Consider the following 57,671-nt stretch of genomic DNA (forward strand, 5'->3'; position numbering starts at 1 on the left):
CTCGCGGGAGCGGGCCGCGGCCTCGCGGCGCCTGCGCGCCGCGAGGTCGTCGGTCTCCTCCTGCTGTGCGGTCCGGTTGCGTTCGCGGCGCGCGGCCTCGCGGTCGCGCGCCCCGTTCTCCCGGGCCCGGTTGTCCTCGGCCCCCTCCGCCGCCTCGCGCACGGTGCGCCCGCGAGGCGTGTAACGGCGGGCTCGACTGATCGAGGAGGGATCTCGCCGTCGACGGGGGTCGGATTCGGTCATCGACGTCCTTACTCTTCGTTCCAGCGCAGCTCGACGGTCTCGCCGCCGGGCAGGTACAGGTAGGTCACCTTCTCCGGGCGTTCCATGCCGTACAGCTGCGCCTGGGCCTGGAGGTACCCCGGCGTGCCGAACTGCGACAGCTCGTCCTCGAGGGCCTGCTCGGTCTGGTCGAGCTCGCCCGCCTGGGTCCGCAGTTCCTGCAGCCGGAAGGCGTCCTCGTTGATGACCGTGTTCAGGACCAGCAGGCCGAAGATGCCGGCGACGACCAGCGCGAGGATGCCGCCGACGAACGCCGGGCGCGGCACCTCCACGGGCTCGGGAGCCGGCTTGGCCTTCGTCTCCGTGCGGGTGCGCGGCAGGACCACGGTCTCGCGCTGCGGCGCGGACGGGGTCTCGACGGGCGCCTCGGGAGGCGCCTCGACCGGGACGGTCGCAGGCTGGACGGCGAGGTTGCCGTCGAACACAGGCGACGATTCATCGGCGTCGCCGACGAGGCCGCGGCGTCGCGAGGACGCGGCGCGGGCCCGCCGACGGGCGGCCTTGATGATCTCGTCGGGGTCGGCTTGCGCGCGACGGTACTGGTCGCTCATGTTGCGCCTCCTGCTCCTGTGGACGGTGCGATGCGTTCCGCGGCGCGGAGCCGGGCGGGCGCCGCGCGCGGATTGCGGTCGAGTTCGGTCTGTGTCGGTTGCTGGGCCTTCTTCGTGAGGAGTCGAAAGGTGGGTTCGGTTCCGGGGAGGTCGACGGGGAGGCCGGCCGGGCTGGTGGAGACGGCGCGTCTCGCCAACTCCTGCTTGGTGATGCGGTCTTCGAGCGAGTGGTAGGAGAGCACGACGATCCGGCCGCCGGGGGCCATGGCGTCGAGCGCGGCGGGCAGCGCGCGCTCCCAGGTGTCGAGCTCGCCGTTGACCTCGATGCGCAGGGCCTGGAAGGTCCGCTTGGCGGGGTTGCCGCCGGTGCGGCGGCCCGCTTGCGGGATCGCTTCCTTGACGAGCTCGGCGAGCGCGCTGCTGGAGGTGATCGGGGCCTTGGCGCGGGCCTTGACGATGGCGGAGACGACGCGGGTCGCGAACTTCTCCTCGCCGTAGGTGCGCAGGATGCGCACGAGGTCGCCCGGCTCGTAGGTGTTCACGACGATCTCGGCGGTGAGCGGGTCGTCGGGGTTCATGCGCATGTCGAGGCGCGCGTCCTGGCTGTAGGCGAAGCCGCGGTCGGCCTGGTCGAGCTGCATCGAGGAGACGCCGAGGTCGAACAGGACGGCGTCGAGTTGCTCGAAGCCGTTGTCCTCCAGGACTTCCGGGATCGCGTCGTAGACGGCGCGGGCCGGGATGAAGCGGTCGCCGAAGTCGGCGAGGCGCTTGGAGGCGAGCTCGAGTGCGGTGGGGTCGCGGTCGATGCCGATGACGGTGAGGCCGGGGTGGGCGGTCAGGAGCGCCTCGGTGTGCCCTCCGGCACCGAGGGTCGCGTCGACGGCCAGCGCCCCGGGGCGCGAGGCGGCGGGTGCGAGGTAGTCCAGCACTTCGTCGAGCATCACCGGGATGTGCGGTGCGTTCATTCCGCTCACCTCCTTCTCTACAGTCCTTCGGGCAGGTCGCCCTCTTCGATGTCGGCGAAGGCCTCTTCCGAGGCCTCCAGGTAGTCGTCCCAGGTCTGGGTGTTCCATATCTCCACGCGGTTGGAGGCGCCGATGACCGCGAGGTCGCGGTCGAGGCCGGCGTATTCGCGAAGCCGCGGGGGGATGGTGACGCGTCCCTGCTTGTCGGGGACCTCGTCGTGGGCGGAGGCGAAGAACACCCGGCTGTAGGCGCGGGCGGTCTTGCTCGACATGGGGGCCTGCTGGAGCGCTTCGGCGATGCGCGTGAACTCCGCTTCGGGGAACACGTACAGGCAGCGTTCCTGGCCCTTGGTGATCACGACTCCTTCCGCCAGTCCTTCCCTGAACTTCGCGGGGAGGATGACGCGGCCCTTGTCGTCCAGGCGCGGGTTGTGGGTGCCGAGGAACATCGGCGCCACCCCCCGTGACTCTCAGGCTGCGCGGCCGCTCCGACCGCGTCGATAGGGCGATGGCCCCACCATTGCGCCCCACCTTACTCCACTCCTCCCCACCCTTGGGGGTTGTTTCCGGGTGGCATTCGTGGTGGGCGTGGCGAAAGGGCTGGTCACGGTTGGTGGAGGACAGTGGAGTGACGAGTGCGCAACACGGGTCGCAACAGGTGAATTTCGCTCACCGTTCACCCGTGCGAGTGTCTTGAGTCGCAAGGGAACCCGGGGGACGGCGACCGGTCGCGCACGCAGGGCGACGAACACGGGCACGGTGCGCGCCCGTGCGGTCACTGTGGAGTGAGGAGTGGCGGGGAGTGGAGGGGGCCGCGGGCGCGTCGGCGCTGCCCGGCGCCGGGGGCGCATCGGCGTTCGTCGCTGCCTCGGGTTGCCGGGGCCGACCCACCTCACGCCCTGCCGCCACTCATCACGGGTTCCATCGCGCATGTGACAAACTCTTGTGCATAGTCACCGGTTCCGATCAAGCCGAAAGCGAGCCTGCATGAGCGCGAATCTGACCCCACGCGCGAAATTCGCCACCACGCTCCTCAGGACGGCGGCGGCGCTCTCGCGGGCGACGGGCCGCGGCGACGGTTCGGTGATCGGCGGGCGCGTCGGGTTGATCGTCGAGCCGCGGCTGTTGGAGCTGCTGGCCGAGGGCCGCCATGTCGTGCTCATCTCGGGCACGAACGGCAAGACCACGACGACCCGGTTCACGACGGCGGCGATCGAGGCGATCGGGAAGGTCGCCACGAACTCGTTCGGCGCGAACATGCCGACGGGCCACACGACCGCCCTGGCGAAGGCGCCCAAGGCGGAGTACGCCGCGCTCGAATGCGACGAGCACTACCTGGGGCAGCTGCTGGACGCGGCGAGCCCGAAGGTCGTGGCCCTGCTCAACCTCTCGCGCGACCAGCTGGACCGGGCCATGGAGGTCACGGCGCTGGCGGCGAAGTGGCGCCAGACCCTGCAGACCTCGGCGGGGCAGTCGACGATCGTGGCGAACGCGGACGACCCCTTGATCGTGTGGGCCGCCTCGGTGTGCCAGCGCGTGGTGTGGGTCGCGGCGGGCCAGTCGTGGACGGCGGACTCGGCGATCTGCCCGAACTGCGGCGCGCACCTGGACCGGTTCGGGGAGTTCTGGCGCTGCACGAACTGCGGCCTGAACCGGCCGAGCCCGCAGTGGTCGGTGGCGCAGGAGGGCGAGGCCGTGGTGGGCCCGGACGGGCGCCGGTACGAGCTGAACCTGCAGCTGCCGGGACGGGTGAACCGCGCGAATGCGGCGACTGCGCTGGCCGTGGCGAGCCTGTTCGGGGTCGATCCGGCGCAGGCCGCGCCGCGGCTGTCCGAGGTCGCCTCGGTGGCCGGGCGGTACGCGAAGGTCGAGCGCGAGGGCCGCCAGCTGCGGCTGCTCTTGGCGAAGAACCCGGCGGGGTGGCTGGAGTCGTTCGACATGATCGAGCCGAATCCGCCGGTGGTCCTGTCGCTGAACGCGCGCGAGGTGGACGGCTTCGACACGTCGTGGATCTACGACGTGGACTTCACGTCGCTCGCGGGCCGCAAGGTGGTGGTGACGGGCGACCGGCGCACCGACCTGGCCGTGCGGCTGGAGGTCGACGGCGTCGACTTCATCGTGGTGGACGACATCAGGGCGGCGATCGCGGCGGTGCCGCCGGGGCCGGTGGAGGTCGTCGCGAACTACACGGCCTTCCAGGACATCCGCGCCGAATTCAACCGGGTCAACTAGCGAGAGAGAGCGTCCCACCGTGGCTATGAGCACCTTGCGCATCGTCTGGCTCTACCCCGATCTGCTGTCGACCTACGGCGACCGGGGGAACCTGCTGGTGCTGGCCCACCGGGCCCGCGCCCGGGGCATCGACGTGGAGCCGATGCAGGTCCGCAGCGACCAGCGGGTCCCGCACACCGCCGACATGTACCTGATCGGCGGCGGCGAGGACGGCCCGCAGGCCGTGGCGGCCGACCGGCTGCTGCAGGACGGCGCGCTGAACCGGGCCGCGGAGGCCGGGAAGCCGATCCTCGCGATCTGCGCCGGCTACCAGCTCCTGGGCTCGTCGTTCTATGCGAACGGGCGCGCGTACGAGGGGTTGAACATCCTCGACCTGCGTTCGGACCGGGGCCCGTCGCGGGCCGTGGGCGAGATCGCGGGCGAGGCGGCGCCGCAGTTGGGCATCGGGAGCATCACCGGCTTCGAGAACCACGGCGGGCGCACGCACCTGGGCGAGGCGGTGCAGCCGCTCGCGCGCGTGACGGCCGGCATCGGCAACGACGGCGCGACCGAGGGCGCTTGGGCGGGGCACGTGATCGGCACGTACATGCACGGCCCGGGCCTGGCGCGGAACCCGCGCCTGGCGGACCTGCTGCTGGCGTGGGCGATCGGGGTCGACCCGACGCAGCTGCGGCCCATCGACGACACGTGGCCGGAGCGGCTGCGCGCGGAGCGGTTCCAGGCGCTGTCGACCGCGCAGTAGCCCACGGGGTTCGGCGTGCGCGGGCGCATTAGGCTGGCGAAACCACCCAGATGCGGTTAGTTTTGTCAGACAACTAACTGCCCTCGGCACGGTCCCCCAGCCGTGCCTGTGCGATCCGCGCGAGGAGATCCCCATGCACTGGCCCAAAGGCGTCGACGGCTTGAGTTACGGCGGCGACTACAACCCCGAGCAGTGGCCCGAAGAGACCTGGGACGACGACGTCATGCTCATGCGCGAGGCGGGCGTGAACCTGGTCAGCGTCGGCGTCTTCTCCTGGGCCAGGCTCGAGCCGCGCCCCGGCGAGTACGACTTCGACTGGCTCGACACCGTCCTCGGCAAGCTCCACGCCGGGGGCATCGGCGTCAACCTCGCCACCCCGACCGCCTCGCCGCCGCCGTGGTTCACCCTCGCGCACCCGGACGCGCTCAACACCCGCCCCGACGGGGTGCGGCAGGTCCACGGGTCGCGCGACACCTACGACATCTGCGCGCCCGCCTACCGCGAGGCCTCGCGCACCATCGCCGCGAAACTCGCCGAGCGGTACGCGGACCACCCGGCGCTCGCCATGTGGCACGTGCACAACGAGTACGGTTCGGCCACCTACTCCGCGCACGCCGAGCAGGCGTTCCGCCTCTGGCTGCAAGAGCAGTACGAGACCCTCGACGCGCTGAACGACGCCTGGTGGAGCTCCTTCTGGAGCCAGCACTACAGCGAATGGGACCAGATCCTCGCGCCGCGCGCCACCCAGTACCTGGCCAACCCCGCGCACGAGCTCGACTTCAAGCGCTTCACCTCCGACGCGATGCTGGAGCACTACAAGGAGCAGCGCGACATCCTGCGCGCCGCGAACCCGGAGATCCCGATCACCACGAACTTCGTGTTCGGCCAGTGGGTCCCGGTCGACCACTGGAAGTGGGCGTCCGAAGTGGACCTCGTGGCATTCGACTCCTACCCGTCGGCGCCCGACGAGCGCGCCGAGCAGCAGAGCGCCCTCCACGCCGACCTCTCCCGCTCGTGGGCGGGCGGCGGCGACTGGCTCCTCATGGAGCAGGCCGCCGCGTCCGTGCACTCCCACGACGGCGCCATCGCGAAGGCCCCCGGCCGCATGGCCCGCCACTCGATGATCCACATCAGCCGCGGCTCCAAGGGCGCCATGTTCTTCCAGTGGCGCGCCGGCCGCGGCGGCTCCGAGCAGTGGCACTCCGCGCTCCTCCCCCACGCGGGCAAGCACACCCGCATGTTCCGCGAGGTCGCCGAGTTCGGCAACACCCTCCCCGGGATCGCGCACACTGTCGCGGACCCCGTCGCGACCGACGTCGCGATCCTGTGGAGCCCCGACTCCTGGTGGGCCACCGGGGGCAAGCACCTGCCCGCGCCCGTCGACTACCTCGAGAACGTCGCCCAGATCCACCGCGTCCTGCGCGACCGCGGCGTCATCGCCGACTTCGTCGCCCCTGAAGGCGACCTTTCCAAGTACGCCACGGTCATCGCCCCGACCACCTACGTGCTCAGCCGCGCCGGTGCCGAGAACCTCCGCTGGTTCACCGCCGGCGGCGGCCGCCTCGTCGCCTCCTACCTCACCGGTGCGGTCGACGAGCACTGCCAGGTGTGGCTCGACGGGTACCTCGGCGGCCTGACCGACCTCTTCGGCATCCGCGTCACCGAGCACCTCCCCCAGCCCGCAGGCGAACTGCGCGCGCTCTGGAACTTCGGGGCCGCCGAGCGCTTCTGCGAACTCGTCGAACTGCGCGGCGCCCAGTGCGTCACCCAGTACGCCACCGGGGACGTCATCGAGAACCAGCCCGCCGTCACCGTCAACCCGTTCGGCGAGGGCGAGGCCTGGTACGTCTCCTGCAAGCTCGTCGACGAGGCCTGGGACCGCCTCTTCGAGGAGCTGAAGCTCAGCGGCCCCGGCCGCCCGGGCCTCGACGTCGTGGACCGCGGCCCCTGGCGGTTCATCATCAACCACACCGAGAAGGAGGAGCAGGTCGGGAACGTGATCGTCCCCGCCGGCTCCTGGGCCGTGGACAAGAAGTAGCAGGCGCCGGCCCGCCGCGGAGGCGGGCCGGTAACCCGGTGGTGCCGGTTGCATCCGCGTTGGACAATGAGCGGATGCGCACCATTGGCCTCATCGGCGGCATGTCCTGGGAGTCCTCGGCGGAGTACTACCGGCTGATCAACGAGGACGTCCGCACCCGCCTGGGCGGGCAGCACAATGCCGAGAGCCTCATGGCCACCGTCGACTTCGGCGAGATCGAGGCGATGCAGCGCGCAGGCGACTGGGACGGCGCCGGAGCGGTCCTCGCCGAGGCGGCGACCGTGCTCGAACGCGGCGGTGCCGACATGATCGCCTTGTGCACCAATACGATGCACGTCGTCGCCGACCGGATCGAGGCCGCCGTCGAAGTCCCGTTCATCCACCTGGTCGACGCGACCGCCCGCCGCATCCGCGAGGCCGGGATCGAGCGCGCGGGTCTGCTCGCCACCCGCTTCACGATGGAGATGGACTTCTACGCCGAGCGGATGGCCCGGCACGGCATCGCCGTCGAAGTGCCGACCGCCGCCGACCGCGCGATCGTGCACGAGATCATCTACGGCGAACTGACCCTGGGCGTCGTCAAGGACGACTCCCGCAAGGCCTACCGGCGCATCATGGCCGACCTGGCCGAGCGCGGCTGCGCGGGCATGATCTACGGCTGCACCGAGATCACCCTCCTCGTGGACGACACCGACAGCCCCGTTCCCGTCTTCGACTCGACCCGCATCCACGCCGAACACCTGGTGGACCTCGCCTTGGGTTAGGCAGGGGAGCCGGCTCTCGCGAACCCAGGCGAACGCGACGTCCTGCGGGCGCGCTACTGCGAGAGGCGGACGGCGAAGCCGATGGCGCGGTAGGCGGTCGCGGTGAGCAAGGCCTGCTTGGGTTCGGCGATGTCACCGAAGTGGGCGGTGGGGCGCAGCTTCGCGAGCCTCGGGTCTTCGAGGATGCCTTCGACCGGTCCGCCCGTGACGAGGGCGTCGAATTCGGCGTTGCCGAGGACCGCGAAGACCGCGTCGCGGGCGCGCTTCTCGGCGGCGTGCGCCTGGCCTTCGCGGCGGCGCGCGAAGCGCTGCTGGGATTGGCCGCCCGCCTTGGTCTTGCCCTGGACGTAGGCGGTGTCGGTCTTGGAGGCGATGATGCGGCCGTCTTTGAGGATGCCGACCGAGTACGCGCTCTTGCGTGCGAGCAGGACCGCGATGCGCCGGGGTTCGAGGGCGTAGTCGCGCAGGTGCTCGGCGGCCTTCACCGGGTCGTCGTCGAGGAGCCAGCCTGCGGGCAGGCCGCCGGCCAGTGTCCAGACGACACTGGCCGACGTTCCCTCGTTCGATTCGATCGTCCAGGCGTCGCCTTCGGCGTGGTGGCTCGCGATGCCGCCGTTGCGGGCGGCGAAGTTCGCGACCCATCGCGGGAGCCGTTCAGGTTCGACCTCGACGATCCGGCCGCCACCGGGGGCGGGACGACCCTTAGACGTTACTGTGCTCATGTTCAAGTCTGACTTCGTCAGACATTACCGTGCACATGTTCAAGTCTGACTTCGTCAGACATTGAAGCCAAGAGCCCGAAGCTGGTCGCGGCCGTCGTCGGTGATCTTGTCCGGCCCCCACGGCGGGATCCACACCCAGTTGATCTTGAGGTCGGCGGCGAGGCCGCCCTCAGGACCGCTGCACAGGGCGGAGCGGGACTGGTCCTCGATGACATCCGTCAGCGGGCAGGCCGCCGAGGTCAGGGTCATGTCGAGGGTGACCACGTTCTGCTCGTCCACGTGCACGCCGTAGATGAGGCCGAGGTCGACCACGTTGATGCCCAGCTCGGGGTCGACCACGTCTTTCATGGCCTCGAGGACGTCGTCCTCTTTGGCCTTCACCGTGTCGGTCATGCGTCGGTCCTTCCAGGGATCGCGGCTTCTGCACGGACCAGAGCGTCCTGGAACGCCTTCCAGCCCAGCAGCGCGCATTTCACGCGCATCGGGTACTTCGAGACGCCCGCGAACGCGACGGCGTCCTCAAGGGACTCCTCGTCGCCCTCGGACTGGCCCTTGGAGTTCATCAGCTCGGTGAACTCGGCCAGCTTCGCCAGCGCGTCGTCCACGGTCGTGCCGTTGATGAGCTCGTACATCACGGAGGCCGAGGCCTTCGAGATCGAGCAGCCGACGTTGTCGTACGAGACGTCGGCGATCTTGTCGCCCTCCACGTGCACCCGGAGGGTGATCTCGTCGCCGCAGGTCGGGTTGACCTGGTGCGACTCGCCCTCGAAGGGTTCGCGAAGGCCGGCGCCGCGCGGGCGCTTGTAGTGGTCCAGGATGACTTCCTGGTAGAGCTCGTCGAGATTCATCAGCCGAACACCTTTCGCACCTGGCCCAACGCCTCCACGAGCCGGTCTATTTCCTCGTGGGTGTTGTAGACGTACCCCGAAGCGCGCGTGGTGGCGTTGACGCCGAACCGCTCGCAGGTGGGTTTGGCGCAGTGGTGGCCGACCCTGACCGCGATGCCCTCGGCGTCGAGGATCTGCCCGACGTCGTGCGGGTGGATGTCCGCGAAGGTGAACGAGACGGTCGCGCTGCGCCCGATCGGGACGCGCGGGCCGATGACCTCGAGGCCGTCGACGCTCTCGAGCTGCTCGAGCATGTAGGCGGCGAGTTCCTTCTCGTGGGCGCGGACGTTCTCCATGCCGAGCTTGTCGAGGTAGTCGATAGCGGCGGCGAGGCCCACGGCCTCGGTGATCGGCGGCGTGCCGGCCTCGAACTTGGCCGGGGCCTTGGCGAAGGTGGTCCGCTCCATGGTGACGGTCTCGATCATCGAGCCGCCGGTGAGGAACGGGGGCATCGCGTCGAGCAGGTCCGCTTTCGCCCACAGGACGCCGATGCCGGTCGGGCCGAGCATCTTGTGGCCGGTGAAGGCGATGAAGTCGACGCCGAGCTCGGCCACGTCCACAGGCATGTGCGGGACGGACTGGGAGGCGTCGAGGCCCACCAGGGCGCCGACCTCGCGGGCGCGGGCGGTGATCTGCGAGGTCGGGTTGACCGTGCCCAGCAGGTTCGCGACGTGCACGAAGGAGACGACCTTCGTGCGCTCGGTGATGACCTCGTGAATGCTCTCGAGGTCGAGGCGGCCGGCATCGGTGATGCCGATCCACTTGAGCGTCGCGCCGGTCCGCAGGCAGAGCTGCTGCCAGGGGATGAGGTTGGCGTGGTGCTCCATCTCGGTCACCACGACCTCGTCGCCGGGACCGAGCTTGAAGCGCGAGTCGGCGGACGGGTCGAAGACCGCGTTCTGGAACGCGTAAGCCATCAGGTTGATCGACTCGGTGGAGTTCTTGGTGAACACCACCTCGTTCGGATTCCCCGCCCCGATGAACTCGGCGACGCGGGCGCGGGCGCCCTCATACGCCACGGTGGCCTCGGCTCCGAGCGTGTGGACCGAGCGCGAGATGTTCGCGTTCGAGTGGTCGGTGAAGCGGCGCATGGCCTCGACGACCTGCACGGGCTTGTGCGAGGTCGCGGCCGAGTCGAGGTAGGCCAGGGGCTTGTCCCCGATCCTGCGCTGCAGGATCGGGAAGTCGGCCCTGACGGCCTCGACGTCGAGCTTGCTGGCAGCCTCCACGGCTCCTTCTTCCTCTTGGCTAGGCGGCCTTCGCGCCGACGTAGGACTCGTAGCCTTCGGCTTCGAGCTTGTCGGCGAGTTCGGGCCCGCCCTCTTCGGCGATCTTGCCGTCGACGAAGACGTGGACGAAGTCGGGCTTCACGTACCGCAGGATGCGCGTGTAGTGCGTGATGAGCAGGACGCCCGGGTTGCTCGTGGCCTTGGCGTGGTTGATGCCCTCGGAGACGATGCGGAGGGCGTCGACGTCGAGGCCGGAGTCGGTCTCGTCCAGGATGGCGATCTTGGGCTTGAGCAGCTCCATCTGGAGGATCTCGTGGCGCTTCTTCTCGCCGCCGGAGAATCCCTCGTTGACGTTGCGGTTGACGAACGCCTCATCCATTTTAAGCTCCGCCATGGCGGACTTGAGGTCCTTCATCCAAGTGCGGATCTTGGGGGCCTCGCCGTCGACCGCGGTCTTGGCGGTGCGCAGGAAGTTGGAGACGGAGACGCCGGGGACCTCGACCGGGTACTGCATGGCGAGGAAGAGGCCGGCGCGGGCGCGCTCGTCCACGCTCATCTCCAGGACGTCCTCGCCGTCGAGCAGGACGGTGCCGCCGGTGATCTCGTACTTCGGGTGGCCGGCCAGCGAGTAGGCGAGGGTCGACTTGCCGGAGCCGTTCGGGCCCATGATGGCGTGGGTCTCGCCGGAGCTGATGGTGAGGTCGACGCCGTGCAGGATCGGCTTGGCGCCCTCGTCGGTGTTGACCGAGACGTGCAGGTCGCGGATCTCGAGCTTGCTCATGACAGTTTCCTTCAGGCGTTTTCGGTGGTCTTGGGCTTCAGGCTGAGGTAGACGTCGCCGTCGCGGATCTCGATCGGATAGGTCGGGACCGCGGTCGTGGCGGGCGGGCCGGACGGCTTGCCGGTGCGCAGGTCGAAGGTCGACCCGTGGAGCCAGCATTCGATCGAGCAGTCCTCGACGTCGCCCTCGGAGAGCGCCACGGCGGCGTGGGAGCACTCGTCGTACAGGGCGAAGGCCTCGTCTCCTTTGCGCACGAGCACGATCGACGTGCCGTGGATGTCGGCCGCGACGGCCTCGCCCTCGGGCAGTTCGTCGAGCGCGCAGACGCGCAGGAAGTCGTTGTCGGTCACGGTTTCACTCACGCTGTCGCACCGGCCTCGATGTCGGCCGGCGCGAGGAACTCACCCGCGTCGAGGCGGGCGACGACGAGCTCGGTGAGCTCCTCGCGCAGGCCCTCGTCCGGGATCTTCTGGACGATCTCGTTGAAGAAGCCCTTGACGACCAGGCGGCGGGCCTCGGCCTCGGGGATGCCGCGCGACTGGAGGTAGAACAGGTGCTCCTCGTCGAAGCGGCCCGTGGTGGAGGCGTGGCCGGCGCTGATGATCTCGCCGGTCTCGATCTCGAGGTTCGGCACCGAGTCGGCGCGGGCGCCGTCGGAGAGCACGAGGTTCCGGTTGATCTCGTAGGTGTCCGTGCCGGTGGCCGCGTCCTGGATGAGGACGTCGCCGATCCACACGGTGTGCGCGTCCTGGCCCTGGAGGGCGCCGCGGTAGTTCACGTTGGAGCGGCAGTCGGGGACGGAGTGGTCCACGAGCTGGCGCTGCTCCAGGTGCTGGCCGGCGTCGGCGAAGTAGAGGCCGAAGGCGTCCACGGAGCCGCCCTGGGCGGCGAAGTCGACCGACAGGTACTGGCGGACCAGGTCGCCGCCGAGCGTGACGGCGATGTGGTCGAGCTTGGCGTCGCGGCCGATGCGGGCCTTCTGGTGCTCGACGTGGGTGGACTCGCGGTCCCACTCGGCCACGACGACCAGGCGCAGGTGCGCGCCGTCGCCGACCGAGATCTCCACGTTGTCGCCGAGGCGGGCGAGGCCGGTGTGCCGCACGATCAGGGTGACGTCGGCGTGGCGGCCGACCTCGATGAAGGTGTGGGCCCAGGTGGCGCCGTCGAGGCCGCCCCCGGTCACGTCGATCCAGACCGGCTCGGTGACCTGCGCTTCGGGTGCGACCGCGACGAGCAGGGCCTTCTCGCTCTTGGCCCAGGCGACGGCGCTGGGCCGGTCGAAGGGCTTGAGGATGGAGCCCAGGCGCTTGTCGTCCTTGCCGACGGCTTCGGCGGTGACCCCTGCGGGCAGGCTGCGGATCGCGTACTCGGCGGCCTTGACCGCCGGGGCGGTCTCGAGGTCGTCGAGGCCGGCGAGGCGCTTGACGGGCGTGAAGCGCCAGTCCTCCTCCCGGCCGGTGAGGGCCGGGAAGTCCGCGGGCTCGTAGGAGCGCAGCAGCTGCGACTTGGTCTTCGGCGGCGCCTCGGACGGGCCGTGGGTGTGCGGCTTGGCGACTGCCAATTCGATGCTCATGAAATCTCTGGTTCCTAGTCCTAGCCCGGTCGCTTAACCGACCGCGCCTTCCATCTGGAGCTCGATAAGGCGGTTGAGTTCGAGGGCGTACTCCATCGGGAGTTCCTTGGCGATGGGCTCGATGAAGCCGCGCACGATCATGGCCGCCGCCTCGTCCTCGGTGAGGCCCCGGCTCATGAGGTAGAACATCTGGTCCTCGCCGATCTTGGAGACCGTCGCCTCGTGGCCCATGTCGACGTCGTCCTCGCGGATGTCGACGTACGGGTACGTGTCGGAGCGCGAGATGGTGTCCACCAGCAGCGCGTCGCACTTCACCGTGGACTTCGAGTGGTGCGAGCCCTCGTCGACCTTCACCAGGCCGCGGTAGGAGGTGCGGCCGCCGCCCCGGGAGATCGACTTGGAGACGATCGTCGAGGAGGTGTGCGGCGCGGCGTGCGTCATCTTCGCGCCGGTGTCCTGGTGCTGGCCGGCGCCGGCCATCGCGACCGAGAGGACCTCGCCCTTGGCGTGCTCGCCGACCATGACCACGGCCGGGTACTTCATGGTGACCTTGGAGCCGAGGTTGCCGTCGACCCATTCCATGGTCGCGCCCTGCTCGGCGATCGCGCGCTTGGTGACCAGGTTGTAGACGTTCGACGACCAGTTCTGGATGGTCGTGTAGCGGACGCGGGCGTCCTTCTTGACGATGATCTCCACGACCGCGGAGTGCAGCGAGTCCGAGGAGTACACCGGGGCGGTGCAGCCCTCGATGTAGTGCACGAACGAGCCTTCGTCGGCGATGATGAGCGTGCGCTCGAACTGGCCCATGTTCTCGGTGTTGATCCGGAAGTAGGCCTGGAGCGGGATGTCGACGTGGACGCCCTTGGGCACGTAGATGAACGAGCCGCCCGACCAGGTCGCGGTGTTGAGCGCGGCGAACTTGTTGTCGCCCACCGGGATCACGGAGCCGAAGTACTCCTTGAAGAGCTCCGGGTGCTCGCGCAGGCCCGTGTCGGTGTCCATGAAGATGACGCCCTGCTGCTCCAGGTCCTCGCGGATGGAGTGGTAGAGCACCGTCGACTCGTACTGGGCGGCGACGCCGGAGACGAGCTGCTGGCGCTCGGCCTCGGGGATGCCCAGCTTGTCGTAGGTCTTCTTGATGTCCTCGGGCAGGTCCTCCCAGGACTCGGCCTGACGCTCGGACGCCTCGACGTAGTACTTGATGTTGTCGAAGTCGATGCCGGACAGGTCGGCGCCCCAGTTGGGCATCGGCTTGCGGCCGAAGAGCTTGAGGCCCTTCATGCGCAGCTCGAGCATCCACTCGGGCTCGTTCTTGCGCGCGGAGATGTCGCGGACGACCTCTTCGGTCAGACCGCGTCGCGCGTTCTCGCCGGCGGCGTCGGAGTCGGCCCAGCCGTACTCGTACCGCTCCAAGGACGCAAGCGCTTCTTCTTGGCTGAGCGGCTCGGGCTTCTGCGTGTCGGTCATCTCAAGTCTCACCTTTGACCTGTCGGGTTATCGGTCTGCGCGTTCGGGGTCGGGCAGCGGCACCGGGCCGCTTCCACCGTTCGCACCCGCGGCCCGAAGGCCCCGGTTCGTGCCGGGCACATGGGTGGTGCACACCCCGTCCCCGTTGGCGATCGTCGCCAGGCGCTGGACGTGAACGCCCAGCAGGCGGCCGATCACCCGCGTCTCCGCCTCGCACAGCTGCGGGAACTCCGCGGCCACGCCCGCCACCGGGCAGTGGTGCTGGCAGATCTGCCCGCCCGAGGCGATGACCGACGCCGTGGCGGCGTAGCCCTCACCGGACATGGCGGTGGCCAGCGCCTGCGCGCGGGCCATCGAGTCGTCCGAGTCGACCGCGTCCATGGCGGCCCGGCAGCGGGCCTCCAGGCGTGCGACCTGCTCGGCGGCGAAGCCGCCGACGGCGTCCTCGCCTTCGAAGCGGCGGATCCAGCGCAGTGCCTCCATCGCGAGGTCGTCGTAGGTGTGGCCGAAGTTGGTGCGGGCGGCGGGCGTGAGCTGGTAGCTCTTCGCGGGCCTTCCGCGTCCGGAGGTCTTGACCACGCGGGTCTCGACCTGGCCTTCGGCCTCCATCGCGTCCAGATGGCGGCGGGTGGCGGTGGCGGTGATGCCGAGGTCCTGCGCGAGGTCGGCGGCCGTGGCTTGACCGCGTTCGAGCAGCAACCTGGTCACTCGGCGGCGGGTGTCCCCGTCCGTCGAGTGGCTGGTCGCCCTCGTCACCATTTCCACAACACAAAGCTTACTTAATTCGGCGCGGCACGTCGAGACGGCCGTCGGTGAGACGGGGCACGCAGGTTTGCCTAACCTCACACTCCCCACGGGTCGTGTCAGCCCACACTCCGGCACCCGGCCGGGTGGCGGATCGCACCGCAGGGGCAAAATCCTCGCTGTGAACCTGTTGCATCGGTGGTTTGGCGACCCGGGCGCGGTGCGCCGGTGGGCGCTCGCGAGCGTCATCGCGAACGTCGGCATCATCGTGACCGGCGGCGCGGTGCGGCTGACGGAGTCGGGCCTGGGCTGCCCCGAATGGCCCAAGTGCACCACCGATTCGCTGGTGGCGACCCCTGAGATGGGGATCTACGGGGCGATCGAGTTCGGGAACCGGGTGCTGACCTGGGTGCTCGTGGCGATCGCGATCGGCGCGCTCATCGCGGCGTGGCGGCGGGTCCCGCGGCGGTCGTCGCTGGTGAAGCTGGCGTTCGGCGCGTGCCTGTACGTGCCGGTCCAGGCGATCCTGGGCGGCATCACCGTGTGGACGGGTCTGAACCCGTGGGTCGTGGGCCTGCACTTCCTGGCCTCGATCCCGCTGGTCGCGCTCTCGGTGGCGCTGTACGTGCGCTCGGGCGAACCCGACGGCGAAGTGGTGCCCCTGGTCCCCCGGGCGGTGCGGCTGCTCGCGCGCGGCCTCGTGGGGGTCGCGTTCGCGGTCATCATGCTCGGCGTGGTCGTCACCGGCTCGGGCCCGCACGCGGGCGATGCAGAGACGCCCCGCAACGGCTTGGACCCGGCCCTGATGTCCCAGTTCCACGCGGACCTGGTGTGGCTCCTGGTCGGGATGACCGTCGCGCTCATCGCGGCGCTGCACGCGGTGAAGGCGCCGGCGCTCGCTGTGCGCGCGGCCTACACGCTGCTCGTGGTCGAGCTCCTGCAGGGCGTCATCGGCTACACCCAGTACTACCTGGACCTGCCGGTGGTCCTGGTCGGCCTCCACATGTTCGGCGCGGGCGTTCTCTGGGTCGCGGCGGTCCTGGTCCCCTTCAGCCTCCGCAAGCGCGAACCGAGCGAAGAGGCCGTGCCGCTGCACTACGAGATCCACGGCGACCGCGAAGGCGACCGCATCATCGAACCCGAGCCCGTCGCCTGAACGTCATGGACGCGGCCCCGGGCTTTCGCCCGGGGCCGCGTTCGTCTACTTGTGGCCCTTCGGGGTCAGGGTGATGAAGGTGACCGAGTAGGGCGCGAACTCGTAGGTGAACTCGTTGCCGAGGCCCTTGACCGTCTCGGTCTCGGGGTAGACCACCTGCTCTTGGCCGAGCATGTTGTCGCAGCCGGGTTCGCAGGCGATCGTGGTGACCTCGCCCTTGGACTTCAGGCGCTGGCCTTCGAGGGTGACGCCGGTGGTGACCGCCTCGCTCTGGGCGTTGACGACCTTGAGGGTGACCTCGCCGGTGTCTTCATTGCGGGTGACGACCTGGTAGAGCGGCTCGACCGCCTCCGTGTCCTCGACGGTGAAGGCCTGCACGCCGTCCACGTAGCCGGTGATGGTGCGGCCCTCGACCTCGATCTTGAGGTCGTAGGTGCGGCCGGTCTCGATCACGGTGTCGTGGTTGAGGAGCGTGGACTTCGCGCCGTTGCTGGACTTCTCCACCGCGCTGGTGGTGTTGTTCCAGCCGCCGAGGTTCCACCAGTAGTAGTCGTCGGAGCCCTCGACGCCGAACATGACGAGGAAGCCCTCGCTGCCGGCGGTCTTGGTGGCCTTGACCTCGTAGGTGTAGTTCGACCAGTCCGCCGAGCCTGCGGTGGTGCGGGCGTCCTCGACGAGCGCGGTCTGGGTGTAGGCGCCGTCGGCGGCCGACCAGGCTCCGGCGGCATTCCCGCCTACGGTCCAGCCGTCGGCGCCGGTGGCGAAGTCGTCGGCGAAGAGCTCGGTGCCGTCGGCGCCCGTGACCTTCACGTCGTCGTAGGACGCGGCGGTGTTCCAGGTGGCGAGGCCGATGCCGCCCGCGATGTCGGGCTGCGCGATCGGCGTGGCATCCAGTGTGGAGGCGAACACCTCGTCGCCGGCGTTGGTGGCGAAGAGCTTCTGGACCTCGTAGCTCGCCGACTTCACGGTCTGGTGATTGTCGTACCAGATCATGTCCGGCGCCCAGTCGACGTAGTCGATGTTGGACAGCAGCGGAGCGTAGGAGGCCATGTCGACCACGTCGCCGTTGCGTTCGATACCCGTCAGGTACGAGGCCTCGGAGAGGGCGCTCCACCAGGTGTTGGAGCGGGAGGCGTACTCGCCGACGAACACGTGCGGGCCCGTCCGGTCGTAGGAGTCGTAGCGGGCGTTGTTAGCGAAGAACCACTCCGGTGAGTTGTAGTAGTGCTCGTCGACGAGGTCGACCTGCTGCTCGCGCATGAACTCCCAGCTGCGGTCGAAGACCGCGCCGGCGTCGTCGACGCCGGAGTTGCCGACGATCTCGATCTCCGGGTAGGCCGCGCGGACGGCGTCCTTGAAGGCCGGGAAGTTCGCGTAGAACTGGTCCTTGTACTCCTCGTTGCCCAAGCCGATCTTGGTGAGGCCGAAGGGCTCCGGGTGGCCCATCTCGGCGCGCAGCGAACCCCACTCGGAGTCGGCCGGGCCGTTGGCGAACTCGATGAGGTCGAGCGTGTCCTGGACCCAGGTCTGGAGCTCTTCGGCATCGGTGATCTCGGCGGAGTCGCCGCAGCCGGTCACGCCGACCGGGACGACCGGCAGCGGCTGCGCGCCGATGTCCTCGGCGAACTGGAAGTACTCGTAGTAGCCGAGGCCGTAGGTCTGGTTGTAGCCCCAGAAGTTCTGGTTGGTCAGGCGCTCCTCGACCGGCCCGACGGTGTCCTTCCAGTTGTAGGCGCGTTCGCGCCCGTCGCGGTCGAAGTTCCCGGTGTTGACGATGCAGCCGCCGGGGAAGCGCAGGAAGCTCGGGTCGAGGTCCGCGATGAGCTCGGCGAGGTCCTTGCGCAGGCCGTTCTCGCGGCCTTTGAAGGTGTCCCGGGGGAAGAGGGAGACCATGTCGAGGTCGGCGGCGGCGTCGGTCGTGACCGCGAGGCGGCCGTTCACCGTGGAGGCGCTGGCATTGAGCACGGTGGAGAGCTCGGTCCAGGTGCCCGCGCCGGTGTTGACGGTGGCCGTGCCGCTGACGGGAGTACCGTCCGCATCGAGCAGCTGCGCGGTGATGTTCGCGTTCACATCGGCACGCGCCCACACGCTGAAGTCGTAGGCCGCGCCGGCTTCGACCGCCATGCCGCTGTTGTAGCCGGCGTTGAGGATCGTGGTGCCCGCTTCGGCGGCGAGGTAGTGCACGTTGTTCTCGTGCAGGCCGCCCGAGTCGGCCACGGCCGCCTCGCCGTCCAGAGTCCATGAGGTCAGCGGGTGGTACGAGCCTTCGTCGGCGGGGCTGAACTCGAAGGAGCGGTTCTGGACGAGCTCGGCGTACAGGCCGCCGTCGGCGGCGTGGTTGATGTCCTCGTAGAACAGGCCGTAGAGCTCGTCGGAGATCGCGGTGGCGTCGTCGAGGTCGACGTGGATGGTCGCGTCGGATTCCTGCGCCGATGCGCTGGAAGCGGTGAGGGTGGCGAGCACGACGGTGGTCGCTGCCACGACCGTGGTCGTTCTCGTTCTGGTCGGAGGCTTCATCGTCTTCCGTCCTGATATGAGGGAGGGTCGAAACATTTCGATGTATTGTGAATGTTAACGGTCACTCCTGTCAAGGACTTCGCGACGCGCGTACCGCCGGGACCCCAAGCGGCTTGGACGCCATACAATCCCGGCGTGACTCAAGCGCTCACGCGGCACGACCGCGTCTTCGGATGCCTCATCGGCGGGGCGGTCGGCGACGCCCTCGGCTACCAGGTCGAGTTCGACCACTGGGATTCGATCCGGGAGGAGTGGGGACCGGACGGTGTCACCGAGCTTCGCTACAACCACATCTCGGACGACACCCAGATGACGCTCTTCACCGCCGAAGGGCTCCTGGAGGCCTCGCCCGGCGAGGAGTTCGCATCCGTGCGCAGCGCCTATATGCGCTGGTACGCAACGCAGAAGGAGTACCTGCCGCCCAGCGGCGCGCATGGGCTGGCCGCCGAGCCGTGGCTCTACGACCGCCGCGCCCCCGGCAACGCGTGCCTCTCCGGCCTGCGCGCCGGCGGCGGGCCCGGCGTGAACATGGACTCGAAGGGATGCGGCACCGTCATGCGATCGGCCCCGTTCGGGCTCCGCTTCGAGCCGGACGAGGCCTACACGATCGCCGAGCAGTGCTCCGCGCTCACCCACGGCCACCCGACCGCCGGGGCGTCCGCGGGCGCGTTCGCGATGATCGTGGCCCACTTGATGAACGGCGAGACACCGCAGCGCGCCGTCTCCGCCGCCATGCTGCACCTGCGCCACGGCATCGACCGCTCCGAGACCGCCGACGCGCTCCAGCACGCCTACCGGCTGGCCGGGAGTATTCCGCCCGGCCCCAACACCTGCGCACCGCTGGGCGAGGGCTGGATCGCCGAAGAAGCACTCGCCATCGCCGTCTACTGCTTCCTCGGGACGGACGACGTGCGCAAGGGCCTCACCGCCTCGGTGAGCCACAGCGGCGACTCGGACTCGACCGGCGCGATCCTCGGCAACCTCTACGGGGCCGCGTACGGCCACACCGCACTGCCGAAGGAATGGGCCTCGCATGTGGAGGGACGGGACGTGACGACCGCCCTGGCAGGTCGGCTCGCCGCCGACTCGCAAGTTTCATGAAAAATTGACTTCATGCCGCTCGGGTTGCGCGATCCAGGACCCGCCGCCGCAAACGCGAACGATAATCGTGAATGAGGAGGTGATGGCCATGGGCCAAGCAAGAGAGGTCTTGGACAAACTCACCGAGACCGCAATCGAGAGGCACGATATCGACGCGGCGGTCGATCTCTACACCGACGACGCCGTGGTGATGACGCCCGATGCCGGGCCGGTGCGGGGGCGCGAGAAGATCGCCGAGTACTGGCACCAGTTCATCGACGCCTTTCCGGACAGCCACTACGAGACGATCGCCAAGCTCGAAACCGACGGCAGGGCGGTCGACGAGGGCTACTTCATCGGCACCAACACCGGGACGATGACGACGCCGTCCGGCGAGCGGATCGAGGCGACCGGCAAGCAGGTCAAGCTCCGCAGCTGCGACATCGCGACCGTGGAGAACGGCAAGATCACCGAGCACCACCTCTACTTCGACGAATCGGAGTTCATGCGCCAGATGGGCCTGAACGCCTGATCGCGCGGTAGGGCACACGACGACCCGGCGAGGACGAGCAGTCCCGGCCGGGTCGCTCAGTGCGTGTCAGGCGGCGGCCTTCACCGCCGCGGCGACCGCCGGGGCGACGCGCGGGTCGAGCGGTGAGGGCACGATGCGGTCGGCGGCGAGGTCCTCGGCCGCGATGTCGGCGATCGCCCGGGCCGCGGCGAGCTTCATCGCCTCGGTGATCTGCGGGGCCCCGGCGTCGAAGGCGCCGCGGAAGATCCCCGGGAACGCCAGGACGTTGTTGATCTGGTTCGGGTAGTCGCTGCGGCCGGTGGCGATGATCGCGGCGTGCTTCGCGGCGATCTCGGGGGCGACCTCCGGGGTCGGGTTGGCGAGCGCGAACACGATCGCGTTGTCCGCCATGCCTTCCAGGGCCGATTCGGGGACGGTGCCCCCGGAGACGCCGACGAGGACGTCCGCGCCCTTGAGGGCCTCGGTGACGCCGCCGCTGCGTCCGTTGCGGTTCGTGACCGACGCGAGCTGCGCCTTGACCGGGTTGAGGCGGTCGCGGCCCTCGTGGATGATCCCGGTGGAGTCGCAGACGATGAGGTCCCCGACGCCGGCCTCGTTCAGGATCTTGGTGATGGCGACGCCCGCGGCGCCCGCGCCCACCACTGCGACCGTGAGGTCCTCGGCGCGGCGGTCCTGGAGGCGCAGCGCGTTGGTGAGCGCGGCGAGGACGACGACGGCGGTGCCGTGCTGGTCGTCGTGGAAGACCGGGATGTCGAGGAGGGCCTTGAGCCGGTCCTCGATCGCGAAGCAGCGCGGCGCGGAGATGTCCTCGAGGTTGATGCCGCCGAAGGACGGCGCGATGGCCGCGACGGCGGCCACGATCTCGTCGGGATCCTTGGTGCTCAGGCAGATCGGAACCGCGTCGACGTCGGCGAACTGGCGGAACAGGGCCGCCTTGCCCTCCATCACGGGCAGCGCGGCGGCGGGGCCGATGTCGCCGAGGCCGAGGACGGCGGTGCCGTCGGTGACCACGGCGACGACGTTCGAGCGCCAGGTGTGGGTCCGCGCCAGCGACTCGTCGGCGGCGATGGCCTCGCAGACGCGGGCGACGCCCGGCGTGTAGGCGACCGAGAGGTCCTCGCGGCTGGCGAGGGGGACGGTGGTGGAGGTGCGCAGTTTGCCGCCCTCGTGGGCGACGAAGATCGGATCTTGCAGGTCGATCATTGGTCAAGCCTCATTGCTTCGATGATGATCGCCGACTCTGCGAACGCCGAGCGGATGGCTCCGGCTGAGAAATGAGTGGCTGAAGTTACAGAATGGGGATTGCCCAGGCGGTCAGTGTAGCTCAGCGGTGACCAGCATGCGGACGGCGGCGGCAGTCCAGGCGGCGCATTTCGCGGTGTCGTCCTCCGCGGCCAACGCCTGGTACAGGTGCACGAAATCGCCTGCGGCCCTTTGGAGTCCGACCCGTTTGAGGTCGGCCGCGGCGGTCTCGACGCGGCGGCGGGACGGCTCGCGGGCGCCGCGCAGGCCCTGGTGTGCGAGGTCGGCGCACACGGTGAGCGCGTCCTCGACCGCGGCGGCGACCGGGTCGGTCGCGGCCGTCGCGGCGACGGCGGCCAGTTCGGCGGTGTCGTCGCCGGGGGCGAAGTCGGGGACCACCGGGCCGTCCTCGGTGAGGAGCGCGGTGGGCTCGACGATGAGCACGCCGCGGTGGCGGTGCACGTGGCCCGCGACGGAGGCGACCCCCTTGCGGAGGGCGTTCTCGGCGGCTTCGAGCGCGCCGGGCGCGGCGGCGCGGTGGGGGACGCGCAGGATCGCCGTGCCGCCCCTCGGGGCGCTGACGCGGGCTTCGAGGCACTGCGAGGCGGGGTCGTAGCCGAGGAGTTCGACGTCGTCGACGGCGATCACGCGCAGGGATTCGGCGGCCACGCGCGGGCGCACGAGCGCCGGCGGCCGGGCGGCGAGCTCCTCGGCGAGGGCGTCGAGGTCGGCGGCGCGCAGCGAGTCCGGGAGGTCGTTCCAGGCCAGGCCGAGCGGCAGGACCTGGGTCTTGGCGAGGCGGCCGGTGCCGAGCTTGAGCGCGCGGGCCGCCGTGCGGGAGGCGGCCTCGGTGACCGTGTTGCCCGCGGCCAGCGCGCCGATCTTGCATCCGGCGAGCCGCTTCGCGGCGATCTCGGCCCCGGTGAGGGTGCCGTCCTCCGGGACGGGCCAGTCGCGCTGGACCGCCAGGACCATGCCGGTCTCGGGCTGGGCCAGGTAGATCTCGAGGGTGCGGGTGTCGCCCGCCGTGGCGACGCGGGCGCCGAGGCCGGTCAGTCGCACGAGGGTGAGCGGGGTGGCGGCGGCTTCTTCGCTGCCGAGGACCTGCGTGGCGGGGGTGCCGTTCGACGGTGCCTCTGAACGGCGTCGGGCGGCGCGGGCGCGGGCGGAGAGTTCGGCGAGGAGGGCGGCGAGGCGCTGGGGGTCGTAGGCGGCGGAGCGGTCTTCGTAGCGTTCGAGCTGCTCGATGAGGTCGTCGACGACGCCGGCGGGCCAGTGGGCGCGGCGGCGGGTGAGGGTCTTGGATTCGCGCTGGAGGGCGGCGCGCAGGACGCCGTCGGCGCCGACCGCGCCGTCGAGGAGGACCTGTTCGGCGAGCGTGAGGGCTTGGTCGAGGGCGACGTCGGGGCCGTCGGTGCCGCCGCCGACGCTGACGGTGGTCGTGCCTTCGAGTGCGGCGCCGCCAAGGGTGGCACCGTCCATAGTGGCGCTATCGGGCGCAGTGTTGCCGAGAGCGGCGCGGAAGGCCCAGACGGCGAGGACGATCGCGGTGTCGCGGGCGGGGCCGGTGGCGTCGGTGTGGACGTAGCCGAGGCCGGGGACGAGGAACGTGACGGTGGCCGCGGGGAGTTCGGCGGCGGCGGGGCGGTCGGGGCCGGGCCAGGTGAGGCGGGCGGTGTAGCCGGCGCGGCGGGTCTGCTCGGCGGCTTTGAGGGCGTGGTGGCCAAGGGTTTCGCGGAGCGCGTCGTCGGTGATGGCGGCGGGGCTCGCGATCGGGTCGGCGGCGGGCTCGGGGGCGGTCTCGGTGCCGGGATCGATACCGGGATCGGCCGGTTCCGTTGCGGGCGTTTGCTGCTGGTAGGCGAGGACGGCGCCGACGCGGTGGCGGCATTTGCCGGTGGCGCCGCAGGTGCAGGTGGCGGTTTCGAGGCCGCCCGAGGCCGGGAGGACGGCTTCGGCGCCGTCGGGGAAGACGGCGGTGAGGGTGCCGTCGTCAGCGAGCGCGACCTCCGGGACGGCCCCGGCGTCGAGGTCCTTCGCGGCGCGTTTGACGAGGCCCCGGTTGGCCAGGGCCGCAAGGGCGTCCGTGGTGAGGGCGAGGAGGTCGTGCCTGGGTTCCGCGGTCACGTGCCGAGCCTTTCCGCAACGAATTCGACCAGGTGGAGGGGGGTCATGGCGCCGACGTGGGCGCCGGCGGCGGCGAGGCGGGCGGCCATCTGGTGGTCGTAGACCGGGTTCGCGTCCTCGTCGAGGGCAGCGAGGCCGAGCACCTGGGTGCCCTGGTCGCAGAGCTGCTTGACGAAGTGGACGAGCCGGGCTTCGCTGCCGCCTTCGTAGAAGTCGCTGATGAGGGCCACGATGGAGCGGCGCGGGTTGTCGATGAGCCCGGCGCCGTATTCGACGGCGCGGGCGATGTCGGTGCCGCCGCCGAGCTGGACCTTCATGAGCAGTTCCACCGGGTCGTCGACATCGGAGGTCATGTCGACCACGGCGGTGTCGAACGCGATCAGGTGGGTCTTGAGGCCCGGGAGGGCGTGCAGGCAGGCGGCGGTGACGGCGGAGTGGATCACCGAGCCGGACATGGACCCGGACTGGTCGACCAGGAGCACGAGCTGCCACTGCTCGAGCCGTTTGGAGGTGCGCGAGTGGAACTGCGGGCGCTCGATGGCGACGCGGCGCTCGTCGGGCTGGTAGTGCTTGAGGTTGGCGCGCAGTGTGCGCTTGAGGTCGAAGTCGCGCGAGCGCCGGTGCCAGCTGGGCTTGCGGGTGCGGCTGCCGGTGAAGACGGTGCGCACCTGCACGGAAAGCTTCTCGACGAGGCGCTGCACGACCTCCTCGACGATGCGGCGGGCGGCGGCGAGCACCTGCGGGTTCATGAGGTGCTTGGTGCGCAGTACGGCTTTGAGGAGGGACGGGCTCGGCTCGATGCGCTCCAGCACGTCGGGGTTGGTGAGGACGTCGTTGATCTCGTAGCGTTCGATGGCGTCGCGTTCGAGCCGCTCGATGGTCTCCTTGGGGAAGAGCCGGTGGATGCCGTCGAGCCAGTCCACGGTGGTGAGCTGGGAGGGCGAGTCGTCCGCGCCGCGCGAGCCGTCGCCGCGGGCGCCGCCGCGGCGGACCCCGCGCTTGCCGAGGTCGTCGTCGCGGCTGTAGAGCCAGTCGAGGGCGGCGTCGCGCTCGGCGTTCTCGGCGCTGAGGCCGCCGGTGCGGCTCTCGGCGGCGGGCCCGAGGATGAGCCGCCAGCGCTCGAGGTCGGCACCGCCCTGCTGCGTGCTGTTGTGCTGGTCCCCCATCAGGACTCTCCTCCGAATATGAGGTCTTCGCGGGCGAGGGCGGCCTCGACGCGGGCTTCGAGGGCCATGGCGCCCGCCATGACGACCGGGTCGACCGGGAGCCTCCTGGTGAGGTCGCGGGCGTCGCCGCCGCCTCGCGCGGCCACGAGGCGTTCGGCGATGAGGCCCCGTTCGCGGGGCGGGAACATCGCGAAGGCCTGCCGCAGGGCGGGCAGTGCGACGAGGAAGTCGTCGTCGGTGAGGTCGCCGACGAGTTCGTCCACAGCGGACACGACGCCCTGCTCCTCGGCGAGCACTTCCTCGCGGGCGACGGCGAAGAGCCCGGCGAGCCAGTCGCCGAGGCGGACGGGGTCGGCCACGCCCGCGGCGGCTTCGGCCGCGTTCGCGGGCGCGCCGAGGGCCCACGCGAGGCCGAGGGCCGCGCCGCGCAGGTCCGGAGGGGCGAGGCCGTCGATCGCGATCCGTTGGGCCGCACCGGCGACGGCGTCCGCAGGCGGCGTGAGGCCGGGCGCGTGGCGCACGGCGTCGCGCAGGGCCCGCATCGCGCGGAGGCGGCCGATGTCGGCGGGGCCGGGCCCGGCGCGGAGGCCTTCGGCGAGCCACAGGATGCGGTTCGCGCACGCGGTGACGACGGCAGCGTAGAGGTCACTGCCGGCGGTGCCGAAGAGGTGGTCGTGCCGCCACAGCGCGAGCACCGTGGCGAGCGCGGGGCCGACCTCGCCGAGGTCGCCGCTGTCGTCCACAGCGGACTCGACGGACGCGCCGAGGCGGTCGGTGAGGTGCGCCCGGCCGCACAGGGCCGCGTCGAAGAGCAAGGCCGCCAAGGCGTCGAGCGCCCCTTCGGCGTCGGCGCGCTGCTCGATCACGGTCTGGGCGGCGTCGCCGAGGGTCGCACCGAGCGCGCCGGACTCGATGAGCACCGGCAGCCGGTCGGCGCTCGGCTTGAGCGCCCACTGCTCCTCGGCCGTGACGTCGGCGCCCGCGGTCGGGCCGGTGTCGCGGCGGACCCCCGGCAGGCGCAGCAGCCGCATGCAGTGCAGGACGCGGCTGCGCTCGAGGTCCTTCGGTTTGGCGAGGTCCAGGCGCAGCACGCCCTCGCCGTCGAGGCCCAGGCGGGCCATCTCCGCGTCGGCGTCGTCCACGAGCGGCGGCCGGGGCGTGTCCGGGTGCAGGCGGCCCACGCGCTCGCCGGTGAGGGCCGCGGTCATCTCGACCACGACCGGATGCGTTCCGGCCGTGAGGGTGCCGCGGCGCGTCCACGGCAGCGGCTGCTCGAGGTCGTCGCTGATGAGGGCGCTGGCGAGGCCGTCGAGGAGGTCGGTGCGGCCGGGCCGCCCGTGGCCGCGCAGCCGCGCGAGCCCCTCGGTGAGGCTCCGCGCGCCGATGAGGTCCGAAGTGGAGACGTGGAGGCCGCGGTCGCGCAGGCGGAGGGTGATCCGCTGCACGAGGGTGGCCGCCGCCTCCTCGGGACCGGCTTCCCAGAGGCGCTGGTAGTACTCGGGCGAGGGCATCCCGGACTGGTAGCCGGCGAACGCGTCGAGGCGCTTGAACGAGTAGGGCACGAGGTAGCCGCCGGTCTCGGTGCCCTCGGGCGGTTCGGGCAGGGCCGGGGGCGCGGCGTCGCCCTCCTCGGCGAGGCGGCGCAGCGCGGGCGCGTGGAAGCCGCCGCAGACGACGAGCACCGGCCCCTCGGTCTCAGCGAGGGCCGCCCGGATCCATTGGGCCATATACGCTTCGCGCGCAACATCGTGGCCGTCCGCCTCGGCCTCGCCGCGCACGAGGTCGAAGTAGTGGTCGAGCCGCTCGGCCAGGCCCTCGGGCTCGGCGACCTCGACGAGGTGGTCCCAGAGGGCGTCCACGTTGTCGACGGCGAACGCGCGGCAGAGGCGGTCGGTCGCGTCGGTGTAGCGGCGCTCGGCGTCCGAGTAGCGGTTCTCGACGCCGTCGAAGGACTGGTGCCAGGCGGGGAGGTCGATGAACCGCACTTCGGCCCCGGCTCGGCGGCCCTGGGTGAGCGCGACCCACTCGGGCGAGTAGTCGCACATCGGCGCCCATGTGCGCCGCACCGCGAGGTCGGTGCTGGCGTACGAGTAGATCGCCACGGGCAGTTCGTGTTCCAGGGCGAGCTCGCCCAGCCGCGGGTTGAAGTCCGCCGGGCCCTCGATGAGCACGGTGGCGGGCCGCAGCTCGGCGATGCGCGCGGCGACGAGGCGGGCGCAGGCGGGCGAATGGTGCCGCACGCCCTGGACGAGGAGGCGCTCGATCATCCCGGCAGCAGGTTCCGCGCCTGGTAGAGCGATTCCCAGTGCGGGCCTTTGCGTTTGGGTGCCTGCTGCTCGAGGTAGCGGCGCAGGCGCGCGAGGTCCTCGGCGTTGTCCTTCGCCGCGGCCCCGGCCATGCAGTCCACGATGTCCCCGGCCACGGCGGTGCCGCCGCGCAGGTACCAGGCCTTGATGCCCACGGCGTGCGCGACCGAGACGGCCTCGGCGGTGGACATGACCGCCTGCGGGCGGCCCGCGCTCGCGTCCCCGGTGCGCAGGTCGCGGAAGACCCGCACGAGCACGCCGAGCACGTCCCGCGACGGCGGCGCGGGCACGCCCGAGCGCGCCAGGGCCGCCGAGGCCTCGGCCTCGACCAGGTCGAGCTCGGTCTTGAAGTCGGCGATCGGGAAGACCGTCTCGAAGTTGAAGCGGCGCTTGAGGGCCGCGCTCATCTCGTTCACGCCGCGGTCGCGCGTGTTGGCGGTGGCGATGATGTTGAAGCCCTCGCGGGCGAACACCATCGAGTCGCCCTCGAGCTCGGGGATGGCGAGCACGCGGTCGGACAGGGGCGAGAGCAGCGAGTCCTGCACTTCGAGCGGGCAGCGGGTGATCTCCTCGAAGCGCACGACCCGGCCCTCGGACATGCCGCGCAGCAGCGGCGCGGGCACCAGGGCGCGCTCGGTGGGGCCCTCCGAGACGAGCAGGGAGTAGTTCCAGGAGTAGGCGATCTGGTCCTCGGTGGTGGAGGCGCCGCCCTGGATCGTGAGGGTCGAGTCGCCGGAGACCGCGGCCGCGATGAGCTCGGACAGCAGCGACTTCGCCGTGCCGGGCTCGCCCACGAGCATCAGGCCGCGGTTGGTCGCGAGGGTGACGAGCGCGCGGTCGATGAGCGAGGGGTCGCCCACGAACTTGCGGCTGATGCCGCGCGACTCGTCGCCCACGATGAACGTGCGGGCGGCCTGGAGGCTCAGGGCCCACCCGGGCGGGCGGGGCGACTCGTCCTCGGCGGCGAGCTTCGCGAGCTCGGTCGCATAGCGTTGCTCGGCGGGCGGGCGCTGGACTTTCGGCGCGGCGGCGGTGCTCACAAGGTCGTTGGTCATGGCGGCTTTCTGCTCAGTGGTGGAGGCCGGTGGCGCGGCCGAGTTCGGCCAGGAGCTCGGCGACGAGGACGGGGTCGAGGGCGTCGCCGCGCAGCGTCGGAACGCCGCGGCGGCGGTTCTTGGTGGGCGAGAACCAGATCCAGATGATGCGGTGGCGACCTTCAGGGTCGGGTTCACGGTAGTAGGGGCTCGGATCGATCTCGGCGAGGAGGTGCACGTTGTCGACGACCTCGGCGCTCGCGGCGTTCAGTGCCTCGCGCGGGAGTTCCCGGGAGAAGAGGTGGGTCCACTCGCCGGCCCTCCCCGCAGTGCCGTCGTCTCCCCAGTACATCGGCTTCCATTCCATGACCTCGCTCAGCGCGCCGAACGAGGCGGTGACGCCGGAGAAGCGGTCAAGGACACCGGTGCGGGCCTCCTCCGGGGTGAGCGTCAGCGCGGGTCGCGCGAGCTGGTCGAACGGCTGCAGGATCTCGTAGTCGGCGAATACCTCGGTCCACAGTGGCAGGTCGGGGCCGAGGAGCACGGGGTGGGCGAGGCGGACGCGGGCGTCGTCGAGGAGGTCGAGCGGCTTGTCGTCGACGTCGGCGAAGCTGCCGTCCTCGGCGAGGCGGAACGCCTGGGGCCCGCTGGAGGTCTCGCCGATCCAGAGGAGGCCGCGGGCGAGCGCGGCGAGCACGGGGTGGGCGAGGAGGTGCGCGAACTCGTCGGGGCCCCAGATGCGGCTGGTGAGCATCGCGTCCTTGAGGCGGTCGCGCTGGAAGTCGAGTTCGGCGGCGAGGTCTTTGGCGAGCCTGCGGAAGCGGGCGAGGGACGCGGCGGCGGTCTCGGCGTCGTCGCGGACGCCGGGGCGCGGCGGTCGCGCGCGGATCTTCCCGTCGGCGTCGGCGACCTTGAGGTTGAGCCGGTCGTCGGCCTTGATGTGGAAGGTGCGCGGTCCGAAGTCGAGGGTGAGCCGGGCGGGGTCGTCGAGGCCGAGCGCGGGGGCGGCGCGGTCGGCAAACGGCTCCACTTCGGATCCGGTGCGGGCCGCCACGGCGGCGGCGTGGGAGGCGGCCAGTCGCCGGACCGAAGCGTGCAGCCTGCCGCGCGAGAGGCGGTACAGGGCCGGGAACGCGAGGTCGGCGGGGAAGGCCGCGAGGGTCTCGAGCGCCAGGCCGCTCTGCGCGAAGCGCCGGGCCCCCGACTTCGTGACCCGGGCTTCGATCAGTGCGGCGGCCTCGGCGCCGCCGAATCGCGCGAGCTGGCCCACCGACCAGTTCGTGAACCCGTACCGCCGCGCCAGTGCGAGCGAGAAGCGCGCGAGCGACGCGGTGTCGCAGGCGTCGGCGACGGTCTCGACCGCGGGGTAGGGGGTGCGCGGCGACCACTGCGAGAGGACCGCGATGAGGTGGGAGACGGCACTGGGCGGCAGGACCGCCGCACGGTCGGCGGTGAGGACGGGCGGAAGGTCCTCCTGGGCGTGGATGAAGCCCGCCGTCGGGTTGTTCAGCAGGGGCCGGTCGGGGTAGTCCGCGAGGACGGCGGTGACGCCCGCGACCGCTTCGGGGCCATGGGGTTCGGTGCGGGCGATCACGGCTTCGGGGCCGTACCGCCAGGCGAGGAGGCGCAGCGCGCCGCGGGCGGTGGTGCGCTGGTAGCCCTTGGGGCCGAACGCCTCCGGGACGAGCAGCGGCACGGCGTGGAGGCCGTGCCGGTCGAACCAGTCGAGACCGGGGCTGCGTCCCGCGTCGAGGCGGAGGAACCAGTGCGCGGCGGCAGCGGCTGCCGGAGTGCTGCGGATCGGAAGGAGGGCGCGGCCCTGCCACGGGGAGGTCTTGATGTGCTCGACGGCCTGGTCCGCGAAGCGCGGCCCGCCGCGGGCGAGCTGGGAGAGGATGCTGTCGTCGATGTCCCAGCCGGAGCGGTAGCCGTAGAGGCGATCCCCTGCGGAGTCGTCCCAGTAGGTCTCGGGGTCCCATTCGACGAGGTCGGGTTCGAGGGCCATGGCGCGCTCGAAGTCGCCGGGGCGGCCGACGAGCTGCGGTTCGGGGGCCCGGAGGCCGGGGATCTCGCGGGGCGGGCGGCTCTTGCGCGGTTCGGCCCAGGGCGGGGCGACGAGCACCTGCGGCAGGTCCGCGAGCGCCGCGGCGGGGAGGCCGGACGGCAGCGACTCGTCGGTTACGTCGAGTCGCTTCTCTTGGGGCGCAAGGTGATCGCTCATGACCGGCTTTCGGGAGGCGGTGGTGTCATGCAGAGCATAGGAGGGCGGTGCGACACGCCTCCGGCCCGCCGCGTTCGAACAGTGGGTGCGGCGGGCCGGAGGCGGGCCGGTCAGGCGATGCCGGTGGCCTTCGACAGCGCCGCGAGCACTTCGGAGGCGACCACGGGGTCGACCGGTCCGAACGCCGCCTTCGGGTCGGGCACGTCCCAGCCGCGGAGGTTGCGGGCGGTCAGCCTGACGGTGCGGAGTTCCTGGTCGGGGCATTGCTCGATCGCGCCGACCCAGATGCCCGGATCGAGGTCGAGCACGAGGTAGCCGGCGCCGTGCACCTCGCAGGACATGCCCGGTTCGATCCCGGCGTCCTGCGGCGCGGCCCGCTCCCAGCCCTTGCTCGTGAGGCCGAGCAGCTTGCCGACCGGGACGGCGGCCCCTTCGAAGCGGGTCAGGCGGCCCGTGCGCAGTTCCTCCTCGGTGAAGGCCATCACCGGGCGGTCCAGTTGCGCGAAGGGCTGCAGGATCTCGTAGTCGGCGAGGATCTCGGCCCAGGCGTCGACCTCGCCGCCCATGATCGCGGGGTGCGCGAGGCGGATCGCGGCGTCCGCGGGGAGGGTGAACTCGTCGTCGTTGACGTCGGTGCAGCCCTTGTCCTCAGCGAGGCGGAACGCGGTCCGCTCGCCGTCGGCCTCGGCGATCCACACCAGGCGCCGGGCGAGGTGCCACACGAGCGGGTGCTGGACGAAGTGCTCGTCGAACTCGGCGGGCGTCCACGTCCGGCCCTGCACCATCGCCCGTTCGAGCCGCTTCACCTGGTCGGCGGCGACCGTGCGGAGGTCCTTGCGCAGGCCGGCGAACCGCTGGTACGCGGCGGCGGCGAGAAGCTCGTCGTCCTTCGCCCCCGGCTTCGGCAGGCTCTTGCGGAGTTTGCCGTCGCCGTCGCGCACGAACGGCTTGAGCGCCTCGTCGAAGCCGACGGTGAACCGGCGCGGCCCGTAGTCGAGGACGAGCGCGGCCTCATCGCGCAGCCCGAAGTCGGGCACGAGGCGGTCCGCGAGCTGGTCGGCCGTGAGGCCGAGATTCGCGGCGATGGCGTCGATCTGCTCGCCCGCTTCGGCTTTGATCGCGGCGAACTTGGCCTTCTCGGCGATCTGGTCGATCGCGCGCAGCGCGGCCTCGGTGCCGATCGCGCCGAGCACCTTGAGGCCCTTCACCGCTCGCTGGTGCTGGCTCTCCCCCGGCCACTTCGCGACGAGCGGAGCGAGGAGGCGCACGGCCTCGTCGTCGGCGAAGTGCGCGAGCTGCGTCAGGGCCCAGCCGTCCTCGGAGGGCGCTCCGGCGGTGAGCCACTGCTCGAACAGGGCCACTGAGAAGCGCGCCAGGGAGAGCCGGTCGCAGGTCTCGGCGACGACTGCGATTCCCGGGTAGTCGTACTCCGGCGTGCCGATGGCGAGCACGGTGAGGAGGTGGCGGACGGCGGCGTCGGGCAGCGCGTGCTCGCGGCCGGCGAGCAGCACCTGCGGCAGCGCCGTCGGCGACGCCCACGCGCCGGTCGTGGGGACCTGGATGCCGATGGGCATGAGCGGGTCGATGTCCACGAGCGCGGCGATCGCGGCGGCGGCCTCGTCGCCGTATGGGACGGCGGCCCCGCGCACGAGGTCCGCGCCGTGGTTCGCGGCGAGGTAGCGCAGTGCGGCCTCGGCGGCGGCGCGGGCCTTCTTGGCCTTGCCGAGCGCGTCCGGGATGAGGAGCGCGGCAGCGTCGGCGCCGTGCCGGTCGAGCCACTCGACGGCGAGGGACCGCATGCTCTTCAGTCGCACGAGCGCGTCGGCCGCGTACCGGGCGACGGTGAGGTTCGCGATCGGCGGCAGGAGGGTGCGCCGGTACTCGAAGTCGTACGAGGTGGCGGCCATGATGTGCGGTGTCGCCTGGGCGCCGAGGTTGACGAGGATGCGCTGCAGGACCTCGAGGTGGAAGTAGTTGTCGGCGGCCTTCCAGCGGGGCAGGAGCGCGGCGGCGACCTCGGGGTGCGCGAGGGCGAGCAGCACGGCCTGGTCGCGGGCGTCCTTGGCGTCGAACTCGCGGGTCTCGTACTCCCAGCGGGTGCGGCTCCAGTCGGCGGACTCCCGGTAGCGGGCGAGCCCGTAGTGGTGGACTGCGGCCCAGGCGTCGCGTTCGCCTTCGGCCCAGGTCATCCGGTTGATCGGGGCGGGTTCGAGCCCTTTGAGGACGACCGCTTCGCGTTCGGTCCCGCCGGCGGCCCAGGGCGGGGCGGCGAGCAGCGCGGGCACGGCCTCGGCGGGTGCTTCGGGGACGCTACGCCGGTCGGCGGTGAGGGTCGCGATCACAGCCTGCGTCGCCTCGTCCATGAGCGGGAGGGCGGTGCCGAGGAGCACCGGGTCGCTGTGGAGCAGCGCCGCGAACCGCCCGCGTTCGGCGGCGTCAGCGTCAGCGAGGCGGTCGGCGATGAGTCGCAGTGCGCGCCTGGGGAAGTTCGCGGCGGCTTCCATCGCGAAGCCCATGGCGTCCGCCTGGTCGAGCCGGTCGAGCAGTGTCGACATGGCGCGGTCGCTCGGCAGCGCCGCGAGGGCCCGATAGAGCGTCTTCCGGTCGTTCGCGTCGTTGTAGCCGCCGCCGATGCGCCCCTCGATGACGGGCAGCGCCGCTGTCCCGACCCGGTGGACGAGGTCCGCGATCTCGGCGGCCGGCAGCCAGTAGTACGAGGGGGCGTCGACCTCGACCGTCTCGAGCTGGGCCTCGGTGGTGACCAGGGCGAGGAACAGCACCGAGTAGGACGCGTTCGGCGCCATGGCGCGGTGCTCCTCGCAGACCTCGTTCAGCCAGGCCTCCTCGTCGGGGACGAGGATGCTCACCGCGAGGCGCAGCTCGGGGCTGGTGCGGCACTCGGCGAGCGCGGCCACGACCGCGTCGTAGCCGGCGTCGGCCGCGATGAGCGACCGGATCTGACGGACCTCCTTGTTGTCGTAGAGCCGGGACCAGCCGGCGTCCTCGAGCCGGCGCGGAGCGACGCGGAGTTTTCGGCCCTTCGACGCGTCGTCGAACGTGAAGGCCTCGGCCAGCGCCACGGCGGCGAACGGCAGGCCGTGCTCGGCCGCCAGCGCGTCGAACACCGGGCGGTACTGGGGCGCGTTGTACTCGAGTTTCGTGAGCCGCAGGGCGACCGCCGCGCCGCGCGCGTCCGCCGCGCCGTCGAGGAAGGCCGCGCAGGCGACGGCGAGCTCGCTCCTGGGGTCCGGGAGCAGCAGTGCCCGGAGGCGGTCGCGGTGCTGGTCGAGGAGGGCTCGTCCGGCCTCTGCGTCCAGTCTGGTCTTGCGCGGCTTGGCGGCGCCGCGCCGGGGCTGCACCATGCGCCGCCAGGTGTCGGGGAAGGCGAGGAGGTCCTCGTCGGGGAGTGCCGCGGGCATCTCGGATTCGGTCATGGGCGTCAGCTTAGGAACCGGGTACGACACGGTGTTCGCGCTGGGGCCCAATGTCATCGGTCGCCTTGCGGGGCCGCGGCGCCGGTGAGGCGGGCGAGGCCGCTCAGGGCCTCGGAGGCGCGGACGGGGTCGACGTCGCCCAGCCGCTCGTCGTCAGGGAGGAACGGTTCGCCGAAGTCGCCGCTGCGGTTGAGGCAGACGCTGGCGATCTTCTGGTCGGGGTAGGCGTTCACCGAGCCGGTGCAGATGCCCGGTTCCAGTTCCACGGTGAGGTGGCCGCTGCCGGTGAGGGCGTAGAGGATGCCGGGTTCGACGCCGCCGTCCTCGGGCTGGGCGCGCATCCAGCCGCGGTTGACGAGGCCGAGGACCGCGCCGACCGGCACGGTGCCGCCTTCGAAGCGGGTGAGGCGGCCGGTGGCGAGCTCATCGTCGCGGAAGGCCAGGACCGGCCGGCTGATCTGCTCGAACGGCTGGAGGATCTCGTAGTCGGCCAGCACCTCCCCCCAGGCTTGGACCGCTTCGGAGGCGAGGAGCACCGGGTGCGCGAGGCGGATCGCGGATTCGGTTGCGGGCGTGAAGGTCTCGTCATGAACGTCGCTGAAGGTCCCGTCCTCGGCGATGCGGAAGCCGGTGCGGACCCCGTCGTGCTCGGCGATCCAGACGAGCCGCCGCGCGAGGTGGCCGGCGAGCGCGTGCTCGACGTAGTACTCGCGGAAGTCCGGAACAGTCCACAGGCGACCGTCGATCATGGCTGTTTCGAGGCGTTTGACGAGATCGGCGGCGACGGTGCGCAGGTCCTTCTTCAGCACGGTGAAGCGCTGGTAGGCGTCGTCGGCCCTCGCGGTGTCGTCGTTCTTGCCGGGCTTGGGGAGTGCCTTGCGGGGCTTGCCGTCGCCGTCTTGGACGAAGGGCTTCAGGTGCTCGTCGAAGCGCACGGTGAACTGCCGCGGCCCGTAGTCGAGGACGAGCGCGGCCTCCTCGCCGAGCCCGAAGTCGGGCAGGAGGCGGTCGGCGAGCTGGTCGGCGGTCAGGCCGCGCCGCGCGGCGATGGCCTCGATCTGGGCGCCGGCCTGCCAGCGGATCTCGTCGAACCGGGCCTTGTCGGCGATGGTCTGGACGGCGCGCATCGCGGCCTCGGTCCCGATCGCGCCGAGGACCTTGAGGCCTGCCACGGCCCGCTGGTGCTGGTGCTCCCCCGGCCACTTCGCGACGAGTGCGGCGAGGGTGCGCACCGCCTCGTCGTCGGCGAAGTGGGCGAGCTGGTGCAGCGCCCAGGCATCGATGGGCGATGCACCCGCGCTGAGCCACTGCTCGAAGAGCGCGAGCGAGCAGCGGCCCAGGGAGGCGCGGTCGCAGGCCTCGGCGATGACGGCGACGCCGGGGTAGGGCTGGTCGGGCGAGTCGATCGCGAGGACGGTGAGCAGATGTTCGACCGCCTGGGGCGGCAGTGCCCGTTCGCCTCCGGCGAGGAGCACCTGCGGGAGGAGTGCCGGTGCGGCCCAGGCGGGCCGCTTGGGGATCGTCACGCCGACCGGGTCGAGCGAATCGGCGTCCACAATGGGGCCGAGGGCGGCGACGGCTTCGTCGCCGTAGTGCTTCGCGGCGTCGCGCACGAGCTCGGGTCCACGGGTGGCCGCGAGGTGGGCGAGCGCGGCCGTCGCGTTCTTGCGCCGCTTCTTGTCCGCACCGAGGGCGTCCGGGACGAGGAGCACGGCGGCGTCGGCGGCGTGGCGGGCGAGCCATTCGGTCGCGGTGCGGCGCACGGACTTCAGCCGCACGAACGCGTCGGCCATCAGCCTCGCGGCGGTGCGGTTCGCGATCGGCAGGGCCGTCCGGCGGTAGTCGGCCTGGAACCCCGCGGCCACCGCCACCTGTTCGGACACGGCCGTCTCGAAGCACGCCAGGGCCCGACCCAGCTCGTACTGCCGCATGTAGCCGAGGGGCTCGCGCGCGAGCCAGCGGTCGGCGACCGGCGCGATGATCGCGGCCGGGGCGTTGGCCAGCAGGTACAGGCCCCGCTCGCTGGTCGTTCTGCCGAGTTCGAGCCGGCGGGCCTCGAGTCGCCATGCGGCCTCGTCGCGCTCGTCCTCCCACGGGGTGTGGGCGCCCGCGAAGTGGTCGCGTTCGTTCTCGGCCCACACCACCCGGTTGATCGCAGGCGGCACGAGCCCTTCGATGACCACAGCTTTCCGCTTGGCGCGCTTGGCGGTCCACGGCGGGGCGGCGAGCAGGAGCGGCAGTTCGGCCGGGTCGGCGTACGGCGCGCGGTCGGTGCCGGCGAAGAGCGGGCCGACCGTGTGCAGCGCCGCCTCGTCGAGCCCCGGCACGGCCGCAGCGACGGCCGGGTCGGCATGGAGGAGCTGCGTGAGGCGCTTGCGCTGGTCCGGGCCCGCTTCGGGGAGACGTGCGGCTGCGGCGCGGAGCGTCCGCAGCGGGTAGCGCGACGCGAACTCGGTCGCGACGCCCATGACGTCCGGCTCCTGGAGCCGGTCGAGGAGGTATCCGGCGGCGTCGTCGGAGGGGAGGCCGCCGAGTGCCTTGTGGAGCCGCCGCCGCCAGGCCACGGGGTGGGTGTCCTTCACGCTGTCGATCACGATCGGGGCGGCTGCGGCGCCGAGGCGCTTGACGAGGTTCGCGAGCTCGGGCGTGTCCAGGCGGTAGGGCGGGATGCGGAGCGGGCCGAGGGCGCGCAGCTGGCCGGGGGTGGTGACCGCCTGCGTCACCAGCAGCTCGGTGGGGTGCGATGAGAGTCGGCCGTCCTGGTGCTCGTCGCACACCTCGTCGGTCCAGGCCCGCTCGTCGGGGACGAGCAGGGTGACCGCGAGCCGCTCGACCGGGTTGGTGCGGTGGTGTGCGAGCGCTTCGCGGACTGCGGCGTATTCGGAGTCGGAGGCGGCGGCGATCAGGTGGCGGCAGTCGGCGAGCAGGCCGTCGGGGACGCTGCGGTGCCAGCCGTAGTCGTCGGGATGCACCTGCCGCAGGCGAACGTCGAGGAGGTCCGTGCCGGTGTCGAGCGTGAAGAGCATCGCGGCGGCCGCGGCGGCGAACGGCAGGCCGTGGTCGGCGGTGAGCCGGGCGACCATGGCGCGGGACGCGGTCGCCTTCCGCTTGATGAATTCGGTGGTCCCCGGGTTGTAGCCGCCCACGTAATGGCAGATGAGGGCGGTCGCGACGGCCGCGCCGAGCGGGTCGGCGGCCCCGTCGAGGAAGGCGAGTCCCGCCTGTCGCAGCCGCTCGTCGCGGGTGAGGTCGAGGACGGCGCGGGCCCACCGCTCGTGCTCGGCGAACAGCAGGCCGCCCGTTTCGGACGACGCAGTGACCTTGCGGGGCTTGCCGATGCTGCGGGTCGGTTTCACGTGCCGTTCCCAGGTCTTCGGAAGGTGGACCTGGTCTTCCTGGGGTGCAAGCGATGCCGTCATCTGCGTCCTTCGTGCGGCCGGGAGTGTCGCAGCCGAGGATAGAAAACCGGTGCGACACTCCCGTTCGGTCACGAATCGGACACTATGCGGTGCCGGTGAGCCGGGCCAGCGACGCCAGGACCTCGGAGGCGACGACCGGGTCGATGCCGTCGGGGACCTCGCGCGTGAAGTCGTGGGCGTTCGACCACGCGTAGCGCTCGAACCGGTCGAGCCCGACGCTCTCGACGGTCTGGTCCGGGGCCTCGCCGACCGCGCCGACCCAGATGCCGGGTTCGAGCGAGACGACCACGAAACCGCCGCCGGGCAGCGGGTACGAGATCCCGGGGGCGACGCCGCCGTCCTCGGGCGCGGCCCGGTTCCAGCCGCGCTGCGTCAGGCCGAGCACGCGGCCCACGTCCACTGTGGCGCCTTCGAAGCGCTTGAGGCGGCCGGTGGCCAGCTCATCGTCGCGGAACGCCATGACGGGGCGGTTCAGCTGCTCGAACGGCTGCAGCACCTCGTAGTCGGCGAGGACTGCCGCCCACGCGGCGGTCGCGGCGCCGAGGTGGACGGGGTGCGCGATGCGGATGCGCGCGGCCGCGTCGAGTTCGACGGTGTCGTCCTCGACGTCGCTGAAGGTCCCGTCCTCGGCGATGCGGAACCCGAACCGGCGTTCGGCGTGCTCGGCGAGCCAGACGACGCGGCGCGCCAGGTGCCCGGTGAGCGGGTGCTCGGCGAAGTAGCGGCGGAACTCCTCCAAGGTCCATTCGCGGCCGGCGACCATGGCGTTCTCCAGCCGGCGCACCTGGTCGGCGGCGACGCTGCGCAGCTCCTTCTTCAACGCGCTGAACCGCTGGTAGGCCTCCTCGGCGAGCTCCGGGTCGTCCTTCGCGCCGGGCTTGGGCAGCGCTTTGCGGGGCTTGCCGTCGCCGTCGCGGACGAACGGCTTGAGCTGCTCGTCGAAGGCCACGAAGAACCGGCGCGGCCCGTAGTCGAGGACGAGCGCGGCCTCCTCGCCGAGCCCGAAGTCGGGCACGAGGCGGTCGGCGAGCTGCTCGCGGGTCAACCCGAGGTCGTCGGCGATGCGGGTGATCTGGCGGCCCGCCTCCTCCTTGAGCGCCTTGAACTTCACCTTCTCCGCGATGGTCTGCACGGCCCGCAGTGCCGTCTCGCTGCCGATCGCGCCCAGCACGGCCAGGCCCGTGACGGCGCGCTTGTGCTGGCTCTGGCCGGGCCATTCGCGGATGAGCGCGGCGAGGTCCCACACGGCGGCGTCGTCGGCGAAGTGCATGAGCTGCGTGAACGCCCAAGAGTCCTTCGCGGGGGACCCGACCGCGGTCCACCGGTCGAACAGGGCGCGGCTGAACCTGGTGAGGGACGCGCGGTCGCAGGCCTCGGCGACGACCGCGACCCCCGGGTAGTCGTAGTCCGGGGTTCCCAAGGCCAGCACGGTGATCAGGTGCGCGACCGCCTCGGCGGGCAGGGCCCGCTCGCCGCCCTTGAGGAGCACCTGCGGCAGGATCAGCGGCGTGGCCCAGCTGCCGGGCTTGGGGACGCTGACACGCGGTTCGAACGGGTCGACGTCGAGCAGGGCCCTGATCGCCGCGGCCGCCTCGGGTCCGTACGTCTCGGCTCCGGCCGCGACGGCGGTGTCGCCGTGGCGCGCGGCGAGGAGGAGCAGCGCGGCCTCGGCGTACGAGCGGCGCTTCTTGTCAGCGCCGAGCGCGTCGGGCACGAGGTACGGGACGGCGGCGAGCCCGTGCCGCTCGAGCCAGCGGATGGCGCTGGGCCGGGCGCCCTTCAAGCGGGCCAGGCGTTCGGCGGCGATGCGGGCGGCGGCCTGGTTGAGGATCGGCCCGGGCAGTTCCAGGGCGGTGTGCTCGGTCGCGGGGAAGACGAGCACCCGGTCGATCACGCGCTCGCCGTACCGGGCGAGGACCCGCTGGAGTTGGGGCTCGTTGCCGGCGGCCTTGTCGGCGTCCCAGTGCTCCAGGAGCGGTTCGGCCCGCTCGGTCTCCGCGTACGCGAGGAAGGCGACCAGCCGCCAGTCGTCCGGTTCGATGGTGTCCGTGCCGAGCCAGTAGGCGTCGTCCAGGTCCCAGTGGCCGCGGACCCGGCCCCAGGCCTCCCGTTCGCCCGCGGCCCATGCCAGACGGGACGCGGCGGGCGGCTCGAGCCCGTCGATGACGACGCGTTTCGCCTTGGGGCGCTTGCGGGTCCATGGCGGGGCGACGAGCAGCGGCGGCAGCTCGCCGGGGCCGGCCTCGGGGACGCGCCCGCCCCCGGCGAGGAGGTCGGCGAGGGCCGCCCGGTCCGCCGCTTCGAGGTGCGCGTGGAGCGCGGGGTCGACGAGGTTCGCGACGGCGGCCAGCCAGGTGCGCAGGTCGGCGGTCGCGTTCGGGACGAGGCGCGCCGCGGCGCGGAGGGTGCGGACGGGGAAGTGGGCGGCGGCCTCGGCCGCGGCGTCCCACACGTGCGGGAGGTCGAGGCGTTCGAGCACGAACGCGACGGCCTCGTCGCTCGGCACCGCCGCGATGCCGCGGTAGAGGACCTTCCTGAAGGGCTCGTCGGAGCGGTCGGTGCGCCCGTACGTCTTGATCAGGAGCGGCAGCGCCCGCTCCCCCATGTTCGCGAGGGCGTTCGCGGTGGTCGCGGACTCGACCCGGTAGTAGTCCGGGATCACGGTGAAACCCGCCGCCGCCAGCTGCTCGGGGCTGCCGGCACTGGCCCAGACGATCGCGTCTGACGGAGAGATGTACCTGCGGGCCTTCGCGTACTCGGTGCAGGCCTCCGTGACCCAGGCGTCCTCAGTTGGGAGCAGGAGCATGGCGGCGATGCGCTTGGCCCCGGAGTCGCGGTGGCCGGCGACGGCCGCGACGACCTCGGCGTACGCCTCGTCCGAGACTGATGCGAGCAGCGAGCGCAGGGCGGCGATATCGCCGTGGTCGAGTTCGTGCACGGCCGTGTCCGCGTGCGCGACGTCGTGCTCGAAGACGGTGCGCTTGGCGATGGCCGCTCCGCCGTAGTAGCCGCTCGTCGTCGGGCAGACCGCGAGGCGTTCGACGGCGGCGGCCACCGCGAACGGCAGGCCGTGCTCGTGCAGCCAGAAGTCGAACTCGGGGCGCAGCCACGACTCGCGCGAGCGCCCTTCGTAGTCGAGGATCAGCGTCGCCACGGCGGCCGCGCCGCGCGGGTTCGCCTCGCCGGCGAGGTACGCCTGGGCGTCCGCGGCGTACCGGGCGTTCTCGCGCAGCCCCAGAGCGGTCTGGACCTTCACGTAGCGGGCGGCGATCTTCTGCCGCTGGCCGACGATGACGGAGGGGTCGGCGGGAGTGAACGGCTTCCCGGTGCGCTTGCCGCGCCACGGCAGCAGCCTGGCGGTCCAGGCCGCCGGGAGCTGGAGCTGGTCTTCTTGGAGGGCAACGTGATCGGTCATCGGGGTCCTTCGTCAGGGAGTGTCGCCCCCGACGATAGGCCCGTGGTGCGACACCCGGGCCGGCCCGCCGGGGCTCAACTCGGGACCGGTCCCGAACGCCTCCGCTTAGCGTCGCGACCGGAACCCGAGCGCGACTGGGAGGCAGCGATGGGATGGTTCAAACGGCGCCGCGAATCCGAGTACGTCGACATCGTCTACGCGACCCGGCAGGCCGCGGACGACGCCCGGCGCAGGGCCGAGGCGGCCGGCCTCACCTTCAGGTACATCGAGAAGCGGGAGGGGCGCCGGTACATCACGTACACGGGCACCGACCCGGAGAAGGCGAAGGCCTTCCTGCGCAAAGAGCCGATCGCGGACGACACGACGTACATCGTGGTCGAAACCGAGGACGGGGTCTGGGGCACCGACAGCAGCAGCCTCTACCTGGAGCGGCTGCGCGCCTGGCAGCTGGACACGGACGCCGTCGACTGCGAGGGCTCCATCGAGTCCCTCATCGACGGCTTCCACAACTACCTGCTCGCGATGCGCGGCACCGTCGACAACTTCCTGGCCGAGATCCGCTGCGGCCGCTGCCGGCACGCATGGATCGACGGCATCCGCTACAGCGACGTGACCCGCGTGCGCTGCCCGGAGTGCCGCGCCCTCAACCGCGTCGACTCGACCTCGCTGGTCGAAGTGATCGACTACCGCTGAGCGGGCGCCGTCCTACATGAGGAAGGAGTCGATCGCCAGCGTGAGGAACAGGAGCGTCAGGTAGCTGGTCGACCAGTGGAAGAGGCGCATCGGCTTGGGGTCCTCGCCGCGGTTGACGCGGCCGAGGAGCTTGTGGCACTCCAGGACGAACAGGCCGCCGGCCACGACCGCGACGACGCCGTAGAGCCAGGTCGTGCCGGGCTGGAGGAACATGGGCACGACGGAGACGGCGAGCATCGCCCAGCCGTAGACCACGGACTCGATCGCGACGCGCCTGGCGGGGGCGACGACGGGGAGCATCGGGATGCCCGCGGCGGCGTAGTCGTCCTTGAACTTCATGGCGAGCACGTAGAAGTGCGGGGGCTGCCAGAGGAAGACGATCGCGAAGAGGACCCAGGCCATCCAGGACATGTGGCCGGTGACGGCCGCCCAGCCGATGAGCACGGGGGCCGCGCCGCACGCGCCGCCCCAGACCGTGTTGTACGGGGTGGTGCGCTTGAGCCAGATCGTGTAGACGACGTCGTAGTAGACGATGGCGCCGAAAGTGAGGAGCGCCGCGAGCCAGTTGACGAGCAGGCCCATGCCGAGGACCGCGACGGCGCCGATGACGAGGCCGAAGATCAGGGCGTTGCGCGGCGGGATCTGGTGCTTGGCCAGCGGGCGGCGCGAGGTGCGGGCCATGAGCTGGTCGATGTCGCGGTCGATGTAGCAGTTGATCGCGTTCGCCGACCCGGCGGCGAGCGCGCCGCCGATGATCGTCGCGAGGACCGCGGTGAGCGAGGGGAGCGCGTCGTTCTCCATGCGCGCGGCGACGAGCATCGCCGGGATGGTGGTGATGAGGAGCAGTTCGACGATGCGCGGCTTCGTCAGCGAGACGTAGGCGCCGACGAGCGTCCTGAAGGACGGTCTGGCCGGGGTCTCGCTCCCGGGCGCGGGCAGTTCGATTCGCTTGCGGGCCTGGGGCCGGGGGCGGTCGGCCAGGGCGCGGGTCGGGTCCTCGTTCATCACCGCCCACCATACGGGCCGTGAGGAGGTGACCTGGGCCTGGGTCTAGGGGCCCTACCTGGGCGTTTCTGATGGGAGACTTGCTCGTGGGCGGGCTCACAAGCCGCTGAATTCCGACCTCCGAGAGACCGCGCATAAAGTTCAGCCTGTGTAGGTAGGGTCAGAAGGCACACGTCAATGGCCCAAATACGACGAGTATCAAGGAGTATCCCAGTGGCACAGTTCGAGTGGACCGTACTCGACCAGAAGGCGGTCGACACGGCGCGGCTGCTCGCCGCCGACGCGGTGGAGAAGGCCGGCAACGGCCACCCCGGCACCGCCATGAGCCTCGCGCCGGTCGCGCACACCTTGTTCCAGAAGGTCATGCGCCACGACCCGAGCGCCCCCGACTGGGAAGGCCGCGACCGCTTCGTGCTCTCGTGCGGCCACTCCAGCCTGACGCTGTACGTGCAGCTGTACCTCCAGGGCTACGGCCTGGAGCTTGAGGACCTGCAGAGCCTGCGCCAGTGGGGTTCGCTGACCCCGGGCCACCCCGAGGTGGGCCACACCGCCGGCGTTGAGACCACCACCGGGCCGCTCGGCCAGGGCCTGGCGACCGCTGTGGGCATGGCGATGGCCGCCCGCCGCGAGCGCGGCCTGTTCGACCCGGAGCCGGCCGTTGGCGAGAGCCTGTTCGACCACCACGTGTACGTGATCGCGTCGGACGGCGACATCGAGGAGGGCGTGACGCACGAGGCCTCCGCGATCGCGGGCGTGCAGGAGTTGGGCAACCTCGTCGTCGTCTACGACGACAACGAGATCTCCATCGAGGACGACACCAAGATCGCCCTCGGCGAGGACGTCGCCAAGCGCTACGAGGCGTACGGCTGGCACGTCCAGACCGTCGACTGGAAGTCCGGGTCCGAGTACGAGGAGGACCCGAAGGCCCTCTTCGAGGCGATCGAGAAGGCCAAGGCCGTCACCGACAAGCCCTCGCTGATCCGCCTGAAGACCATCATCGGCTGGCCCGCGCCGAAGAAGCAGAACTCCTACGCCGCGCACGGCTCCGCCTTGGGCGCCGAGGAGATCGCCGCGACCAAGGAGCTGCTCGGCTTCGACCCGGCCGTGTCGTTCAACGTGCCCGAGGACGTGCTGGAGTACACGCGCGGTTCGATCCGCCGCGGCCAGGACCTGCGCGCCGCGTGGGAGACCGACTTCAACAACTGGGCCGCCGCCAACCCCGCGAACAAGGCCCTGCACGCGCGCCTGTGGGCGGGCGAGTTCCCCGAGGGCTTCGAGGACGCGTTCCCGGTGTTCGAGCCGTCCGCCAAGGGCGTCGCGACCCGTTCGGCCTCCGGCAAGGTCCTGTCGGCGCTCGCGCCGGTCCTGCCCGAGCTGTGGGGCGGCTCGGCCGACCTCGCCGGCTCGAACAACACCACGATGGACGGCGAGCCGTCGTTCCTGCCGCTGTCGCGCCAGACGAAGGCCTACCCGGGCAACCCGTACGGCCGCACCCTCCACTTCGGCATCCGCGAGTTCGCGATGGGCACGATCCTCAACGGCATCAAGCTCCACGGCCCGACCCGTCCCTACGGCGGCACGTTCCTCGTGTTCTCCGACTACATGCGCGGCGCGGTCCGCCTCGCGGCCCTCATGAAGACCCCCGTGGTCTACGTGTGGACGCACGACTCGATCGGCCTCGGCGAGGACGGCCCGACCCACCAGCCGGTGGAGCACCTGGCCTCCCTGCGCGCCATCCCGGGCCTGGACGTCATCCGTCCCGGCGACGCGAACGAGACCGCCGTGGTCTGGAAGACGCTGCTGGGCAAGACCGACCGCCCGGCCGCGCTGGCGCTGACCCGCCAGAACATCCCGGTGTGGGACCGCACGAAGTTCGCTTCGGCCGAGGGCGCCGCGAAGGGCGCGTACACGCTCCTGGACACCGAGGGCACCCCTGACGTGATCCTCATGGCCTCCGGCTCCGAGGTGCAGCTCGCGGTCGAGGCCGCCGAGTCCCTTGCGGGCGAAGGCGTCAAGGCCCGCGTCGTGTCCGTGCCGTCGATCGAGTGGTTCGACGAGCAGGACGAGGACTACCGGGAATCGGTGCTGCCCAAGGCGGTCAAGGCCCGCGTGTCCGTCGAGGCGGGCATCGGCCTGTCCTGGAGGGACCTCGTGGGTGACGCAGGAGTCAGCGTCTCCCTGGAACACTTCGGTGCCTCCGCGCCGTTCGAGAAGCTGTACGAGGAGTTCGGCATCACCGCCGCCGCAGTGGCGGACGCGGCCCGCTCCTCCATCAAGAAGGCACAGCAGTAGCAACGTCGAAGAACTAGCTGGAAAGCTGGAGGAGCACGATGAGCGCGAACGAGAACCTTGCCGGACTGTCGGCGGCGGGGGTGTCCGTCTGGCTGGACGACATCTCGCGTGAACGCCTGGAGACGGGCAACCTGAAGGACCTCATCGCCGGGTCGTCCGTCGCGGGCGTCACCTCGAACCCGTCCATTTTCGCGGCGGCCGTTGCCAAGGGCAACGCCTACGACGAGCAGATCGCGGACCTCGCGGTCCGCGGAGTGAGCGTCGACGAGGCCGCTCGCGCCATCACCACCTTCGACATCCGCTGGGCGGCGGACGTCCTGGCCCCGGTCTTCGAGACCACCGGGGGCCAGGACGGCCGCGTGTCCATCGAGGTCGACCCGCGCCTCGCCCACGAGACGCAGGCGACCATCGCCGAGGCCAAGGCCCTGTGGTGGGCCGTGGACCGGCCGAACACGATGATCAAGATCCCCGCCACCCGGGCCGGGCTCCCCGCCATCACGGCCGCGATCGCGGCGGGCATCAGCGTCAACGTGACGCTGATCTTCTCGCTGCAGCGCTACCGCGAGGTCATGGACGCGTACATGGCGGGCCTGGAGTCCGCCAAGGCCGCCGGGCACGACCTGTCGCAGATCCGCTCCGTCGCCTCCTTCTTCGTGTCCCGTGTGGACTCCGAGATCGACAAGCGGCTCGAGGGCATCGGCACCGACGAGGCCCTGGCCCTCAAGGGCAAGGCCGCGATCGCGAACGCGCGCTTGGCGTACCAGGAGTTCGAGAACGCCTTCGGGTCCGGGCGCTGGGAGTCGCTCGCCGCCGCCGGGGCCGTCCCGCAGCGCCCGCTGTGGGCGTCCACTTCGGTCAAGAGCGCCGACTACCGCGACGTCATGTACGTCGAGGACCTCATCGCCCCCGGCACCGTCAACACCATGCCCGAGGGCACCATGCAGGACTTCGCCGACCACGGCGAGGTCGAGGCGGACACCGTCCGCCCGTTCTACGCGGACGCGGCGACCGTCATGCTCGAGCTCGAGCGCGTCGGCGTCGAGTACGACGACGTCGTGCAGGTGCTCGAGGACGAGGGCGTCGAGAAGTTCATCGTCAGCTGGAAGCAGCTCCTGGGGCAGATCGAATCGAAGCTCGGCGAGAGCACGGTTGTAGAAAGCGGAGCACAGAAGTGAGCGATGTGATGGGCAAGATGGAAGCCGCCGGGGGCCTGGCCGTAACGACCGGCGTCGACGTGAACGCGGCCGTCGAGCGGCTCCGGACCGAGGGCGTCCCGGCCAAGGTCGCCGCCAAGGACGCCACCCTGTGGGGTCCCGAGGCCGCGGAGGAGGCCGCGATCCGGCTCGGCTGGGTCGACACCTTCGAGAAGTCGAAGGAGCTCCTCGCGCCGCTCGCGAAGCTCCGCGCCGAACTGAACGAGCAGGGCGTCGACCACATCGCCCTCGCGGGCATGGGCGGCTCCTCGCTCGCCCCCGAGGTCATCTCCCGCACCCTGGACCTGGGGATCAGCATCCTCGACACCACCGACCCCGGCCAGATCCTGGCCGAGCTCGGCGAGGCCTCGCTGCGGCGCACCGCAGTCGTCGTCTCCTCCAAGTCCGGGTCCACCGTGGAGACCGACTCCCAGCGCCGCGCCTTCGAGCAGGCCTTCGAGTCCATCGGCATCACCGAGCACGCGGGCCGCTTCGTGTTCGTCACCGACCCCGGCTCCGCACTCGAGGAGCTCGCGACGAAGCAGGGCTCGCACCTGTTCCTCGCCGACGCCACCGTGGGCGGGCGCTACTCGGCGCTCACCGCGTTCGGGCTCGTCCCGACCGCGCTCGCGGGCGCCGACGTCGCCGAGCTCATCGACCAGGCCGAGGCCTTCGCGGCCACCATCGGCAGCGAGGACGACGACCCGGCGGTCGTGCTCGGCGCGGTCATCGCGGCCAAGCCGACGATCACCATCGCCGACGACGGCACCGGCGTCGTGGGCCTGGGCGACTGGGCCGAGCAGCTCATCGCCGAGTCCCTCGGCAAGGACGGCAAGGGCACCCTCCCGGTCGTCCTCGAAGGCCCCGCCGCGGCGGGCGCGCGCGGCTCCGACCGCGTGTACGCCACCGTCGGGGGCTCCTCGACGGGCCTGCCGTCCTCGGGTTCGGCACTGGCGATGCCCGATGTGGTCGTCAACGGCCCCCTGGGCGCGCAGTTCCTCGCGTGGGAGCTCGCGACCGCCTACGCGGGCTACCTGATCGGCATCGACCCGTTCAACCAGCCGAACGTCACCGAGTCGAAGAACAACACGAACCGCATCCTCGCCGACGGCCTCCCGGAGGAGCGTCCGCACGCCGTCGACGGCGCGGTGGAGATCTACGGCTCGCACTCGACCACGGTCGCGGGCGCGCTCGGTGAGCTGCTCACCGACGCCGACAGCGAGGGCGCGTACATCGCAGTGCTCGCCTACCTCGACCGGATCGCGGACGCCGACGTGGCGAAGCTCCGGGCCGAGCTGGCCGACCGCACCGGCGCGCCCGTCACGTGGGGCTGGGGACCGCGGTTCCTGCACTCCACGGGCCAGTTCCACAAGGGCGGCCGCCAGACCGGGGTGTTCCTGCAGCTCACCGGCGAGGTCGAGCAGGACCTGGAGATCCCGGGCCGCGACTACACGTTCGCCGGGCTCCAGGCCGCGCAGGCCGCCGGGGACCGCCAGGCCCTCGAGTCGCGCGAGCGCCCGCTCGTGCGCCTGCACCTGACCGACCGCAAGCGCGGTGTCAACCAGATCCTTCACGCCGTGAGGGAGCTGAGCTAGATGGGCGAGACCCTGCACACCAGCAATCCCCTGCGCGACCCCGCCGACCGGCGGCTCCCGCGGATCCCCGAGCCGTGCGCCCTGGTGATCTTCGGTGTCACCGGCGACCTCGCGAAGAAGAAGCTCATCCCGGCGGTCTACGACCTCGCCAACCGGGGCCTGCTCCCGGCGTCGTTCGTGATCGTCGGGTTCGCCCGCCGCGACTGGGGCGACGAGACGTTCGAGGAGATGGCCCGCGAGGCCGCCAAGTCGCACGCCCGCACCCCCTGGCGCGAAGAGGTCTGGGCCCGCCTGGCCGGCAGCTTCAAGTTCGTGCCCGGCACGTTCGACGACGACGAGGCCTTCAACCGCCTCGACGCCACTGTGGACGAGCTGCGCGAGACGCACGGCATCGTCGGCAACGCGGCGTTCTACTTCTCGATCCCGCCGCTGGCGTTCCCCACCGTGCTGAAGCAGCTCAAGCGCACCGGCATGTCGGACAACCGCCAGGACGGCGGCGGCTGGCGCCGCGTCGTGGTCGAGAAGCCGTTCGGCGAGGACCGCGAGTCCGCGGCCGAGCTGAACCACCTCGTCGACGAGGTGTTCACCGCGAACGACGTGTTCCGCATCGACCACTACCTCGGCAAGGAGACGGTGCAGAACATCTTCGCGCTGCGCTTCGCGAACGCCATGTTCGAGCCGATCTGGAACTCCAACTACGTCGACCACGTCCAGATCACCATGGCCGAGGACGTCGGCATCGGCTCCCGGGCCGGGTTCTACGACGACAACGGCGCCGCCCGCGACGTCCTCCAGAACCACGTGCTGCAGCTCCTGGCCATCGCGGCCATGGAGCAGCCCAACGGGTTCGAGGCCGAGGAGATCCGCACCGAGAAGCTGAAGGTCCTGCGGGCCATCAAGCTCCACGACGACCTCGAGGCCACCGCCATCCGCGGCCAGTACGCGGACGGCTGGGTCCAGGGCCGGCCCGTCAAGGGCTACCTCGCCGAGGACAACATCCCCCAGACCTCGACCACCGAGACCTACGCGGCGGTCCAGCTCGGCATCCAGAACCGGCGCTGGAACGGCGTCCCGTTCTACCTGCGCACGGGCAAGCGGCTCCCCAAGCGGGTCACCGAGATCGCGGTGGTCTTCAAGGAGGCCCCGCACATGCCCTTCGCCGACTACGACACCAAGACGCTCGGCAACAACCAGCTGGTCATCCGCGTCCAGCCGGACGAGGGCATCACGGTGAAGTTCGGCTCGAAGGTCCCCGGCACCGGCATGGAGCTGCGGGACATCTCGATGGGCTTCGGCTACGGCGAGACCTTCACCGAGTCCAGCCCCGAGGCGTACGAGCGGCTCATCCTGGACGTCCTCCTGGGCGACAAGACCCTGTTCCCCGACGCGCAGGAGGTCGACGCCTCCTGGGCCGTCGTCGACCCGCTCGAGGAGTTCTGGGCGGGCACCAAGCCCGAACCTTACGAGTCCGGGACCTGGGGCCCCACGGGCGCCGATCTCATGCTGCAATCGTCCGGCCGCCGCTGGCGCCGGGCCTAGAAGGGGAGTCTGGACGTGCATCTGAAGGACACCACCACCGGCGACATCATGAAGACGCTGGCGAAACTCCTGCACGAGGTGGGCGGCGCCTCCGGCCTCGCCCTCAACCTGGTCGCACTGACCACTGAGGACGAACGCGAGGAGGTCGAGAAGGCCGCCTCGGTCGCCGCGCAGGAGCACCCGTACCGGCTCATCATGGCGATCCCGCGCGACCTCGAGACCGACGTGGCGCGCATCGACGCCGAAGTGACCGTGGGCGAACGGCTCGGCTCGGCCGAGGCGATCATCCTGCGGCTCGACGGCCCCGCCGCCGCGCACCTCAGCTCGATCGTGCTGCCGATGCTGGCCTCTGACGTCCCGGTGGTCACCTGGTGGCTCCTCGACCCGGTCCGGTACGGACTGGAGCAGGAGCTGCGCAGCTTCGCCGACCGCCGCATCACGTACTCGGCCCGCGCGAACGACCCCGTGCAGTCGCTCTACCGGCGCGCCGAGACCTACGTCTCGGGCGACACCGACATCTGCTGGACCCGCATCTCCCTGTGGCGCTCGCTCATCGCCAGCGCCTTCGACGGGGTGACCCACGCGGTCGAGAAGATCACCATCAAGGCCGCCGAGAACGACCCGTCGGCGCAGCTCATGGCCGCGTGGCTGCACACGCGCCTGGGCGTCTCGCCGGAGATCGTCGACACCACGGTGGTGCGCAACTCCGAGCACCTGCCCGCGATCGCCTCCGTGGCGTTCACGATGGCCGGCGGCGAGACCATGGAGGTCGAGCGGAAGGCGGACGGCACCACGGTACTGCGCCAGGCGGGGCTGCCGAAGCGCCGCCAGACGCTGCAGGGCCGCACGCTCGGGCAGCTGCTCGCGGAGGAGCTGCGGCACATCGACCCCGACACCGCGTACCGGAAGGTCCTCGAGACCTTCCAGGAGCACTATGCGGGCGAGCGGGCGATCGTATGAGCCGTACGGGTGCGGTGATCGTCCACAACGACGCCGACGTGCTCGCGGAGGCGGTGGCGGCGCGGCTGCTCAACCGGCTCGCGGACGCACAGTCGCGCAGCGGCTCAGGGGCAGAGTCGCGTCGCGGTGAGGCGTCGATCGTCCTGACGGGCGGGCGGATCGCGGCGAAGGTGTACCAGAACATCCTGGGCTCGCCGATCCGCACGGTCGTGGACTGGTCGAAGGTCGACTTCTGGTGGGGCGACGAGCGGTTCCTGCCGTCCGGCGATGCCGAGCGGAACGAGACGCAGGCGCGGCAGGCGTTCCTGGACCACCTGCCGGTGGACCCGGAGCGCGTGCACCCCATGGCGGCCGCCGACGCGGTGGACACGCCGGAGGACGCGGCGTCCCTGTACCGCGCGGAGCTGGCGAAGGCCGCCGGTGGCGAGGGCGTTCCGGCATTCGACCTGCTGCTCTTGGGCATCGGCGAGGACGGCCACGTGGCGTCCCTGTTCCCGGGGAACCCGGCGCTGGAGGCCGCGGGCTCGGCGGTGGGGGTGCGCAACTCCCCCAAGCCGCCGCCGGAGCGGGTCTCGCTGACGATGCCGGCGATCAACGCCGCCACGGCGGCGTGGATCATCGCCTCGGGCGAGGGCAAGGCCGAGGCGGTCGACGAGGCCCTGTCGAAGGGCGAGCTTCCGGCGGGCCGCGTGAAGGCGGTGGGCCACACCAGGTGGCTCATCGACAAGGACGCGGCCTCGCGGCTGAAGCACCTCGAATTCTAGGCAAGCGCGAGGGCCCGGATCTTCCCTGCGGGGGAGGGTCCGGGCCCTTCGTCGTGTCGGCGGCGCGTCGCCCGACCGTGCGCCGTCGGGCCTCTCAGTAGAGGGAGCGCTCGCCGCGGGCGGCGGCCCTGGCGGCCAGGGCTTCGGCGAGGAGGTCTTCCGCCTCTTCGTCGCTGCGGCGCTCGCGCACGTAGGTGAGGTGGGACTTGTACGGCTTGGCGGTGCGGCGTTCCGGGGGGTTCTCCTGGTCGGGACTGGCGGGCCAGCCGCAGCAGGTGCAGTCCCATTCGGTCGGGACCTCGACGTAGAGCGCGAATGACAGTGCGGTCTCGTGTCCGTTGGCGCACCAGTACTTGATGTGCTGCCGCGGCACCGGCTCGCCGCGTTCCGAGTGGAGGCCCGGGGTGGCGCCTATGCGAGTGCCTCGGATGGCCTGTCCGTTGGACATATGTGTGATCGCTCCTCACAGACGGGGGATCTTCTGTGGATGTCGACCGGACACGGCTGCAGTGAGGAGCCTGCGGGAAGGGACCGCGACTCCCCTTGAGCGTCGCCGTGGAGTCACCGGTCGGAGCGGCTGGGGCACCGCCCTCAGCAATTCTATGACGCAAAGCACACACTGTAAAGACTACGGCGAAATGGTTTCACATAAAGACAGGGACCGTGCACTCACGCACGGCCCCGTCACTGCGCCTTGACGATCGGGTCCGTCCCTAGGAGATGCGCAGTACGATCTTGCCCCTGGTCCGCCCGGTCCGGCTCGCCCGCCAGGCATCGGCCGCGCGATCCAGCGGATACGTCTCCGAGATCGGCACGATCAACTCGCGCGATTCGATGAGGTTCGCCAAGGTGTCGAGGTCCTTCGGCGTCACGCTCATGAACACGTAGTGCCCGCCCGCGTCCCGCACTCCGGGGTCCACAACGGACACCACGCGCGACGGATCGGTACCGGCCTCGATCGACACCTCCACCGCGTCACCGCCCACGGCGTCGACGGCCGCATCTGGCCCGCCTGGCACCAGCAGCTTGAGCCGCTCCAGCAGTCCCGGCCCGTACTCGAGCGGCTCGGCCCCGAACGCCTGCAGGTAGTCGTGGTTGCGGACGCTGGCGGTCCCGATGACCCGCGCGCCGCGGGCTTTGGCGATCTGCACGGCGATGGTCCCGACGCCGCCGGCCGCGGCATGGACGAGCACCGTGTCGCCTTCCTTGGCCTGCACGGTGTCGAGCGCCTGCAGGGCCGTCACGCCGACGAGCGAGAGCCCTCCGGCGGAGTCCCAGTCGAGGCTCGCGGGCTTGCGCGCGATCATCCACGGCTCGGCCACGGTGTACTCGGCGTAGGTCCCCCACTTGGCGACGGGGCGGCGCACGTAGCCGAACACCTCGTCCCCCACCGCGAAGCCCTCGGCCTCGGCGCCGACCTCGGCCACGACGCCTGCGGCGTCCCAGCCGGGAATGAGCGGGAACTCCCCCGGGATCATCGAATCGAGATGCCCGGCCGCGACCTTCCAGTCCACCGGGTTCACCGAGGTCGCCTTCAGGTTCACGAGCACCTCCCCGGCCGCGCACGGCGGCCGCGGCACATCGGCGACTTCGAGCTCATCGGCCCCGCCGTAGCGGGGCAGCACCACTGCTTTCATACGTGGCATCCCACCATGAATCGGCAGCCGGTAAGTCGAAAGCGGGAGAAGCGAAGCGGCCCGCCCGAGCAATGCTCGGGCGGGCCGCTTCGAAAGTCTGGGGCCGTCTTAGACGACGGTGCTGCTAGGCGACAATGCGGAGGAGGAGACCGAAGGCCACGATGCAGGCGAACCAGATGACACCGACGCCGATCGTGATGCGCGTGAGGTTCTTCTCCGCCACCGATGAACCGGACGCCACCGAGGACATGCCGCCGCCGAACATGCTCGACAGGCCGCCGCCCTTGCCCTTGTGCAGCAGCACCATGAGGATCAGAACGCCGCTGGAGAGCAGCAGGAGGATCATCAGGGTATAACTCAGAACCGTCAACATCGGTGATCGGGTGTCCTCTCAGCAATTCTGGCCCGTTATGGGGCGCGGGCCGCGTCCGATTCTAGCTGGTTGCCACATTCGGGAGGCAACCAGTGTCATGTGCACATGACACCTCGCCGTTGGCCAGTACACAAACGCAAGGAGCCGCCGCACAACGCTGTGCGGCGGCCCTGTCTGCGGCCTGCAGTGCTCAGCTCGGGCACTGCACGCGTTTGGTACTACGCCCCTGCATGCTCCGGACTGAGCACACATTCCCTACGCACTGGCGTGCTCCGGGAAACGTACGATCTTGGCGAACTCTTCAGCGTCCAGGCTCGCGCCGCCCACGAGGGCGCCGTCGATGTCGGGCTTGGCCATGATCTGGGCGACGTTCCCGGACTTGACCGAACCGCCGTAGAGGATCCGGACCCGCTCCGCGACCGCACCGAACTTCTCGGCGAGCGCGAGGCGCAGGGCCCCGATGACCTCCTGGGCGTCTTCGGCGCTGGCCGTGCGGCCGGTGCCGATGGCCCAGACGGGCTCGTAGGCCACGACGACCTTGGCGAGCTCTTCCTCGGTGAGGCCGTCGACCGCCGCGATGAGCTGGCTGACGGAGTGCGCGATGTGGTCGCCCGCCTCGCGCACGTCCAGGGCCTCGCCGACGCAGAGGATCGGGCTGATGCCGTTGTTGAGGGCCTGGCGGACCTTGGCGGCCACCAGTTCGTCGCCCTCTTCGTGGTACTGGCGGCGCTCGGAGTGGCCGACGGCCACGTAGGAGCAGCCCAGCTTCGCGAGCATCGAGCCGGCGATCTCGCCGGTGTAGGCACCGGACGGGTGCGCCGACAGGTCCTGCGCGCCGAAGCCGATGGTGAGCTTGTCGCCGTCGACCAGCGTCTGCACGCTGCGGATGTCGACGAACGGCGGGAGGACGACGGTCTCGACCGCTTCGAGCTGCTCACGGGTGAGGCTGAAGGCCAGCTTCTGCACCAGTGCGATCGCTTCGAGGTGGTTGAGGTTCATCTTCCAGTTGCCGGCGATGAGCGGCTTGCGGGTCTCAGTCATCTTCAATTCTCCAGTGCGTCAAGGCCGGGCAGGGTCTTGCCCTCGAGGTACTCGAGGCTCGCCCCTCCGCCGGTCGAGATGTGGCCGAAACCGTCCTCGGGCAGGCCGAGGGTGCGGACCGCGGCGGCGGAGTCGCCGCCGCCGACCACCGAGAACGCCTCGGAGTCCACGAGCGCCTGCGCGACGGTCTTGGTGCCGGCGGCGTAGTCGGGGAACTCGAAGACGCCCATGGGGCCGTTCCAGAACACGGTCTTGGCGCCGGCGATCCGGTCCGCGAAGAGCTTCGCGGACTCGGGGCCGATGTCGAGGCCCATGCGGTCGGCCGGAATCGCGTCCACGCCCACGGTGAGCGGCTCGGCGTCGGCGGCGAACTCGGCCGCGGTGGTCGTGTCGACCGGCAGCAGCAGTTCGACGCCGAGTTCCTTCGCGCGCTCGAGGTAGTCCTTGCAGACCTTGATCTGGTCCTTCTCGAGCAGCGAGGAGCCGACCTCGTAGCCCTGGGCGGCGAGGAAGGTGAACATCATGCCGCCGCCGACGATGAGCGTGTCGACCTTGTCGAGCAGGTTGTCGATGACCGCGAGCTTGTCGGAGACCTTCGCGCCGCCGAGGATCACGACGTACGGCTGCTCAGGCTTGCCGGTGAGCTTCGAGAGGACCTCGACCTCTTTCGCGATGAGCCAGCCCGCGTAGCGCGGGAGCAGCTGCGCGACGTCGTACACGGAGGCGTGCTTGCGGTGCACGGCGCCGAAGGCGTCGTCCACGTACACGTCACCGAACGCGGCCAGCTGGCCGGCGAACTCGGCCCGCTGGGTGTCGTCCTTGCTGGTCTCGCCCTTGTTGAAACGCAGGTTCTCCAGCAGCAGGACGCCGCCGTCGCCCTGGGCGACGGCCTTGTTCTCAGCGTCCGTCCCGACGGTGTCGGTCGCAAAGGCGACCTCGCGGCCGAGGACCTCGCCGAGGCGCTGGGCCACGGGGGCCAGCGAGAAGGCGGGGTCGGGCTCGCCCTTGGGGCGGCCCAGGTGCGAGCACACCACGACGCGGGCGCCGGCTTCGGCCAGCGCCTTGACGGTGGGCGCGACGGCGCGGATGCGGCCGTCGTCGGTGATGTTCTTCCCGTCGAGAGGGACGTTGAGGTCGGCGCGTACGAGTACGCGCCGACCGTTGACGCCCTCCTGCAGGAGTTCGTCGAGCGTCTTCATCAGGCTGCTAGCCGACCAGCTTGACGAGGTCGACGAGGCGGTTCGAGAAGCCCCACTCGTTGTCGTACCAGCCGAAGACCTTGACCTGGTTGTCGATGACCTTGGTCAGGAGGCCGTCGATGATGCACGAGTGCGGGTCGGTCTCGATGTCCTTGGAGACGATCGGGTCCTCGGTGTAGTACATGATGCCCTTGAGCGGGCCCTCGGCGGCGGCCTTGAGCGCGGCGTTGACCTCTTCGGCCGTCACGTTGCGCGACGCCTCGAAGGTGAGGTCGGTGATCGAGCCGGTCGCGATCGGGACGCGCAGCGAGTAGCCGTCGAGCTTGCCGTTGAGCTCGGGCAGCACCACACCGACGGCCTTGGCGGCGCCAGTCGTGGTGGGCACGACGTTGAGACCGGCGGCACGGGCCCGGCGCGGGTCCTTGTGCGGGCCGTCCTGCAGCATCTGGTCCTGGGTGTAGGCGTGGATCGTGGTCATCAGACCCTTTTCGATGCCCACGGACTCGTTGAGGACCTTGGCCATGGGGGCCAGGCAGTTGGTGGTGCAGGACGCGTTCGAGATGATGTTGTGCTTCTCGGCGTCGTACTTGTCGTGGTTGACGCCCATCACGATCGTGATGTCCTCGTTCTTCGCCGGAGCGGAGATGATGACCTTCTTGGCGCCGCCTTCGAGGTGGGCCGAGGCCTTCGTGCCGTCGGTGAAGAAGCCGGTGGACTCGATGACGACGTCGACGCCGGCCTCGCCCCAGGGGAGGTTCTTCGGGTCGCGCTCGCTGAACGCCTTGATGGTCTTGCCGTTGACGGTGAGCTCACCGTCGCCGATCTTGACCTCGTACGGCAGGCGGCCGAGGATCGAGTCGTACTTGAGCAGGTTGGCGATCGTGTTGAGGTCGCCGAGGTCGTTGAAGGCGACGATTTCGACATCGGCACCAGAGGCGAGAACCGCCCGGAAGAAGTTGCGCCCAATTCGGCCGAAGCCGTTGACGCCCACACGGATGGTCACGTGGCCATCTCCTCGCTTGAACAGGATCGAATAACTGACTGAGACCGGGAGCGGTCTCGTACGCGATCCGTTCAGCCGAATAGCGACGGTGGAACAGATCGCTGTTCGGCCTCGTCGCCGAGCACTTTCTTGACCCTACCGCTGCGGTTCCTGAACCTGTCGCGGCCGGTTCCCCCCGATCATGTCACACCCGGAACAGGGGTGTGACATCGCGGTTAAGCGTAGCGGTTGATCGGCCTCCGGTCCGGGTTCCCGCGCCGAAGGCCGGGCAGGTCGCGCGCCGTTCAGGCGACGAGCATTTCCTCTTCGGCCACAACGTCGTCGGGGCCGGGGATGCCGTGCTCCTGGGCGCGTTTGGTGGCCATGTTGATGAGGCGGCGGATGCGCCCGGCGATGGCGTCCTTCGTCAGCGGCGGGTCGGCGAGCGCGCCGAGCTCCTCGAGGGAGGCCTGGCGGTGGTCGAGGCGCAGGCGCCCGGCGGAGGCGAGGTGCTCGGGGACGTCGTCGCCGAGGACTTCGAGGGCGCGGGTGACCTTCGCGGCGGCGGCGACGGCGGCGCGGGCGGAGCGGCGCAGGTTGGCGTCGTCGAAGTTGGCGAGGCGGTTGGCGGTGGCGCGCACTTCGCGGCGGACGCGGCGCTCCTCCCAGGTGAGGACCGAGGAGTGGGCGCCGAGGCGGGTGAGGAGTTCGCCGATGGCGTCGCCGTCGCGGATGACGACGCGGTCGACGCCGCGCACGTCGCGGGACTTGGCGGCGATGCCGAGGCGGCGGGCGGCGCCGACGAGCGCGAGCGCCGATTCGGGGCCGGGGCAGGTCACTTCGAGGGAGGAGGAGCGGCCGGGCTCGGTGAGCGAGCCGCGGGCGAGGAAGGACCCGCGCCAGGCGGCCTCGGCGCAGCACGGGTAGGCGCCGACGACGTGGTTGGGCAGGCCCCGGACGGGGTAGCCGCGCTGGTCGGTGAGGCCGATCTGCTTGGAGAACGCCCGGCCGTCGGCCATGACGCGCAGCAGGTAGTGGTTGTTGCGGCGCAGCCCGGCGGCCACGAGCACGTGGATCTCGGACTCGTAGTGGTAGAGCTGGTCGATCATCTTCTTGGCGCGGCGGGCGACGTTGCCGGCGTCGACCTCGGCCTCGACCACGACGTTGCCCTGGCCGACGAGGTGCAGGCCGCCTGCGAAGCGGAACAGCGCGCCCAGTTCGGCGCGCTGGCAGCAGGACTTCGTCACCTCGATGCGACTGAGTTCGTCCTTGACCTCCGAGGTCATCGCCATTCGTTAACCACCATCTTCGACCAGCAGGTTTCCCAATACGGCAGCCAGCGCGGCGACGTCGTGCGTCACGCCGTCGGCGGCGAGGTCCGCCGCGACCAGCTGCGCCTCCAACGATTGTGCCGCACTGTTCAACGATCCGGGATCGGCGAGGGTTCGGGTGTCGCCTGCGAGGACGTAGTGAAACCGGACACCTTCCGCGTACCGGCGCAGCGTGTCGACGTGACCGGCGAGGGTGAGGCCGTCTGTCTCCTTCTCCTCCGAGAGGTTGAGCACGACGATCCGCTTGGCCTTCGCGGCGCCGATGGCCTCGCGGAGGTCGGGAAGGAGCAGGTGCGGGATGACGGAGGTGTACCAGGAGCCGGGGCCGAAGACGTGCCAGTCGGCCGCGGCGACGGCTTCGAGGGTCTCGGGGCAGGCGGTGGCGCTCGCGGGGAGGAGTCGCACGTCCTTGACGCTGCCGTCGGCGACGGCGATGTCGTG

45 protein-coding genes and 1 pseudogene (1 of these 46 running past the window's edge) are annotated in these 57,671 nt (G+C 70.9%); 14 read left to right on the forward strand and 32 right to left on the reverse strand.

The features are described from left to right. The 4 genes and pseudogenes from AB0I03_RS00005 to mraZ form a co-directional block, all read right to left on the reverse strand. A pseudogene (locus AB0I03_RS00005) lies at positions 1-243 on the reverse strand (hypothetical protein); the annotation flags it as partial. Between the two features lie 8 nt (positions 244-251). After that, positions 252-833 carry a hypothetical protein gene (locus AB0I03_RS00010; RefSeq protein WP_360403791.1) on the reverse strand — a complete coding sequence of 194 codons (582 nt, stop codon included), beginning with the start codon at positions 831-833 and terminating at the stop codon, positions 252-254. Further along, positions 830-1,798: a 16S rRNA (cytosine(1402)-N(4))-methyltransferase RsmH gene (rsmH, locus tag AB0I03_RS00015; protein WP_360403794.1), complete on the reverse strand. Its 969-nt coding sequence runs from the start codon at positions 1,796-1,798 to the stop codon at positions 830-832. Before rsmH ends, AB0I03_RS00010 begins: the two co-directional genes overlap by 4 nt. A 17-nt stretch (positions 1,799-1,815) precedes the next feature. Then, positions 1,816-2,247, reverse strand: a complete 432-nt coding sequence (gene mraZ, locus AB0I03_RS00020; RefSeq protein WP_270123649.1) for a division/cell wall cluster transcriptional repressor MraZ — start codon at positions 2,245-2,247, stop codon at positions 1,816-1,818. 538 nt (positions 2,248-2,785) lie between these two features. Between mraZ and AB0I03_RS00025 the strand changes: the two genes are divergently transcribed. The 4 genes from AB0I03_RS00025 (at position 2,786) to AB0I03_RS00040 (ending at position 7,574) form a co-directional block, all read left to right on the forward strand. After that, positions 2,786-4,030, forward strand: coding sequence for a MurT ligase domain-containing protein (locus tag AB0I03_RS00025; protein ID WP_360403797.1), 1,245 nt, complete (start codon positions 2,786-2,788; stop codon positions 4,028-4,030). Between the two features lie 19 nt (positions 4,031-4,049). Then, entirely contained in the window at positions 4,050-4,772 is a 723-nt protein-coding gene (locus tag AB0I03_RS00030; RefSeq protein WP_360403800.1) for a glutamine amidotransferase, read from the forward strand. Positions 4,773-4,905: 133 nt separating this feature from the next. Continuing rightward, positions 4,906-6,810, forward strand: a complete 1,905-nt coding sequence (locus AB0I03_RS00035) for a beta-galactosidase (protein ID WP_360403803.1) — start codon at positions 4,906-4,908, stop codon at positions 6,808-6,810. A 74-nt stretch (positions 6,811-6,884) separates the two neighbouring features. After that, positions 6,885-7,574, forward strand: a complete 690-nt coding sequence (locus tag AB0I03_RS00040; protein WP_360403806.1) for an aspartate/glutamate racemase family protein — start codon at positions 6,885-6,887, stop codon at positions 7,572-7,574. Between the two features lie 53 nt (positions 7,575-7,627). Here the strand turns inward: AB0I03_RS00040 and AB0I03_RS00045 are convergent, their stop codons facing one another. From AB0I03_RS00045 to AB0I03_RS00085, 9 genes are read right to left on the reverse strand one after another with little or no spacing between them, the layout of a single operon-like run. Then, a complete protein-coding gene (locus AB0I03_RS00045) occupies positions 7,628-8,296 on the reverse strand; it encodes an acVLRF1 family peptidyl-tRNA hydrolase (RefSeq protein ID WP_360403809.1) in 669 nt (222 codons plus the stop codon). Between the two features lie 54 nt (positions 8,297-8,350). Continuing rightward, a complete protein-coding gene (locus tag AB0I03_RS00050) occupies positions 8,351-8,689 on the reverse strand; it encodes a metal-sulfur cluster assembly factor (protein WP_230789876.1) in 339 nt (112 codons plus the stop codon). Next, complete coding sequence (sufU, locus tag AB0I03_RS00055) at positions 8,686-9,144, reverse strand: Fe-S cluster assembly sulfur transfer protein SufU (protein ID WP_360403813.1); 459 nt, start codon at positions 9,142-9,144, stop codon at positions 8,686-8,688. Before sufU ends, AB0I03_RS00050 begins: the two co-directional genes overlap by 4 nt. Continuing rightward, positions 9,144-10,412 carry a cysteine desulfurase gene (locus AB0I03_RS00060; RefSeq protein ID WP_360403816.1) on the reverse strand — a complete coding sequence of 423 codons (1,269 nt, stop codon included), beginning with the start codon at positions 10,410-10,412 and terminating at the stop codon, positions 9,144-9,146. Before AB0I03_RS00060 ends, sufU begins: the two co-directional genes overlap by 1 nt. Positions 10,413-10,431: 19 nt before the next feature. Further along, positions 10,432-11,193, reverse strand: a complete 762-nt coding sequence (gene sufC, locus AB0I03_RS00065) for a Fe-S cluster assembly ATPase SufC (protein WP_360403819.1) — start codon at positions 11,191-11,193, stop codon at positions 10,432-10,434. Positions 11,194-11,204: 11 nt separating this feature from the next. After that, positions 11,205-11,555, reverse strand: a complete 351-nt coding sequence (locus AB0I03_RS00070) for a non-heme iron oxygenase ferredoxin subunit (protein ID WP_360403822.1) — start codon at positions 11,553-11,555, stop codon at positions 11,205-11,207. Next, entirely contained in the window at positions 11,552-12,766 is a 1,215-nt protein-coding gene (gene sufD / locus AB0I03_RS00075; RefSeq protein ID WP_360403825.1) for a Fe-S cluster assembly protein SufD, read from the reverse strand. Before sufD ends, AB0I03_RS00070 begins: the two co-directional genes overlap by 4 nt. A gap of 33 nt (positions 12,767-12,799) precedes the next feature. After that, complete coding sequence (gene sufB, locus AB0I03_RS00080; protein WP_289955918.1) at positions 12,800-14,233, reverse strand: Fe-S cluster assembly protein SufB; 1,434 nt, start codon at positions 14,231-14,233, stop codon at positions 12,800-12,802. A 27-nt stretch (positions 14,234-14,260) separates the two neighbouring features. Further along, entirely contained in the window at positions 14,261-14,992 is a 732-nt protein-coding gene (locus AB0I03_RS00085; protein WP_360405855.1) for a metalloregulator ArsR/SmtB family transcription factor, read from the reverse strand. Positions 14,993-15,158: 166 nt separating this feature from the next. On the opposite strand from AB0I03_RS00085, the gene AB0I03_RS00090 reads away from it, so the two are divergent. Then, positions 15,159-16,133 (forward strand): COX15/CtaA family protein, encoded by a 975-nt coding sequence (locus AB0I03_RS00090; RefSeq protein WP_360403828.1) that lies wholly within the window; start codon positions 15,159-15,161, stop codon positions 16,131-16,133. 45 nt (positions 16,134-16,178) lie between these two features. On the opposite strand, the gene AB0I03_RS00095 is transcribed toward AB0I03_RS00090, so the two are convergent. After that, positions 16,179-18,614 (reverse strand): alpha-L-arabinofuranosidase C-terminal domain-containing protein, encoded by a 2,436-nt coding sequence (locus AB0I03_RS00095; protein ID WP_360403831.1) that lies wholly within the window; start codon positions 18,612-18,614, stop codon positions 16,179-16,181. 171 nt (positions 18,615-18,785) lie between these two features. Here AB0I03_RS00095 and AB0I03_RS00100 point away from each other — a divergent pair, with 171 nt between their 5' ends. Together AB0I03_RS00100 and AB0I03_RS00105 are read left to right on the forward strand one after the other, a co-directional pair. Continuing rightward, complete coding sequence (locus AB0I03_RS00100; protein WP_360403834.1) at positions 18,786-19,751, forward strand: ADP-ribosylglycohydrolase family protein; 966 nt, start codon at positions 18,786-18,788, stop codon at positions 19,749-19,751. An 88-nt stretch (positions 19,752-19,839) separates the two neighbouring features. Beyond that, positions 19,840-20,262 carry an ester cyclase gene (locus AB0I03_RS00105; protein ID WP_360403837.1) on the forward strand — a complete coding sequence of 141 codons (423 nt, stop codon included), beginning with the start codon at positions 19,840-19,842 and terminating at the stop codon, positions 20,260-20,262. Positions 20,263-20,328: 66 nt separating this feature from the next. Here AB0I03_RS00105 and AB0I03_RS00110 read toward each other — a convergent pair whose 3' ends face one another. From AB0I03_RS00110 to AB0I03_RS00150, 9 genes are all read right to left on the reverse strand, one after another. Continuing rightward, positions 20,329-21,462, reverse strand: coding sequence for an NADP-dependent malic enzyme (locus AB0I03_RS00110; protein ID WP_360405858.1), 1,134 nt, complete (start codon positions 21,460-21,462; stop codon positions 20,329-20,331). Positions 21,463-21,576: 114 nt separating this feature from the next. Continuing rightward, positions 21,577-23,631: a hypothetical protein gene (locus AB0I03_RS00115; protein ID WP_360403840.1), complete on the reverse strand. Its 2,055-nt coding sequence runs from the start codon at positions 23,629-23,631 to the stop codon at positions 21,577-21,579. Then, complete coding sequence (locus AB0I03_RS00120) at positions 23,628-24,797, reverse strand: VWA domain-containing protein (protein WP_360403843.1); 1,170 nt, start codon at positions 24,795-24,797, stop codon at positions 23,628-23,630. Before AB0I03_RS00120 ends, AB0I03_RS00115 begins: the two co-directional genes overlap by 4 nt. Further along, a complete protein-coding gene (locus AB0I03_RS00125) occupies positions 24,797-27,064 on the reverse strand; it encodes a DUF5682 family protein (RefSeq protein WP_360403846.1) in 2,268 nt (755 codons plus the stop codon). Before AB0I03_RS00125 ends, AB0I03_RS00120 begins: the two co-directional genes overlap by 1 nt. After that, complete coding sequence (locus AB0I03_RS00130; RefSeq protein ID WP_360403849.1) at positions 27,061-28,158, reverse strand: AAA family ATPase; 1,098 nt, start codon at positions 28,156-28,158, stop codon at positions 27,061-27,063. The genes AB0I03_RS00125 and AB0I03_RS00130 overlap by 4 nt, the downstream gene beginning before the upstream one ends. A gap of 13 nt (positions 28,159-28,171) precedes the next feature. Continuing rightward, the gene (locus tag AB0I03_RS00135; RefSeq protein WP_360403852.1) at positions 28,172-30,358 is read right to left on the reverse strand and encodes a DUF4132 domain-containing protein; all 2,187 of its coding nucleotides are present in this window, start codon (positions 30,356-30,358) and stop codon (positions 28,172-28,174) included. A 110-nt stretch (positions 30,359-30,468) separates the two neighbouring features. Continuing rightward, a complete protein-coding gene (locus AB0I03_RS00140; RefSeq protein WP_360403855.1) occupies positions 30,469-33,792 on the reverse strand; it encodes a DUF4132 domain-containing protein in 3,324 nt (1,107 codons plus the stop codon). A gap of 53 nt (positions 33,793-33,845) precedes the next feature. Next, positions 33,846-37,211 (reverse strand): DUF4132 domain-containing protein, encoded by a 3,366-nt coding sequence (locus AB0I03_RS00145; RefSeq protein ID WP_360403858.1) that lies wholly within the window; start codon positions 37,209-37,211, stop codon positions 33,846-33,848. Between the two features lie 82 nt (positions 37,212-37,293). Next, entirely contained in the window at positions 37,294-40,626 is a 3,333-nt protein-coding gene (locus tag AB0I03_RS00150; protein WP_360403861.1) for a DUF4132 domain-containing protein, read from the reverse strand. A gap of 147 nt (positions 40,627-40,773) precedes the next feature. Here AB0I03_RS00150 and AB0I03_RS00155 point away from each other — a divergent pair, with 147 nt between their 5' ends. Then, complete coding sequence (locus tag AB0I03_RS00155; protein WP_360403864.1) at positions 40,774-41,319, forward strand: hypothetical protein; 546 nt, start codon at positions 40,774-40,776, stop codon at positions 41,317-41,319. Positions 41,320-41,331: 12 nt separating this feature from the next. On the opposite strand, the gene AB0I03_RS00160 is transcribed toward AB0I03_RS00155, so the two are convergent. Next, a complete protein-coding gene (locus AB0I03_RS00160) occupies positions 41,332-42,324 on the reverse strand; it encodes a heme o synthase (protein ID WP_360403867.1) in 993 nt (330 codons plus the stop codon). Positions 42,325-42,501: 177 nt separating this feature from the next. Here AB0I03_RS00160 and tkt point away from each other — a divergent pair, with 177 nt between their 5' ends. From tkt to pgl, 6 genes are read left to right on the forward strand one after another with little or no spacing between them, the layout of a single operon-like run. Continuing rightward, positions 42,502-44,616 carry a transketolase gene (tkt, locus tag AB0I03_RS00165; RefSeq protein WP_360403870.1) on the forward strand — a complete coding sequence of 705 codons (2,115 nt, stop codon included), beginning with the start codon at positions 42,502-42,504 and terminating at the stop codon, positions 44,614-44,616. Between the two features lie 38 nt (positions 44,617-44,654). Beyond that, complete coding sequence (gene tal / locus AB0I03_RS00170; RefSeq protein WP_360403873.1) at positions 44,655-45,791, forward strand: transaldolase; 1,137 nt, start codon at positions 44,655-44,657, stop codon at positions 45,789-45,791. Beyond that, positions 45,788-47,404, forward strand: coding sequence for a glucose-6-phosphate isomerase (locus AB0I03_RS00175; RefSeq protein ID WP_360403876.1), 1,617 nt, complete (start codon positions 45,788-45,790; stop codon positions 47,402-47,404). The genes tal and AB0I03_RS00175 overlap by 4 nt, the downstream gene beginning before the upstream one ends. Continuing rightward, complete coding sequence (gene zwf / locus AB0I03_RS00180) at positions 47,405-48,943, forward strand: glucose-6-phosphate dehydrogenase (protein ID WP_360403879.1); 1,539 nt, start codon at positions 47,405-47,407, stop codon at positions 48,941-48,943. Between the two features lie 15 nt (positions 48,944-48,958). Then, positions 48,959-49,903: a glucose-6-phosphate dehydrogenase assembly protein OpcA gene (locus AB0I03_RS00185; protein WP_360403882.1), complete on the forward strand. Its 945-nt coding sequence runs from the start codon at positions 48,959-48,961 to the stop codon at positions 49,901-49,903. Beyond that, positions 49,900-50,667, forward strand: a complete 768-nt coding sequence (gene pgl / locus AB0I03_RS00190; protein WP_360403885.1) for a 6-phosphogluconolactonase — start codon at positions 49,900-49,902, stop codon at positions 50,665-50,667. The genes AB0I03_RS00185 and pgl overlap by 4 nt, the downstream gene beginning before the upstream one ends. 94 nt (positions 50,668-50,761) lie before the next feature. Here pgl and AB0I03_RS00195 read toward each other — a convergent pair whose 3' ends face one another. The 8 genes from AB0I03_RS00195 to yvcK all read right to left on the reverse strand — a co-directional run. Then, positions 50,762-51,115, reverse strand: coding sequence for an RNA polymerase-binding protein RbpA (locus AB0I03_RS00195; protein ID WP_360403888.1), 354 nt, complete (start codon positions 51,113-51,115; stop codon positions 50,762-50,764). A gap of 265 nt (positions 51,116-51,380) precedes the next feature. After that, positions 51,381-52,304 carry an NADP-dependent oxidoreductase gene (locus AB0I03_RS00200; RefSeq protein ID WP_360403891.1) on the reverse strand — a complete coding sequence of 308 codons (924 nt, stop codon included), beginning with the start codon at positions 52,302-52,304 and terminating at the stop codon, positions 51,381-51,383. 124 nt (positions 52,305-52,428) lie between these two features. Continuing rightward, positions 52,429-52,677 (reverse strand): preprotein translocase subunit SecG, encoded by a 249-nt coding sequence (gene secG, locus AB0I03_RS00205; protein WP_360403894.1) that lies wholly within the window; start codon positions 52,675-52,677, stop codon positions 52,429-52,431. A 255-nt stretch (positions 52,678-52,932) separates the two neighbouring features. Beyond that, the gene (gene tpiA, locus AB0I03_RS00210; protein ID WP_360403897.1) at positions 52,933-53,718 is read right to left on the reverse strand and encodes a triose-phosphate isomerase; all 786 of its coding nucleotides are present in this window, start codon (positions 53,716-53,718) and stop codon (positions 52,933-52,935) included. 2 nt (positions 53,719-53,720) lie between these two features. Beyond that, positions 53,721-54,917 (reverse strand): phosphoglycerate kinase, encoded by a 1,197-nt coding sequence (locus AB0I03_RS00215; protein ID WP_360403900.1) that lies wholly within the window; start codon positions 54,915-54,917, stop codon positions 53,721-53,723. 7 nt (positions 54,918-54,924) lie between these two features. Further along, the gene (gene gap, locus AB0I03_RS00220; protein ID WP_360403903.1) at positions 54,925-55,920 is read right to left on the reverse strand and encodes a type I glyceraldehyde-3-phosphate dehydrogenase; all 996 of its coding nucleotides are present in this window, start codon (positions 55,918-55,920) and stop codon (positions 54,925-54,927) included. A gap of 284 nt (positions 55,921-56,204) precedes the next feature. Then, a complete protein-coding gene (gene whiA, locus AB0I03_RS00225; protein ID WP_360403906.1) occupies positions 56,205-57,191 on the reverse strand; it encodes a DNA-binding protein WhiA in 987 nt (328 codons plus the stop codon). Positions 57,192-57,194: 3 nt separating this feature from the next. Next, on the reverse strand, positions 57,195-57,671 hold the 3' portion of the coding sequence (gene yvcK, locus AB0I03_RS00230) for a uridine diphosphate-N-acetylglucosamine-binding protein YvcK (RefSeq protein ID WP_360403909.1). Its footprint extends 441 nt past the window's final position; 477 of the gene's 918 nt are visible here — the last part of the coding sequence; its start codon lies beyond the right edge, outside the window; its stop codon occupies positions 57,195-57,197.

Origin of the sequence: Glycomyces sp. NPDC021274 (assembly GCF_040641195.1) — a bacterium.
Taxonomy (GTDB): Bacteria; Actinomycetota; Actinomycetes; order Mycobacteriales; family Micromonosporaceae; genus Glycomyces.

What these genes read in the sequence shown, in the direction of transcription:
- AB0I03_RS00010 (WP_360403791.1), bottom strand. Translation starts at nt 833, where the DNA reads ATGAGCGACCAGTACCGTCGCGCGCAAGCCGACCCCGACGAGATCATC.
- rsmH (WP_360403794.1), bottom strand. Translation starts at nt 1,798, where the DNA reads ATGAACGCACCGCACATCCCGGTGATGCTCGACGAAGTGCTGGACTAC.
- mraZ (WP_270123649.1), bottom strand. Translation starts at nt 2,247, where the DNA reads ATGTTCCTCGGCACCCACAACCCGCGCCTGGACGACAAGGGCCGCGTC.
- AB0I03_RS00025 (WP_360403797.1), top strand. Translation starts at nt 2,786, where the DNA reads ATGAGCGCGAATCTGACCCCACGCGCGAAATTCGCCACCACGCTCCTC.
- AB0I03_RS00035 (WP_360403803.1), top strand. Translation starts at nt 4,906, where the DNA reads ATGCACTGGCCCAAAGGCGTCGACGGCTTGAGTTACGGCGGCGACTAC.
- AB0I03_RS00040 (WP_360403806.1), top strand. Translation starts at nt 6,885, where the DNA reads ATGCGCACCATTGGCCTCATCGGCGGCATGTCCTGGGAGTCCTCGGCG.
- AB0I03_RS00045 (WP_360403809.1), bottom strand. Translation starts at nt 8,296, where the DNA reads ATGAGCACAGTAACGTCTAAGGGTCGTCCCGCCCCCGGTGGCGGCCGG.
- AB0I03_RS00050 (WP_230789876.1), bottom strand. Translation starts at nt 8,689, where the DNA reads ATGACCGACACGGTGAAGGCCAAAGAGGACGACGTCCTCGAGGCCATG.
- sufU (WP_360403813.1), bottom strand. Translation starts at nt 9,144, where the DNA reads ATGAATCTCGACGAGCTCTACCAGGAAGTCATCCTGGACCACTACAAG.
- sufC (WP_360403819.1), bottom strand. Translation starts at nt 11,193, where the DNA reads ATGAGCAAGCTCGAGATCCGCGACCTGCACGTCTCGGTCAACACCGAC.
- sufD (WP_360403825.1), bottom strand. Translation starts at nt 12,766, where the DNA reads ATGAGCATCGAATTGGCAGTCGCCAAGCCGCACACCCACGGCCCGTCC.
- sufB (WP_289955918.1), bottom strand. Translation starts at nt 14,233, where the DNA reads ATGACCGACACGCAGAAGCCCGAGCCGCTCAGCCAAGAAGAAGCGCTT.
- AB0I03_RS00085 (WP_360405855.1), bottom strand. Translation starts at nt 14,992, where the DNA reads ATGGTGACGAGGGCGACCAGCCACTCGACGGACGGGGACACCCGCCGC.
- AB0I03_RS00105 (WP_360403837.1), top strand. Translation starts at nt 19,840, where the DNA reads ATGGGCCAAGCAAGAGAGGTCTTGGACAAACTCACCGAGACCGCAATC.
- AB0I03_RS00120 (WP_360403843.1), bottom strand. Translation starts at nt 24,797, where the DNA reads ATGGGGGACCAGCACAACAGCACGCAGCAGGGCGGTGCCGACCTCGAG.
- AB0I03_RS00125 (WP_360403846.1), bottom strand. Translation starts at nt 27,064, where the DNA reads ATGATCGAGCGCCTCCTCGTCCAGGGCGTGCGGCACCATTCGCCCGCC.
- AB0I03_RS00130 (WP_360403849.1), bottom strand. Translation starts at nt 28,158, where the DNA reads ATGACCAACGACCTTGTGAGCACCGCCGCCGCGCCGAAAGTCCAGCGC.
- AB0I03_RS00135 (WP_360403852.1), bottom strand. Translation starts at nt 30,358, where the DNA reads ATGAGCGATCACCTTGCGCCCCAAGAGAAGCGACTCGACGTAACCGAC.
- AB0I03_RS00140 (WP_360403855.1), bottom strand. Translation starts at nt 33,792, where the DNA reads ATGACCGAATCCGAGATGCCCGCGGCACTCCCCGACGAGGACCTCCTC.
- AB0I03_RS00145 (WP_360403858.1), bottom strand. Translation starts at nt 37,211, where the DNA reads ATGACGGCATCGCTTGCACCCCAGGAAGACCAGGTCCACCTTCCGAAG.
- AB0I03_RS00150 (WP_360403861.1), bottom strand. Translation starts at nt 40,626, where the DNA reads ATGACCGATCACGTTGCCCTCCAAGAAGACCAGCTCCAGCTCCCGGCG.
- AB0I03_RS00155 (WP_360403864.1), top strand. Translation starts at nt 40,774, where the DNA reads ATGGGATGGTTCAAACGGCGCCGCGAATCCGAGTACGTCGACATCGTC.
- AB0I03_RS00160 (WP_360403867.1), bottom strand. Translation starts at nt 42,324, where the DNA reads ATGAACGAGGACCCGACCCGCGCCCTGGCCGACCGCCCCCGGCCCCAG.
- tkt (WP_360403870.1), top strand. Translation starts at nt 42,502, where the DNA reads ATGGCCCAAATACGACGAGTATCAAGGAGTATCCCAGTGGCACAGTTC.
- tal (WP_360403873.1), top strand. Translation starts at nt 44,655, where the DNA reads ATGAGCGCGAACGAGAACCTTGCCGGACTGTCGGCGGCGGGGGTGTCC.
- zwf (WP_360403879.1), top strand. Translation starts at nt 47,405, where the DNA reads ATGGGCGAGACCCTGCACACCAGCAATCCCCTGCGCGACCCCGCCGAC.
- pgl (WP_360403885.1), top strand. Translation starts at nt 49,900, where the DNA reads ATGAGCCGTACGGGTGCGGTGATCGTCCACAACGACGCCGACGTGCTC.
- AB0I03_RS00195 (WP_360403888.1), bottom strand. Translation starts at nt 51,115, where the DNA reads ATGTCCAACGGACAGGCCATCCGAGGCACTCGCATAGGCGCCACCCCG.
- AB0I03_RS00200 (WP_360403891.1), bottom strand. Translation starts at nt 52,304, where the DNA reads ATGAAAGCAGTGGTGCTGCCCCGCTACGGCGGGGCCGATGAGCTCGAA.
- secG (WP_360403894.1), bottom strand. Translation starts at nt 52,677, where the DNA reads ATGTTGACGGTTCTGAGTTATACCCTGATGATCCTCCTGCTGCTCTCC.
- tpiA (WP_360403897.1), bottom strand. Translation starts at nt 53,718, where the DNA reads ATGACTGAGACCCGCAAGCCGCTCATCGCCGGCAACTGGAAGATGAAC.
- AB0I03_RS00215 (WP_360403900.1), bottom strand. Translation starts at nt 54,917, where the DNA reads ATGAAGACGCTCGACGAACTCCTGCAGGAGGGCGTCAACGGTCGGCGC.
- whiA (WP_360403906.1), bottom strand. Translation starts at nt 57,191, where the DNA reads ATGGCGATGACCTCGGAGGTCAAGGACGAACTCAGTCGCATCGAGGTG.